The 57,065-nt window shown below is 73.2% G+C and carries 51 protein-coding genes (2 of these 51 only partly in view); 25 read left to right on the top strand and 26 right to left on the bottom strand.

Features of this window, described 5'->3' with window-relative positions; genetic code table 11:
• On the bottom strand, positions 1–898 hold the 5' portion of the coding sequence (locus tag ABZ801_RS18870; RefSeq protein ID WP_360699197.1) for an ATP-binding protein. Its footprint begins 548 nt before the window's first position; 898 of the gene's 1,446 nt are visible here — the first part of the coding sequence; it begins with the start codon at positions 896–898; its stop codon lies off the left edge, out of view.
• A 335-nt stretch (positions 899–1,233) separates the two neighbouring features.
• Between ABZ801_RS18870 and ABZ801_RS18865 the strand changes: the two genes are divergently transcribed.
• A complete protein-coding gene (locus ABZ801_RS18865) occupies positions 1,234–1,788 on the top strand; it encodes a TetR/AcrR family transcriptional regulator (RefSeq protein WP_344956299.1) in 555 nt (184 codons plus the stop codon).
• A 273-nt stretch (positions 1,789–2,061) separates the two neighbouring features.
• Here the strand turns inward: ABZ801_RS18865 and ABZ801_RS18860 are convergent, their stop codons facing one another.
• Complete coding sequence (locus ABZ801_RS18860) at positions 2,062–2,271, bottom strand: DUF4236 domain-containing protein (protein WP_344956301.1); 210 nt, start codon at positions 2,269–2,271, stop codon at positions 2,062–2,064.
• 281 nt (positions 2,272–2,552) lie between these two features.
• Between ABZ801_RS18860 and ABZ801_RS18855 the strand changes: the two genes are divergently transcribed.
• Positions 2,553–4,478, top strand: a complete 1,926-nt coding sequence (locus ABZ801_RS18855; protein WP_360699194.1) for a Xaa-Pro dipeptidyl-peptidase — start codon at positions 2,553–2,555, stop codon at positions 4,476–4,478.
• 57 nt (positions 4,479–4,535) lie between these two features.
• Here the strand turns inward: ABZ801_RS18855 and ABZ801_RS18850 are convergent, their stop codons facing one another.
• Positions 4,536–5,984 carry an aldehyde dehydrogenase family protein gene (locus ABZ801_RS18850; protein WP_360699192.1) on the bottom strand — a complete coding sequence of 483 codons (1,449 nt, stop codon included), beginning with the start codon at positions 5,982–5,984 and terminating at the stop codon, positions 4,536–4,538.
• 56 nt (positions 5,985–6,040) lie between these two features.
• Positions 6,041–6,565, bottom strand: coding sequence for a nuclear transport factor 2 family protein (locus ABZ801_RS18845; protein WP_360699190.1), 525 nt, complete (start codon positions 6,563–6,565; stop codon positions 6,041–6,043).
• Positions 6,566–6,727: 162 nt separating this feature from the next.
• Here ABZ801_RS18845 and ABZ801_RS18840 point away from each other — a divergent pair, with 162 nt between their 5' ends.
• Positions 6,728–8,134, top strand: coding sequence for a sulfatase-like hydrolase/transferase (locus ABZ801_RS18840; protein WP_360699188.1), 1,407 nt, complete (start codon positions 6,728–6,730; stop codon positions 8,132–8,134).
• Positions 8,135–8,210: 76 nt separating this feature from the next.
• Here ABZ801_RS18840 and ABZ801_RS18835 read toward each other — a convergent pair whose 3' ends face one another.
• Positions 8,211–10,610 (bottom strand): ATP-binding domain-containing protein, encoded by a 2,400-nt coding sequence (locus ABZ801_RS18835; protein WP_360699186.1) that lies wholly within the window; start codon positions 10,608–10,610, stop codon positions 8,211–8,213.
• A 411-nt stretch (positions 10,611–11,021) separates the two neighbouring features.
• On the opposite strand from ABZ801_RS18835, the gene ABZ801_RS18830 reads away from it, so the two are divergent.
• Both ABZ801_RS18830 and ABZ801_RS18825 read left to right on the top strand, forming a co-directional pair.
• Entirely contained in the window at positions 11,022–12,251 is a 1,230-nt protein-coding gene (locus tag ABZ801_RS18830) for a PAS domain-containing sensor histidine kinase (RefSeq protein ID WP_360699184.1), read from the top strand.
• A gap of 848 nt (positions 12,252–13,099) precedes the next feature.
• Complete coding sequence (locus ABZ801_RS18825) at positions 13,100–14,788, top strand: alkaline phosphatase D family protein (protein WP_360699182.1); 1,689 nt, start codon at positions 13,100–13,102, stop codon at positions 14,786–14,788.
• Positions 14,789–14,879: 91 nt separating this feature from the next.
• On the opposite strand, the gene ABZ801_RS18820 is transcribed toward ABZ801_RS18825, so the two are convergent.
• On the bottom strand, positions 14,880–15,971 hold the full coding sequence (locus ABZ801_RS18820; protein ID WP_360699180.1) for an ATP-dependent DNA ligase: 1,092 nt from the start codon (positions 15,969–15,971) through the stop codon (positions 14,880–14,882).
• Positions 15,972–16,044: 73 nt separating this feature from the next.
• Here ABZ801_RS18820 and ABZ801_RS18815 point away from each other — a divergent pair, with 73 nt between their 5' ends.
• Positions 16,045–16,176 (top strand): hypothetical protein, encoded by a 132-nt coding sequence (locus ABZ801_RS18815; RefSeq protein ID WP_360699178.1) that lies wholly within the window; start codon positions 16,045–16,047, stop codon positions 16,174–16,176.
• On the opposite strand, the gene ABZ801_RS18810 is transcribed toward ABZ801_RS18815, so the two are convergent.
• The 5 genes from ABZ801_RS18810 to ABZ801_RS18790 form a co-directional block, all read right to left on the bottom strand.
• A complete protein-coding gene (locus tag ABZ801_RS18810; protein WP_360699176.1) occupies positions 16,158–16,943 on the bottom strand; it encodes a pyrimidine reductase family protein in 786 nt (261 codons plus the stop codon). The genes ABZ801_RS18815 and ABZ801_RS18810 overlap by 19 nt on opposite strands.
• A 26-nt stretch (positions 16,944–16,969) precedes the next feature.
• The gene (gene glgX / locus ABZ801_RS18805) at positions 16,970–19,081 is read right to left on the bottom strand and encodes a glycogen debranching protein GlgX (RefSeq protein ID WP_360699534.1); all 2,112 of its coding nucleotides are present in this window, start codon (positions 19,079–19,081) and stop codon (positions 16,970–16,972) included.
• Between the two features lie 128 nt (positions 19,082–19,209).
• The gene (locus tag ABZ801_RS18800; RefSeq protein ID WP_360699174.1) at positions 19,210–19,737 is read right to left on the bottom strand and encodes a GNAT family N-acetyltransferase; all 528 of its coding nucleotides are present in this window, start codon (positions 19,735–19,737) and stop codon (positions 19,210–19,212) included.
• Between the two features lie 33 nt (positions 19,738–19,770).
• The gene (locus ABZ801_RS18795) at positions 19,771–20,358 is read right to left on the bottom strand and encodes a DUF4262 domain-containing protein (protein WP_360699172.1); all 588 of its coding nucleotides are present in this window, start codon (positions 20,356–20,358) and stop codon (positions 19,771–19,773) included.
• A gap of 19 nt (positions 20,359–20,377) precedes the next feature.
• Positions 20,378–22,003 (bottom strand): acyl-CoA dehydrogenase family protein, encoded by a 1,626-nt coding sequence (locus tag ABZ801_RS18790; RefSeq protein ID WP_360699170.1) that lies wholly within the window; start codon positions 22,001–22,003, stop codon positions 20,378–20,380.
• A 156-nt stretch (positions 22,004–22,159) separates the two neighbouring features.
• Between ABZ801_RS18790 and ABZ801_RS18785 the strand changes: the two genes are divergently transcribed.
• The 5 genes from ABZ801_RS18785 to ABZ801_RS18765 all read left to right on the top strand — a co-directional run bounded on the left by ABZ801_RS18785 (position 22,160) and on the right by ABZ801_RS18765 (position 27,078).
• Positions 22,160–22,858, top strand: a complete 699-nt coding sequence (locus ABZ801_RS18785) for a DUF1707 domain-containing protein (protein WP_360699168.1) — start codon at positions 22,160–22,162, stop codon at positions 22,856–22,858.
• A gap of 139 nt (positions 22,859–22,997) precedes the next feature.
• Positions 22,998–23,456, top strand: coding sequence for a MarR family transcriptional regulator (locus ABZ801_RS18780; protein ID WP_360699166.1), 459 nt, complete (start codon positions 22,998–23,000; stop codon positions 23,454–23,456).
• 319 nt (positions 23,457–23,775) lie between these two features.
• On the top strand, positions 23,776–24,984 hold the full coding sequence (locus tag ABZ801_RS18775) for an MFS transporter (protein ID WP_360699164.1): 1,209 nt from the start codon (positions 23,776–23,778) through the stop codon (positions 24,982–24,984).
• A 116-nt stretch (positions 24,985–25,100) separates the two neighbouring features.
• Positions 25,101–25,925 (top strand): aldo/keto reductase, encoded by an 825-nt coding sequence (locus tag ABZ801_RS18770; protein ID WP_360699162.1) that lies wholly within the window; start codon positions 25,101–25,103, stop codon positions 25,923–25,925.
• Positions 25,926–26,037: 112 nt separating this feature from the next.
• Positions 26,038–27,078: an LLM class oxidoreductase gene (locus tag ABZ801_RS18765; protein ID WP_360699160.1), complete on the top strand. Its 1,041-nt coding sequence runs from the start codon at positions 26,038–26,040 to the stop codon at positions 27,076–27,078.
• Between the two features lie 189 nt (positions 27,079–27,267).
• On the opposite strand, the gene ABZ801_RS18760 is transcribed toward ABZ801_RS18765, so the two are convergent.
• The 6 genes from ABZ801_RS18760 to ABZ801_RS18735 all read right to left on the bottom strand — a co-directional run bounded on the left by ABZ801_RS18760 (position 27,268) and on the right by ABZ801_RS18735 (position 31,507).
• Positions 27,268–27,549 (bottom strand): hypothetical protein, encoded by a 282-nt coding sequence (locus ABZ801_RS18760; protein ID WP_360699158.1) that lies wholly within the window; start codon positions 27,547–27,549, stop codon positions 27,268–27,270.
• Positions 27,550–27,595: 46 nt separating this feature from the next.
• Positions 27,596–28,375, bottom strand: coding sequence for a sirohydrochlorin chelatase (locus tag ABZ801_RS18755; RefSeq protein WP_360699156.1), 780 nt, complete (start codon positions 28,373–28,375; stop codon positions 27,596–27,598).
• A complete protein-coding gene (locus tag ABZ801_RS18750; protein WP_344956331.1) occupies positions 28,357–29,067 on the bottom strand; it encodes a phosphoadenylyl-sulfate reductase in 711 nt (236 codons plus the stop codon). Before ABZ801_RS18750 ends, ABZ801_RS18755 begins: the two co-directional genes overlap by 19 nt.
• A complete protein-coding gene (locus ABZ801_RS18745) occupies positions 29,064–29,243 on the bottom strand; it encodes an Insertion element protein (protein WP_344956332.1) in 180 nt (59 codons plus the stop codon). Before ABZ801_RS18745 ends, ABZ801_RS18750 begins: the two co-directional genes overlap by 4 nt.
• 95 nt (positions 29,244–29,338) lie before the next feature.
• Positions 29,339–30,991 carry a nitrite/sulfite reductase gene (locus ABZ801_RS18740; RefSeq protein WP_360699153.1) on the bottom strand — a complete coding sequence of 551 codons (1,653 nt, stop codon included), beginning with the start codon at positions 30,989–30,991 and terminating at the stop codon, positions 29,339–29,341.
• Between the two features lie 327 nt (positions 30,992–31,318).
• Complete coding sequence (locus ABZ801_RS18735) at positions 31,319–31,507, bottom strand: hypothetical protein (protein ID WP_360699151.1); 189 nt, start codon at positions 31,505–31,507, stop codon at positions 31,319–31,321.
• A gap of 294 nt (positions 31,508–31,801) precedes the next feature.
• Here ABZ801_RS18735 and ABZ801_RS18730 point away from each other — a divergent pair, with 294 nt between their 5' ends.
• The 3 genes from ABZ801_RS18730 (at position 31,802) to ABZ801_RS18720 (ending at position 34,762) form a co-directional block, all read left to right on the top strand.
• A complete protein-coding gene (locus ABZ801_RS18730; protein WP_360699149.1) occupies positions 31,802–32,911 on the top strand; it encodes a YihY/virulence factor BrkB family protein in 1,110 nt (369 codons plus the stop codon).
• Positions 32,912–32,950: 39 nt separating this feature from the next.
• Positions 32,951–33,919: an aryldialkylphosphatase gene (locus tag ABZ801_RS18725; RefSeq protein ID WP_360699147.1), complete on the top strand. Its 969-nt coding sequence runs from the start codon at positions 32,951–32,953 to the stop codon at positions 33,917–33,919.
• 120 nt (positions 33,920–34,039) lie between these two features.
• Positions 34,040–34,762 (top strand): phosphoribosyltransferase family protein, encoded by a 723-nt coding sequence (locus ABZ801_RS18720; protein WP_344956342.1) that lies wholly within the window; start codon positions 34,040–34,042, stop codon positions 34,760–34,762.
• Between the two features lie 316 nt (positions 34,763–35,078).
• Here the strand turns inward: ABZ801_RS18720 and ABZ801_RS18715 are convergent, their stop codons facing one another.
• The 4 genes from ABZ801_RS18715 to ABZ801_RS18700 form a co-directional block, all read right to left on the bottom strand.
• The gene (locus ABZ801_RS18715) at positions 35,079–35,375 is read right to left on the bottom strand and encodes a WhiB family transcriptional regulator (protein WP_021600082.1); all 297 of its coding nucleotides are present in this window, start codon (positions 35,373–35,375) and stop codon (positions 35,079–35,081) included.
• Between the two features lie 189 nt (positions 35,376–35,564).
• Positions 35,565–36,473, bottom strand: a complete 909-nt coding sequence (locus tag ABZ801_RS18710; protein ID WP_344956344.1) for a sucrase ferredoxin — start codon at positions 36,471–36,473, stop codon at positions 35,565–35,567.
• Positions 36,474–36,791: 318 nt separating this feature from the next.
• Entirely contained in the window at positions 36,792–38,315 is a 1,524-nt protein-coding gene (locus tag ABZ801_RS18705) for a glycerol-3-phosphate dehydrogenase/oxidase (RefSeq protein ID WP_360699145.1), read from the bottom strand.
• Complete coding sequence (locus ABZ801_RS18700; protein WP_360699143.1) at positions 38,312–38,905, bottom strand: TetR/AcrR family transcriptional regulator; 594 nt, start codon at positions 38,903–38,905, stop codon at positions 38,312–38,314. Before ABZ801_RS18700 ends, ABZ801_RS18705 begins: the two co-directional genes overlap by 4 nt.
• Positions 38,906–38,960: 55 nt before the next feature.
• On the opposite strand from ABZ801_RS18700, the gene ABZ801_RS18695 reads away from it, so the two are divergent.
• From ABZ801_RS18695 to ABZ801_RS18670, 6 genes are all read left to right on the top strand, one after another.
• Entirely contained in the window at positions 38,961–40,559 is a 1,599-nt protein-coding gene (locus ABZ801_RS18695) for an FAD-binding oxidoreductase (protein ID WP_360699532.1), read from the top strand.
• A gap of 5 nt (positions 40,560–40,564) precedes the next feature.
• Positions 40,565–41,473, top strand: coding sequence for a YegS/Rv2252/BmrU family lipid kinase (locus ABZ801_RS18690; RefSeq protein WP_360699141.1), 909 nt, complete (start codon positions 40,565–40,567; stop codon positions 41,471–41,473).
• Between the two features lie 303 nt (positions 41,474–41,776).
• Positions 41,777–42,184, top strand: coding sequence for a YccF domain-containing protein (locus tag ABZ801_RS18685; RefSeq protein ID WP_344956352.1), 408 nt, complete (start codon positions 41,777–41,779; stop codon positions 42,182–42,184).
• Positions 42,185–42,303: 119 nt separating this feature from the next.
• Entirely contained in the window at positions 42,304–43,875 is a 1,572-nt protein-coding gene (locus ABZ801_RS18680; RefSeq protein ID WP_360699139.1) for a metallophosphoesterase, read from the top strand.
• Between the two features lie 160 nt (positions 43,876–44,035).
• A complete protein-coding gene (locus ABZ801_RS18675; RefSeq protein WP_360699137.1) occupies positions 44,036–44,536 on the top strand; it encodes a DUF4234 domain-containing protein in 501 nt (166 codons plus the stop codon).
• A gap of 137 nt (positions 44,537–44,673) precedes the next feature.
• Positions 44,674–46,323 carry a bifunctional 3'-5' exonuclease/DNA polymerase gene (locus ABZ801_RS18670; protein ID WP_360699135.1) on the top strand — a complete coding sequence of 550 codons (1,650 nt, stop codon included), beginning with the start codon at positions 44,674–44,676 and terminating at the stop codon, positions 46,321–46,323.
• Between the two features lie 5 nt (positions 46,324–46,328).
• Here ABZ801_RS18670 and ABZ801_RS18665 read toward each other — a convergent pair whose 3' ends face one another.
• The 5 genes from ABZ801_RS18665 to ABZ801_RS18645 all read right to left on the bottom strand — a co-directional run bounded on the left by ABZ801_RS18665 (position 46,329) and on the right by ABZ801_RS18645 (position 51,207).
• Positions 46,329–47,597 carry a flavin-dependent oxidoreductase gene (locus ABZ801_RS18665; protein ID WP_360699133.1) on the bottom strand — a complete coding sequence of 423 codons (1,269 nt, stop codon included), beginning with the start codon at positions 47,595–47,597 and terminating at the stop codon, positions 46,329–46,331.
• 72 nt (positions 47,598–47,669) lie between these two features.
• Positions 47,670–48,575: an ABC transporter ATP-binding protein gene (locus tag ABZ801_RS18660; RefSeq protein ID WP_360699131.1), complete on the bottom strand. Its 906-nt coding sequence runs from the start codon at positions 48,573–48,575 to the stop codon at positions 47,670–47,672.
• A gap of 72 nt (positions 48,576–48,647) precedes the next feature.
• The gene (locus ABZ801_RS18655) at positions 48,648–49,445 is read right to left on the bottom strand and encodes an ABC transporter permease (protein ID WP_344956362.1); all 798 of its coding nucleotides are present in this window, start codon (positions 49,443–49,445) and stop codon (positions 48,648–48,650) included.
• On the bottom strand, positions 49,442–50,203 hold the full coding sequence (locus ABZ801_RS18650; protein WP_360699128.1) for an ABC transporter permease subunit: 762 nt from the start codon (positions 50,201–50,203) through the stop codon (positions 49,442–49,444). The genes ABZ801_RS18655 and ABZ801_RS18650 overlap by 4 nt, the downstream gene beginning before the upstream one ends.
• Before the next feature lie 14 nt (positions 50,204–50,217).
• A complete protein-coding gene (locus ABZ801_RS18645; RefSeq protein ID WP_344956366.1) occupies positions 50,218–51,207 on the bottom strand; it encodes an ABC transporter substrate-binding protein in 990 nt (329 codons plus the stop codon).
• Positions 51,208–51,528: 321 nt separating this feature from the next.
• On the opposite strand from ABZ801_RS18645, the gene ABZ801_RS18640 reads away from it, so the two are divergent.
• The 5 genes from ABZ801_RS18640 to ABZ801_RS18620 form a co-directional block, all read left to right on the top strand.
• Complete coding sequence (locus ABZ801_RS18640) at positions 51,529–54,996, top strand: nitrate- and nitrite sensing domain-containing protein (RefSeq protein WP_360699126.1); 3,468 nt, start codon at positions 51,529–51,531, stop codon at positions 54,994–54,996.
• Positions 54,993–55,448, top strand: a complete 456-nt coding sequence (locus ABZ801_RS18635; RefSeq protein ID WP_344956370.1) for a roadblock/LC7 domain-containing protein — start codon at positions 54,993–54,995, stop codon at positions 55,446–55,448. Before ABZ801_RS18640 ends, ABZ801_RS18635 begins: the two co-directional genes overlap by 4 nt.
• 76 nt (positions 55,449–55,524) lie before the next feature.
• Positions 55,525–55,965, top strand: a complete 441-nt coding sequence (locus tag ABZ801_RS18630) for a DUF742 domain-containing protein (RefSeq protein WP_344956372.1) — start codon at positions 55,525–55,527, stop codon at positions 55,963–55,965.
• A 28-nt stretch (positions 55,966–55,993) separates the two neighbouring features.
• On the top strand, positions 55,994–56,614 hold the full coding sequence (locus tag ABZ801_RS18625) for an ATP/GTP-binding protein (protein ID WP_360699530.1): 621 nt from the start codon (positions 55,994–55,996) through the stop codon (positions 56,612–56,614).
• Positions 56,615–56,757: 143 nt separating this feature from the next.
• A protein-coding gene (locus tag ABZ801_RS18620) for an SGNH/GDSL hydrolase family protein (RefSeq protein ID WP_344956374.1) crosses the window boundary here: on the top strand, positions 56,758–57,065 show its start. It continues 493 nt past the right edge of the window; only the first 308 of its 801 coding nucleotides appear in the window; the start codon lies at positions 56,758–56,760; the stop codon falls past the right edge of the window.

The following is a 57,065-nucleotide window of genomic DNA, read 5'->3' as shown; positions in this document are numbered from 1 at the left end:
CCCCCAGCGAGTCCGCCGTGTTCTCGTCGTCGGGAAGGATCTCCGCGAGCAACTGGCAGTGCCCGCGGATCGTGGTCAGCGGACCGTGCAGTTCATGACGTACCGACAGCGTGAGCAGGTGCCGCATGTACTCCACCTGCCGCTGCGCCGACTCGTCCACGAACGCCGCGCACAGCAGGCCGGACGCGGCGGCCGGCGTGGCCCGCGCCGGAGCCGAGCACGACACCCGTGTCCACAGCGAGCGCCCACCGGGCGTGGTCAGCCGCACGCTGCCGTGCAGCCCGGCGGCCAGGCACACCGCGCGGCCGTCCTCGCCGGTCAGGGTGAACAGCTCTTCCGGCCGCCTGCCGACGGCGTCCTCGGCGCGCACACCGACGAGTTCCGACATCGCCGCGTTCCAGACGACGATCTTTCCATTCTGGTCCAGGGCAAGGACGCAGACATTGGAGTGGTCGATGACCGTGCGGAGCCGGGACCGTTCCGCCTCCAGCACGTGGGCCGTCCACGTCTTGGCCCAGAAGGCGCCCAGCACGTCGGTCGCACCGGTCACCGCGCCGCCCAGCCTCCCGGAGGTGATCCAGCGGGCCAGGTACCGGCCGCTCCGCCGGGTCCAGCCGAGCAGCAGACATCCGGCGTCGCGTCCGTCGGGGGCACGGATCGGGGCGAGCACGCCCGCCCGCCAGCCGTCCGGCAGCGCCTGCCGCGGGATCGGCCGTGGACCCGTGGCAGACCGGAGCGTCTCGAGGCCTTCCGGCGGCCGATCGCGGACACCGGCGGCCGTGCCGGACGCCGCGACCCACGCCGCGCCGGAAGGCAGGGTGGTGTACAGCCAGAGCAGATCGGATCGCACGATTCGCCGCAGGTCGCTGACGAGCGGCGCCAGATTCTCGGCGGTCATCTGTCCCGCCGGGGACGCCGCGTCCGTCGGTCCGCCCGGAGGGAACCGGGTGCCCGGCGTCGCCAACGGCCCGGCATCGTCCTCGAACAGCGCACGGCGGCCGGCCCGAGGCCGGTGACCGATGGCTCGCGATCCCGTGATCGTCACTGCCTGCCGCATCGTCCGTCCGCTCCCGCGTCCGGCGTGGCGGCAGCGACATTTCCGCCGAACAACTCAGTCCCTCCACATGCCTCGGGTTCCGGTTGCCATACGGTTGCGTATGGAGGTGCACCATACGCTAGCGTATGGTGCACGGCAAGGCGTAGTGTCCGGCGAAATTCGCGGAGGGGGTGCGGGTGCCGTCAGCGCAGGACTGGGTGGAGGCGGCGCTGACCGCCATCAGTGAGGGCGGGCTGGCCGCGGTGGCCGTCGAACCGCTGGCCGTCCGCCTGGGGACCACCAAGGGCAGCTTCTACTGGCACTTCCGCAGCAGGGACGCCCTGGTCGACGCCGTGCTCGCCCATTGGGAGGAGAGCAACACCCGGCAGGTCATCGCCAGGGCCGAGGCGGAGTCGGAGCCGATGGCGCGCCTGCGGACGCTCTTCGCCGTGGTGCCGGCGGCCACCGGAGGCGACCCGGTCGAGATCGCGTTGATGGCCGCCGCCGGACAGCCGCGGGTCGCCGCGGTCCTCACCCGGGTCACCGAACGGCGAATCGCCTACGTCTCGCGGATTATCGAGGACCTCGGTTTCCCGCCGGACGAGGCGCGGCTTCGCGGGTTGCTGCTGTACAACGCCCACCTCGGCAAAGTGCAGCTGATCAACGCCGTCCCGCAGGTCCTTCCCACCGACCTCGAACAGCAGGAACGTTACCGGGAACTCCTGCTCTTCACCGTGCTGCGCCGCGAATGAGCGAACGTGCGGCCGCCTCGGCCGTTACCGGCAGGAACGCCAGGCGTTCGGCCGTGAGGTGGAACGTCGGCTCGGCGACAGGCGTACCCGCCCAACTACCCGAAGATGCCCGGCGAGCCCAAGCGCGTGCAGCCCGGCAAGGACACCGACCTGCGCTCCTGACCGGCCGGCCCGCGCCCCGGGCACACGGCCAGGCGGAACCTTACTGTGTCAAGGCGTCGGGCTCGAATGCCGTGCGCGGGGCGTCATGCTCGCCGGGTGATGTGGCCTGGGTCAGTGGCGGCGGGTGCGGGGACGGCGGCGGGAGAGGGGGCGGCGCCAGTACAGGCCGGTGCCGGGGATGCGGAAGGTCATCTCCCGGCGGCCGTGGGCGGTGCGGGTGTAGCGGACGCCCCGGCCGCCGACGCTGTGGCCGACGCCGGACCGTGACAGGTTGATCCGGAAGGGGCCGATCCTGAGGGACTTGCGGTAGCCCCAGCCCATCGTTTCCTCCTGTGCTCGTGCCGGCTGGTGACGGCGCCCGGCATGCCCGCCGCGGCCGTGGCCACACGCGCGGGCGCCCAACGGACGGGACGTAAGGGGCATTGCGGACATCGTTCGGGGCGCAAGGGCAAGTGCTGACCAAAACCGGTCGCGGTTCCTGCGCCGCCGATCTTTACCTGGCTCCGCCCACGGTGTTGCCTGTGCCTCCGTAACGATCAAACAGAACCCGGAGGTGCGGGTTGCCCAGGAGATCCCTGAGACGAACCCGACGGACCATCGCGGTGACGCTGGCGACCGGCGTCGTGCTGGCCGGCGCGGGCGGCGTGGCCGACGCGCGGGCCGCCGTCCCCAAGATCGTGGTGAAGGACGGCGTGACCCAGCCGGTCTTCTCCTACGCCGACGCGATCCGCGAGCACGTGTACGTCGAGTCCCCCCTCGACAGCGACCGCGACGGCAGGCGCGACCGCGTCAACGTGGACATCATCCGGCCCAAGGAGACCCAGCGGGGCCTCAAGGTGCCGGTGATCATGGACGCCAGCCCGTACTACGACAACTCGGGGCGCGGCAACGAGAGCGAGCGCAAGGTCTACGACGCGGCGGGGAACCCGGTGAAGTTCCCGCTGTTCTACGACAACTACTTCGTGCCGCGCGGGTACGCGTTCCTGGCCGTCGACATGATCGGCACCACCAAGTCGGACGGCTGCCCGACCAGCGGCGGGGCGCCCGACGTGCTCGGCGTCAAGGCCGTCGTCGACTGGCTGAACGGCCGGGCCAAGGCCTACACGGCGGACGGCGCCCCGGTGCAGGCGTCGTGGACGACCGGCCGCACCGGCATGATCGGCAAGTCGTACGACGGCACGCTGGCCAACGGCGTCGCCGCCACGGGCGTGCGGGGCCTGGAGACGATCGTCCCGATCTCGGCGATCAGCGGCTGGTACAACTACAGCCGCATGAACGGCGTCAAGTACTGGGAGGACGAGCAGCCCTGGCTCGCCGACTACGTCGACACCGACCCGCCGGAGAAGTGCGCCGCCGTCCGCGCCGAGCTGGACGCGGGCGAGGACGACGCGACGGGGAACTACAACGCCTACTGGGCCGAGTCGAACTACCGCGACGGCACCGTGGGCGACGTGCGGAACGTGCGGGCCAGCGTGTTCGCCTACCACGGCGTCAACGACCTGAACGTCAAGACCGACCACTTCGCCAAGTGGTGGGCGGGCCTGGCCGAGCGCGGCGTGACGCGCAAGGTGTGGCTGTCGCAGCGCGGGCACGTCGACCCGTTCGACACCCGCCGCGAGCAGTGGGTCGCCACGCTGCACAAGTGGTTCGACCACGAGCTGCACAAGATCGGCAATGATGTGCTGCGGGAGCCGCGCGCCGACATCGAGATCGGTCCCGACCAGTGGATCACCCAGGCGGACTGGCCGGCGCCGGCGGCGCGCACGCTGACGCTGCGTCCCGGTGCCGACGGCACCCTCGGCCTCAAGCCCGCCGCCAAGGGCGCCACCGGCACGTTCACCGACGCGGCCGGGCCGAACGGCGCGGGTCACCCGGAGGGCGACCTGGTGTCCGACCCGACCGCGGCCAAGCCGTACCGGCTGTCGTTCGTGTCGGCGCCGCTGCCGCGCAGCGCGCGGCTGTCCGGCACGCCCACCGCGAACCTCAAGGTGAAGCTGGACGGGCCGACCGCCAACCTCACCGCGCTGCTGGTGGACTACGGCACGGACACGCGCGTCGACTACCTCGGCCGCGGCGAGGGCATCGAGACGCTGACCACCGAGAGCTGCCACGGCGAGAGCACCGCCGCCGACGACGCCTGCTACCGGCAGACCCGCACCAGGACGGTCACGTCGGAGGTGAACGTGGTGGCGCGCGGCTGGCTGGACGCCCAGAACCGCGCCTCGCTCAGCAAACCGGCCCCGCTGACCCCGGGCAGGTACTACGGGGTGCGCTGGGAGACGCTCGCCCAGGAGTACGTCCTCAAGAAGGGCCACCGGCTCGCCCTGGTCATCGCGGGCACCGACGCCGACTACAACACCGAGACGCCCACCGGCGCCCAGGTGACCGTCGACCTGGCGGGCAGCTCGGTCGGCGTCCCCGTCCTGCTCGGCGAGGAGGAGCTGTCCACGCTGGTCGCCCCGGAGACGGGCACCTGGCGCGGACCGTCCGACGTGGTGCTGCCCAAGCAGCCCAAGCGGCTCTACTGACCGTGTGACACGGGCTCCCGGCGCGTCACCGGCGCGCCGGGAGCCCGCCGTCCCGGCTCAGAACTCGAACAGGCCCGCCTTCTCGCGCGTGTAGGCGAGCAGGGAGTCGTTGCCGTAGCCGCTGTCCTTGGTCCCCTCCAGCGGGAACAGCACCTTGCGGAAGGTGTTGACCCACACGGTGCCGGCCTCCAGGGCGCGGAACATGCGGTGCGCGGTGCCGAGGTCGCGCGTCCAGACGCCCGCGGCCAGGCCGTAGGACGAGTCGTTGGCGATGGCGACGGCCTCCTCCTCGGTGTCGAAGGGGATGGCCACCGCGACGGGGCCGAAGATCTCCTCCTGGCAGACGCGCAGCCCGTTGTCGGTGCTGGCGAACAGGGTCGGCTCCACCCAGTAGCCCCCGGCGAGGCGCTCCTCGACCAGCTCGGCGCCGGACCGTCCGCCGAACACCAGCTCGGCGCCCTCCTTGACGCCGATCTCCAGGTAGGAGGTGACGCGCTCGTACTGTTCGCGGGAGACGATCGGCCCCATGGTGGTGTCGGGGGACAGGGGGTCGCCGAGGCGGATGCCCGCGGCGACGGCCCGCATCCGCTCGATCATCTCGTCGTACACGGGCCGCTGGATCAGCACGCGGGAGCCGCCGTAGCAGATCTGCCCGGCGTTCGCGGTGAAGATCGCCTGCGTGGTGACGCCCGGCGCGGCCCTGTCCAGGTCGGCGTCGGCGAACACGATGTTGGGGGACTTGCCGCCGAGCTCCAGGGCCAGCGGCTTGAGCGCGTCCGCCGACGCCCGGGTGATGATCTTCGCGGTGTCCACCGAGCCGGTCAGGCTGATCTTGTCGACGCCCCGGCTGCGCACCAGCGGGTCGCCGACCTCCTCGCCGAGGCCGGAGACGATGTTGAGCACGCCGGGCGGCAGCACCTCGCGCAGCAGCTCGCCGACGCGCAGGGACGAGACGGCGGCCTGCTCGGCGGGCTTGATGATGACGGTGTTGCCCGCCGCCAGCGCCCACGCGGCCTTGGCCGACAGCGTGGAGATGGGCGAGTTCCACGGGATGATGCCCAGCGTCACCCCGTACGGCTCGCGGCGCGTCAGGCCCTGCACGCCGGGGCCGAAGTCGACGCCGCGTCCCTCGGCGGCCCGGGCGCACTCGGCGGCGGCGTTGTTCCACAGGTACGTCATGCCGGGCAGGTCGCGTCCGGCGGTCTCGCTGATGATCCGGCCGTTGTCGCGGGTCTCCAGCTCGGCCAGCTCCCGGGCGGCGTCGGCGAAGACCTTGGCGACCTTGCGCAGGTAGGCGGCGCGGGCGGCGGCGGGCAGCGCCGACCACGCGGGGAAGGCGGCGCGGGCGGCGGCCACGGCCGCCTCGGCGTCGGCGGCGCGGCCGCGGGGGACCCGCGCCCAGACCTCGCCGGTCGCAGGGTCCACCGAGTCCAGCGTGCCGCCGTCGGCGGCGGGGCGCAGCTCGCCGCCGATCAGGTTGGAGTACTCCCGCAGCTGCTTGGTCATCGCCGTCCCTTCCCGGATCCGTCCCCGGCTCGTCGCTTGACCAAGCGTATGCTTGGTTACGTGTCCGAGGGAAGGGTGGCCGCCATCAGCGCCCGCAGGGCGGGATCGGGACGCGGCGGCTCCCCGGTCGTCCAGGTGACGTGCAGCGCCATGCGCCGGAACCGCCACCCGTCCGGCGTGCGCACCGCCTCGGCCTCGTAGTGCCCGCCGGAGACGAACAGGCCGCGCTCGGGCTCGCGATGGTGGTGGGTGTGGACGGCGTCCCAGCGCACCCGGGCCCGGTCGCCGTCCAGCTCGATCAGCGGCACCCCCGCCAGGTGCTGGGTCGCGCCGAACGCGTCCATGATCCTGTTCTGGATCGCCGGCGCGCCGGCCAGGCCCGCGAACGAGCCGGGCGGGAAGTCGAACCGCACGTCCTCGGTGAACGACGCCCGCGCCCACGCCTCGTCGAAGGGCCGTCCCGCCGGGTCCCGCTGCCGCTCGTCGATCGCGGCGAACCCCCGGACGACCAGTTCGGTGATCTCGGCGCGGTCGGCCAGCTCCCGCACCCGCCTGTCCAGCTCTGCGATCTCGTTGCTCATGCCGTCGACGCTAGGGGCGTGCCCGGAGCCGCGGCATCTGTCGGTCGACCGGGGTCGCGCCGCCCCGCATCGGTCGGTGATCGACCCGACATTGCGGGCGATGATCCCAATTCCCTACTATTCGACCAAACTTAATCGAAATAGTAGGGAATGGTGGTCCGGGTGGCGGCGGAGCGGATCGGCAGACGGGGCGTCACGGCGGCGCTCGGGACGGTGGCGGCGGGCACCGTCGCCGGGACGGTGCTGGGCGAGGGCGGCGCGCGGGCGGACGCGGACGAGCGGCCCTTCCGCGCCGACCCGCGCGCCGCGGGCACCGGACGGCCGAACTTCCTGATCATCATCGGCGACGACCTGGGCTGGGCCGACCTGGGCTGCTACGGGGCGCCGCGGATCCGCACGCCCCACCTGGACCGGCTCGCCCGGGAGGGCGTGCGGTTCACCGACGCCTACTCGGCCGCCGCCGTCTGCTCGCCCACCCGGTTCGCCCTCTACACCGGCCGCTATCCGGGACGGCTGCGCGGCGGGCTGGAGGAGCCGATCGCCCGGCCCGACGAGCTGCACGGCATCCCGCCCGGCCACCCCACCCTCGCCTCGCTGCTGCGCGGCGCCGGGTACGCCACCGCCATGTTCGGCAAGTGGCACTGCGGCTTCCTGCCCTGGTACAGCCCCCTCAAGTCGGGCTGGGACACCTTCTTCGGCAACCTGTCCGGCGCCGTCGACTACTACTCCAAGATCTCCAGCACCGGGGCCGACCTGTACGAGGGGGAGGTCCCGGCCGAGTCCCTGGAGTACTACACCGACGTCATCGCCGACCGCGCCGCCGGCTTCGTCCGCGACCACCGGGACCGGCCGTGGCTGCTCAACCTCAACTTCACCGCGCCGCACTGGCCGTGGGAGGCGCCCGGCGACCGCGCCGTAAGCGCCGAGATCACCGCCCGGGTGAAGGCGGGCGACGGACGGGCGCTCCGGCACGCCGACGGCGGCTCGCTCGCCACCTACACCAAGATGGTGGAGGCCCTGGACGCCGCCGTCGGCCGGGTGCTGCGGGCGCTGCGCGACAGCGGCCGGGAACGCGACACGTTCGTGTTGTTCACCAGCGACAACGGCGGGGAGCGGTGGTCGTACCAGTGGCCGCTGTCGGGCGCCAAGGGCGGGCTGAACGAGGGCGGCATCCGGGTGCCGAACATCCTGCGCTGGCCCGCCCGCATCCGCCCCCGCCAGGTCAGCCACGTCCCGGTGATCACACACGACTGGACGGCGACGATCCTGGAGGCCGCCGGGATCCGGCCCGCCGCGAGCCACCCGCTGGACGGGCACAGCCTCGTTCCCTACCTGCTCAAGGGCGCGCGGCCGCCCGAACGCGACCTGTTCTGGCGGACGCGCGCCGAGGGCGCGGTGCGCCGCGGCCGGTGGAAGTACCTGCGCCGCCAGGACGGCGAGACGCTGCACGACCTGACCGCCGACCCGCGCGAGCAGGCCGACCTCGCCGCAAGGCATCCCGACGTCCTGCGGGCCCTGCGCGGCCGCTGGCAGGAGATCGACAAGGAACTGCTGCCGTACGAGGGGTGAGCGGCGCGTCCGCGGCGTGCGCCGGTGCGGCGGGCACGCCGCGGACGCGGGTCCCGGCGGGAGCCCGGGGGAGAGCTCAGCGGGACGCCAGCCGCGCCAGCATCGGCGGCAGGTCGCCGTCGTGCACCACGGTCAGCCGCCGGGTCGCCCGGGTGATCGCCACGTACAGGTCCTGGCCGCCGCGCGGCGACTGCGCCACGATCCCCGCCGGGTCCACGACGACCACCGCGTCGAACTCCAGGCCCTTGGCCTCCTCGCAGGTCAGCACGACCACGGGGGAGTCCAGCGCCTCCGGCGTCGCCCCCGCGGGCGCGTCCGGCAGCGCCGCCCGCGCGACGGCGTGCCGCGCCGCCGAGGTGATCACCGCGAGCCGTCCCTCGGTGCCGGCGGCGATCTCGCCGAGCTCCGCCTCCACCAGCGCCCGCAGCCGCGTCGCCGTCTCCTCACCGGGGACGCGGACGGCGACCGGCGGCGGGCCGTCGTCGCGGACCGCCCGCGGCGCCGTCTGGTCGGGCGCCACCGCCGCCAGCACGTCCTCGGCCACCCGCATGATCACCGCCGGGGTGCGGTAGTTGACCAGCAGCCGCTGCTCCCGCCAGCCGTCGGTGACGTACCGGTCGAGCATCTGGCCCCACGAGCGCGCGCCCGCCGGGCTGCCGGTCTGCGCGATGTCGCCCACCACCGTCAGGGACCGCGTCGGGATCCGGCGCATCACCGTCCGCCAGGCCATCTCCGACAGCTCCTGCGCCTCGTCCACGATCACGTGCCCGTAGACCCAGGTGCGGTCGGCGGCGGCCCGCTCGGCGGTGGTCCGCGGCGGCCCGTCGTCGTGGTGCCGGCCGGCCAGCAGGCCCGCGTCCAGGCCCTCGACCTCCGTCAGCCCGGTCACCTGGATCACCTCCCGCGCGTACAGCTCCTCCTCGGCGCGTTCGGCCGCGGCGGCGCGGGCGCGGGCCCGGCCCGCCCGGTCGTCCTCGCCGAGCAGCTCGGCCGCCTCGTCCAGCAGCGGCACGTCCGAGATCGTCCACGGGCCGCCCGGCGGGCGCACCAGCAGGTCGCACTCGGCCTCCTCCAGGCCCGCCGCCGCCCCGGCCCTGCCGACCGCCTCCCGGTCGGCGAACAGCTCCTCCAGCAGGCGGCCCGGCGTCAGCTCCGGCCACAGCCCGTCCAGCGCCGCCCGCACCGCCGGGTCGTGCCACAGCGCCTCCTTGGCCAGCCGCAGGTCCGCCTCGTCCAGCAGCGGCTCGTCGGCGCTCTCGGCGATCAGCTCCTGGAGCCATTCGGGCAGGCCCCCGTCGCGCGCCATCTGCTCCAGGGGCTCGTCGGTCATGCGGTCGTACTGCTCGGCGCGGTTCAGCGCGAGCGCCTCCAGCATCTCGTGCACGAACAGCCTGCGCTGCACGTTGTGCGGGGCGCGCAGCGCGCGGGCACGGTCGCGGACACGCAGGCACGTCTCGTGGTCGACGCGCAGCGTCAGCCCGTCCGACTCCACCTCCAGGTCGCCGTCGGGAACGCGCTGGCGGTCCCGTACGGCGGCCTCCACCAGGCCCGCCATCCGCAGCCCGCCCTTGAGCACGGCGACCTCGGGCGTCTCGGCGGCGGTGGCGCGCACCCCGGGGAACAGCTCGCCGACCGTCGCCAGCGCCACGTCCGTCTCGCCGAGCCCCGGCAGCACCTGCTCGATGTACCGCAGGAACGTGGCGTTCGGCCCCACCACCAGCACGCCCCGCCGCTCCAGCACGTCCCGGTGGGTGTAGAGCAGGTACGCGGCGCGGTGCAGCGCGGCGACCGTCTTGCCGGTGCCCGGGCCGCCCTGGACGACCAGGATCCCCGGCAGGCCCGCGCGGATCACCTGGTCCTGCTCCTCCTGGATGGTGGCGACCACGTCGCTCATCCGGCCCGTGCGGCCGCGGCGCAGCGTGGCCAGCAGCGCCGCCTCGCCGACCAGGGTGCTCCGGTCGTCCTCGCTGAGCCCGTCCAGGTCGAACACCTCGTCGTCGATGCCCACCACCGTGCGGCCGCGCAGGTGCAGGTGACGGCGGCGGGCCAGCGTGCCGGGCGAGCCCGGCGTCGCGGTGTAGAAGGGACGCGCCGCGGGGGCGCGCCAGTCGATCAGGAGCGGCTCGCGGTTCTCGTCGCGCAGCCCGATCCGGCCGATGTAGAACGTGTCGCCCGGTTCGCCGTCCCCGTCCGGGCGGTGGTCGACGCGGCCGAAGCACAGCCCGCGCTCCACCGCGTTGAGCCGGGACAGCCGGCGGGCCCGCTCCCCGGCGACGACCGTCCGCTCCACCTGCGCCGAGAACGCGCTGCCGCCGCCCTCGCCCGGCCCGGCCCGCAGCGCCGCCTCGGCCTCGGCGCGCTCCTCGTCGAGCCTGTCGTACACCCGCGTCACGTACTCCTGCTCGGCCCGCACGGCGGCGTGCCGCACGTCCTCGTCCGCACCGTCCCCCGATTTCTCGCGCCCGGGGGTTGACACGGCTTGAGGGGTTGCGTCTTGACGGGTAGCCATGGAGCCGGTACACTCCTATTCATAGGATTGGTGTGTTGTGTCTGCCATGCGCAGCAGACCCTATCATCCAATCCGTATTCCGTCCTCTCTTTCTTTCCCGCCACCCCGCCGGCCCTTCTCGCGGGCTCCGATCGTCTGGAGCGCCGCAGGCCCGCGCGGCCGCGGCAGAGCTCGGGGCGAGGCCGCACCGGCCTGATGGTCGGGCCGTCCGTGTCGCCACAGGTGGATACGCCCTGGTCAGGGGCCTTCGGTGTCGCAATAGTGTGTTTTGGGTCACCCGGATCGGGGGATCGTGCTTTCCGGGAAACCCGGGGTCAGGCGGTCGTCCGCGGACTGCGGAGCCGCCTGCCGTCGCCCTCAAGGACCCGGAGCCGTGCGATGGCGGAGATAGATTTCGCGCAGGTGTTCGAGGCGTCCCCGGTCGCCGCGGCGGTGCTGTCGCCCGACCTGGAGTACGTCGTGGTGAACCGCGCCTACGAGCGAATGCTGGGACGCAGCCGCGACCAGCTGATCGGCCGGCGCATCCTCGAGCTGTTCCCCGGCGGGCCCGCGGGCCACGGCTGCGCGGAACTGCGGGCCTCGCTGGACCGGGTGGTGGCCGACGGCGAGGTCGACGTCATGGCGCTGCAGCGCTACGACGTGGAGGTCCCCGGACGGCCGGGGACGTTCGAGGAGCGCTACTGGAACGCCGTCAACGCCCCGATACAGGACCCGGACGGAAAGGTCGTCGGCGTCATCATCCGGCTGGAGGAGGTCACCGCCTTCGTCGATCAGCTTCGGCGGGCCAGTGAGCCCGGTACCGGCTCGCCCGCCGAGCGCAGGGGGCTGGTCGAGGCCGAGATATTCGCGCGGGCCCGCGAACTCCAGCAGATCAACCAGCGGCTGCGCCATGCCCGGGCCAAGGAACGCCAGACCGCCGACAGGCTGCGGCAGGCGGTGGAGCAGCAGCGCCAGGCCATCAGCGACACCTCCCACGATCTGCGTGCACCGATCACCGGCCTGCTGACCCGGCTGGAGGAGGCCTTCTCCGACCCGGAGGCCGATCTGCGCCAGATCCTGCACGCGGTGCGTCACGACGCCGAGCGGCTCGGCGGCATCGTCTCCGACCTGCTGGAACTCGCCCAGCTCGACGCGGGCGTGCCGGTCTCGACCCAGCCGGTCGACCTGGCCGGTGTGGTCCAGGCCGAGCTGGCCCTGCGCAGGCCCGCCTTCGCCATCACCACCCGGCTGGCACCGGGCGTCGTCGTGGACGGCTCGCCCATCCGCCTGGCCCGCCTGCTGAGCAACCTGATGACCAACGCCGAACGCCACGCCCGCAGCAGGATCGAGGTGTCGGTCACCACCGAGGGCGACCGGGCCGTCCTGGAGGTCGTCGACGACGGAACCGGAATCCCGCCCGGCGAACGCGAAAAGGTCTTCGACCGCTTCTACCGCCGCCGCGACGCCCGCGACCGCGACCCGTCGGGCACGGGTCTGGGCCTGCCGATCGCCCGCCAGATCGCCCAGGCCCACGGCGGCACGCTGGGAATGGCCGAGGATCCCAGCTGCGGAACCCGCATGGTCCTCTCCCTGCCACTGCACGCGTCACCGGAGCACATCGGCGGCTGACACTGCGCACGGGAAGAACGCGGGGAAGCCGCTCCCTGGTCACCTCGCCGTACCGTGCCTTGGCCGACGCCGACCGCGCCGCCGGGCCCACCGCAGGCCCAGCCGGATGATCTCGACGGTGACCGCCACGACGAGGACCAGGAAGGCGACGGGGAACGCTGGAGAGCACGGGAGGGACATGGCCGGAGGAGACAGGGCGGCCGTGGCCGCGTCCAGCACCTGGAGGGACCCTGACGGGATCCGGCTGCCGGCCGGCGAGGTCCACGCGTGGCGTCCCGGGACGAACCAGACGGTGTGCGGGCTGGCGCTCAGTCGCACACGACTGCTCCGGTTCCCGCACGTCACCTGGGAGGACGTCCAACCCGAATCAGGGGGCTCGGCGGACCGCGTGCGGCGCGTCTGCCCCCGCTGTGGCGCGGCGATGGGGCGCCGACCCGGTCAGCGCCGCTGGACTCGCCCGTCCCCTCGCCCCTGACCGGCACCGGCAGGCCAGTCCGGGCGACGGCAGCCGGAGATGGCCGGTGGGTGAGGTGGACGGGAAAGCCGCTGGGCCGACGCGATCACATTGCGTCACGAGGGGAGTACTTGGTGTTCGTGAGGGTATCCCGATGCGGGGGTGATCAGCCGGCTCACGTGGTCTGACGTGCGTTCTGGTGCGGGAATGGGGGCGTTCTCGGGGCGGTGGCGAGCGGATCGCGGACGCGGTGCGGCGCCGCCGGGATTCTCATGGCGGACGTGAATCGATCGTTCTTGTTGGGTGGGCCGTCACCCCTCTACAACCCCCCGGCCATCGGCCGTGGTGAAGCTGTCCGCCGATTGATGTCGGACATCTCCCGAAAGGGCACCTCATGGCCGCTGCCGCGCACCCGCTCAACCGGAGATCCTTCCTCGTCACCGCGGGGGTGGCCGTCGGCACCGCCGCGGCGCTGCCCGCGATCGCCGGACCGGCGGAGGCCGCCGCGCGGCGGCGTCCCGGGAAGCTGACCACCGACCCGTTCACCCTGGGCGTCGCCTCGGGCGACCCCGACCACGACGGCTTCGTGCTGTGGACGCGGCTGGCCCTGGAGCCGCTGGCCGAGGACGGCCTCGGCGGCATGCCGGCGCTGAACGTTCCGGTGGAGTGGCAGGTCGCCTCCGACCCGCGGTTCCGCAAGATCGAACGGCGGGGCGTCGCCATCGCGCGGCCCGAGTCGGCGCACAGCGTGCACGTCGAGCTGAACGGCCTCAGGCCCGACCGCGACTACTGGTACCGGTTCCGCGCCGCCGGGTACGTCTCGCCGGTCGGACGGGCCCGCACCGCGCCGCGCCCCGACGCCTTCGGGCCCGCGCTGGCCATGGCGTTCGTGTCGTGCTCGCAGTACGAGCACGGCTACTTCACCGCCTACGGGCGGCTGGCCGAGGAGCACCCCGACCTGGTCCTGCACCTGGGCGACTACCAGTACGAGTACCGGGCGGACGTCTACACCGTCCCCGGCGGCAACGTCCGCGACCACGAGGGGCCCGAGACCGTCACGCTGGCGAACTACCGGCAGCGGCACGCCCAGTACAAGTCCGACCCCGACCTGCAGGCCGCGCACGCCGCCGCCCCGTGGCTGGTGGTGTTCGACGACCACGAGGTCGAGAACAACTGGGCCGGACCGGTGCCCGAGGCCGGCTCCGACACGCCCGACCCCGACGAGTTCATGCGGCGGCGCGCCGCGGCGTTCCAGGCGTACTACGAGAACATGCCGCTGCGCCGCGCGTCGGTGCCGAACGGCCCGAACATCCAGATCTACCGGCGCGTCCGGTGGGGCCGCCTGGCCAACTTCCACATGCTCGACACCCGGCAGTTCCGCGACGACCAGGCCTGCGGCGACGGCTACAAGGAGTGCGCCGCCGCGTCCGACACGTCCCGGTCGATCACCGGGCCCCGGCAGGAGCGGTGGCTGCTCGACGGGTTCCGCCGCTCCACCGCGCGCTGGGACGTCATCGGCCAGCAGGTGTTCTTCGCCCAGCGCGACAACAACGCCGGCCCGGCCAAGGTGACCAGCATGGACGCCTGGGACGGCTACGTTGCCTCCCGCGGCCGCATCACCCGGGGCTGGATCGACGCCAAGGTGCGCAACCCCGTCGTGCTCACCGGCGACGTGCACGCCCACTGGGCCAGCGAGCTGAAGGTCGACTACGACGACCCCGCCTCGAAGACGGTCGGGGCCGAGCTGGTCTGCTCGTCGATCACCAGCGGCGGGGACGGCGCCGACTCCGACCCGGCCGCCCACCCCTTCCTGAAGATCAACCCGCACCTGAAGTTCTACAACAACCAGCGCGGCTACGTGATGACGCGCATCGGCAAGGACGAGCTGCGCGCCGACTTCAAGACGGTGCCGACCGTGCGGACCCGCGACGCCCAGGCCTCCACCAAGGCGACCTTCGTCATCGAGGACCGCGTCCCCGGCCTGAACCAGACCTACCTGCGCCCGTACGTCAGCGGCATGGAGGCGCGTGCCAAGCGCGACCTGGTCGAGGAGACGGTGCGCAACGAGACCCAGCGCCCGTAACCCCTTCCAGGGGGCGCCCCCTGAGGAGCAGGGCGAGGAGTGGTGTGCCCAAGCTTCACTGTGGGCACACCGCTCCCGGCGTCCGGGGACGTCACCCGTCGGCGCGGGGCGCGTCGGCCCCTCCGCTGAGGATGTTGTCCAGGTCGTAGGCGACGGGGATCTCCAGCTGCTCGTAGGTGCACGAGCCGGGGGTGCGGTCGGTGCGCCAGCGGCGGAAGCGGGCGGTGTGGCGGAACCGGTCGCCCTCCATGCCGTCGTAGGCGACCTCCACCACCAGCTCCGGACGCAGCGCCACCCAGGACAGGTCCTTCTTGCCGGTCCAGCGGGAGACCGCGCCGGGCATGCGGTCGACCGTCGCCTCGGTCTGCCGGGCCCAGCCCTCCCACGGGTGGCCGGACAGGTCGGTCATCCGGTACGGCTCCAGCTCGTGCACGAGCTCGGCCCGGCGCTTCATCGGGAAGGAGGCCGACACGCCGACGTGCTGCAGCGCCCCCCGGTCGTTGTAGAGGCCGAGCAGGAGCGACCCGACGATCGGCCCGGACTTGTGCCAGCGGAAGCCCGCCACCACGCAGTCCGCGGTCCGCTCGTGCTTGATCTTGAACATGGCGCGCTTGTCGGGCTGGTAGGTGATGTCGACGGGCTTGGCGATCACGCCGTCGAGCCCGGCGCCCTCGAACTCGTCGAACCAGCGCAGCGCCAGGTCGTAGGAGTCGGAGGCGGGCGTGACGTGGATGCTCGGCCCGGCGCCGGCCAGGGCCTCCACCAGGCGCCGGCGCCGCTCGCCCAGCGGCGTCTCCAGCAGCGACTCGTCGCCGAGCGCCAGCAGGTCGAAGGCGACGAACGAGGCCGGGGTCTGCTCGGCCAGCAGGTTGATGCGCGAGGCGGCCGGGTGGATGCGCTGCTGCAGGGCGTCGAAGTCCAGCCGCGTGCCGCGGCGCATGACGATCTCGCCGTCCACCACGCAGCGTTCGGGCAGCTCCCGCCGCACCGCCTCGACCAGCTCGGGGAAGTAGCGGGTCAGCGGCCGCTCGCCGCGGCTGGACAGTTCCACCTCGTCGCCGTCGCGGAACACCACGCAGCGGAAGCCGTCCCATTTGGGCTCGTACAGCAGATCGCCCTTGGGCATGGTCTTGACGGCCTTGGCGAGCATCGGCGACAGGGGCGGGCTGATGGGCAGGTCCATGCCCCCATCTTGGCCTTGAGCTGTGACAAAACAGGGAAACGGACCGGAAAGCCTTCGCGCTGACCTGCCGGTCATGCGCCACCTGCCGCGCGAGCCCGCCGCGCCGCCCGCCCCGATCGTGGTGGTCAGCCGCTCGGCGCCGCCCACCACACGCCGCTGCGAGGACGAGGGCGTGTCGTTCCTGCGCTACCTCCGGCGGACGTAGCGCAGGAACAGGAAGTCCTCGTCGTCCTGGTAGGCCGCGGCCAGGCGCAGCCGGGGCGGGACGGGCACCGCCGGGCCGTTGAGGATCCGGAAGGCGCCGCCCGACAGCAGCATGGGGCTGACCGTCAGGCACATCTCGTCCAGCACCCCGGTCGCCACGACCTGCGCCAGCACCCGCGGGCCGCCCTCGCACAGCAGCCGCTCGTGGCCGCGCGCCACCAGCTCGGCGACGGCGGCGGCGAAGTCGAGCCGGTCCTCGCCCGCGACGATCACCTCGGCGCGTTCGGCGGCGGCGCGCACGCGCCCCGGCGGCGCGGTGCGCGTCGTCAGCAGGATGGTGCGGGCCGCCGGGTCGGCGTCGGTGAAGACGGGGGCGTCCAGGTCCAGGTCGAGACGGCGCGACACGATCGCCAGCGGCGGCACGGGGGGACGGTCGGCGCGCAGCTTCTCCCAGCCGCCGGGGCCGGGGCGGACCGGCCCGTAGCCCTCGGCGCGGACCGTGCCCGCGCCGACGATCACCACGTCGGCCAGGCCGCGCAGCAGGGACAGCAGCCTGCGGTCGGTCTCGTTGCCGAGCCCGCCGGCGCGGTCGTCGCGGGCGGCCGCGCCGTCCACGCTGGCGATCATGTTGGCCCGCAGCCAGGGCCCGCCCGGGGGATAGGCGTAGGCGTCGGCCAGCCGGACCGGGTCACCGGCGGCCGCGAGGGGGCGCAACGCCAGATCGGCGTCGGTCGTCTGCTCCACGTCGTTCTGAGGGGACTCGTGCATAGCCCGAGGCTACGCGGGGCCGCGCCTCACGACAGACGGCGCAGGACGATCAGCGCGCGGCTCGGCACGTCCAGCTGGTCGCGCGCCTTGACCCGGGGCCGCTCGCCGACCGTGCGCCAGTCGGCGGTGTCCAGCGTGAACTCCCAGCGCTCCCCGTAGGCCGCGCCGGGCAGGGTGAACTCCACCGGCTCGGAGTGCGCGTTGATCAGCAGCAGGAACGAGTCGTCGCGGACGGGGCGGCCGCGCGGGTCCGGCTCGGTGATGGCGTCGCCGTTGAGGAAGACGCCCAGCGACTTGGCGAACCCCGCGGCCCAGTCGTCGCCGGTCATGGCGTCGCCGGAGGGGGTCAGCCAGGCGATGTCGGCGGGCTGCTCGTCGCCGGGCGCCGCGCCCCGGAAGAACCGCCGCCGCCGGAACACCGGGTGATCGTGCCGCAGCCGCGACAGCGTGCGCACGAACTCCAGCAGGTCGCCGGTGCCGTCGGCGTCGTCCCAGCGCACCCAGGTCAGCTCGTTGTCCTGGCAGTAGGCGTTGTTGTTGCCGTGCTGGGTGCGGCCCAGCTCGTCGCCGTGCGACAGCATCGGCACGCCCTGCGACAGGAACAGCGTGGCCAGGAAGTTGCGGCGCTGGCGGGCCCGCAGGTCGAGGATCTCGGGGTCGGTGGTGGGGCCCTCGTAGCCGCAGTTCCAGGACCGGTTGTCGTCGGTGCCGTCCCGGTTGGCCTCGCCGTTGGCGTCGTTGTGCTTGACGTTGTAGGCGACCAGGTCGGCCAGGGTGAAGCCGTCGTGGCAGGTCACGAAGTTGATCGAGGCGAAGGGGCGGCGGGCGCTGTTCTCGTACAGGTCGCTGGAGCCGGTCAGCCGGGAGGCGAACTCGGGCATGCTGCCGGGCTGCCCGCGCCAGAAGTCGCGCATCGTGTCGCGGTACTTGCCGTTCCACTCGGTCCACAGCGGCGGGAAGTTGCCGACCTGGTAGCCGCCCTCGCCCACGTCCCACGGCTCGGCGATCAGCTTGACCTGGGAGACCACCGGGTCCTGCTGCACCAGGTCGAAGAACGCCGCCAGCCGGTCCACGTCGTGCAGCTCGCGGGCCAGCGCCGAGGCCAGGTCGAAGCGGAACCCGTCGACGTGCATCTCCGTCACCCAGTACCGCAGCGAGTCCATGATCAGCTGCAGGGCGTGCGGGCTGCGCACGTTCAGCGAGTTGCCGCAGCCGGTGTAGTCGAGGTGGTAGCGCTTGTCGTCGTCGCGCAGCCGGTAGTAGGCGGCGTTGTCGATGCCTCGGAACGACAGCGTCGGCCCGAGGTGGTCGCCCTCGGCGGTGTGGTTGTAGACGACGTCGAGGATGACCTCGATGCCCGCCTCGTGCAGCGCCCGCACCATCGCCTTGAACTCCAGCACCTGCTCGCCGGCCTGCCCCGCGGAGCTGTAGGCGTTGTGCGGCGCCAGGAACCCGATGGTGTTGTAGCCCCAGTAGTTGGTCAGGCCGCGCGCGACCAGGGCGTGCTCGGGGATGAACTGGTGCACCGGCATGAGCTCCACGGCGGTGACGCCCAGGTCCTTCAGGTGGTCGATCATGACGGGGTGGGCCAGGCCCGCGTACGTGCCGCGCTGCTCCCGCGGGATCCCCGGGTGCAGCCGGGTCAGGCCCTTGACGTGCGCCTCGTAGATCAGTGTCTCGTGGTAGGGCACGCGCGGCGGACGGTCGTCGCCCCAGTCGAAGAACGGGTTGATCACCACGTTCTTCGGCATGTAGGGGGCGCTGTCGTCGTCGTTGACCGTGTCGGGGTCGGCGAACCGGTAGGAGAACAGCGACTCGTGCCAGCGCACCTCGCCCTCCACGGCCTTGCCGTACGGGTCGAGCAGCAGCTTGGCGGGGTTGCACCGGTGGCCGTGCTCGGGCTCGTACGGCCCGTGCACCCGGTACCCGTAGCGCTGCCCGGGGCCCACGCCCGGCAGGTAGGCGTGCCAGACGAACCCGTCCACCTCCGGCAGTTCGTGGCGCGTCTCGCGGCCCGCCGCGTCGAACAGGCACAGCTCCACCCGGTGCGCGACCTCGGAGAAGAGCGCGAAGTTGGTGCCCGTGCCGTCCCACGTGGCGCCCAGCGGGTACGGCTCCCCGGGCCAGACCTCCCGCATCGTCCTCCGCTCCTCGGTGTCGGCGTGGTTGACAGGCATCCGAATTCTCCCTTACCCGCGCCGGTCGTATGACCCCCGCGCGGAGATCGAGTCGTCACCGCCCGGATGCCTGCCCGCGCGCGGCGGAGTCATGTGGGGCCGGTGGTGCCGGAGCGCCAGACGGTCTCGCCGGTGGACGTCTCGGGGGTGGGGTGGAGGCCGAGACGGCGGGCGACGGTGGCGGAGGCGACGTTGTCCGGATGGATGGAGGCGGTGATCTCGGTGACGCCGTGCGCGGCGAGCCAGCCGACCATGGCGCGGGCGGCCTCGGTGGCGAAGCCGAAGCCCTGGTAGGGCATGCCGATCACCCAGGCGACGGCGGCCTCCCGGCCGCGCGGGCCGGGCCGGACGGTGGCCTGGACGTAACCGACCGCGCGCCGGTCGCGGCGCCGCCGGACGACCCAGTTCAGCCAGGACTCCTGGTGGAACGGGGCGGGCCCGGCCACCAGGCGGGCGTAGCGGACGCGCAGCTCGGCGGCGGTCAGGGGCCGCCCGCCGATGTAGCGGTGCAGCCTGGGGTCGGCGAGCGCCTCGGCCATCTCCTCGGCGTGGTGGACGGCCAGCGGCTCCAGCAGCAGACGGGAGGTCCGAAGGGACTCGGTGAGCGGACCGAACACCCGTCGAGCCTATGCCCGCCCCGGACGAACCGGTCACAGATGGCGTGTCCAGGCGCCCGGCGGATGCTGGCGGGGAGTGAGCCACAGCCACGGCTGGGAGCGGCGAAAGGGCAGGTCGGTGCCGGGCTGCCAGGGGAACAGCCCGTCAGGATTCGGCCAGGCGGCCTGCAGGATCGGCAGCGGCGGACGCCGGTAGAACGCCACCGCGCCGCCGAACATCGCCTGGTACCAGCCGGGGTCCACGGCGCGGAACGCGGCGGGCAGGCCGCGCAGCACGTCGTCGCGGCGCTCGCCGTCGGCGACCGGGCGGCCCGCGGCGACCTGCCGGCCCAGCGCGTTGAGGGCCTCCTCCATCTCGTACACGTCGCCGCCGAACATGCCCAGCTCGGGGGAGCGGTGGCTGTGCCACAGCCCGATCGTGTACGCCCAGCCCGGGCCCTGCTCGTCCGCCCCGACGAGCACCACGCTCCACCCGTACTCGGTGATGTGCACGATGGTCCGCAGCTCGAAGTTGTCCAGGCGGTCGCGATCGCCGTAGTCGTGGCAGATGATGCAGTGGCACTGGGGCGGCCCGGCGGACATGGCCCACAGCTTACGGTCGGACGCCGACGCGGTCGCCACGCCCGTTCCTCCCCGCGGCTCAGGCCGTCCGGGCGCGGTCGATGATCGGGACGAGGTCGAGGCCGGGCGGCAGGGTGCCGAAGGCCGACCCCCAGTCGCCGTCCAGGCGGGTGGCGCAGAAGGCGTCGGCGACGGCAGGGTGGCCGTGCCGGACCAGCAGGGACGCCTGCAGGACGAGGGCGAGGCGCTCGACGACGCGGCGGGCGCGGATCTCGATCGTGGCCAGGTCGGCCAGGGACTCCTTGACCTGCTTGACGGCCGTGTCCAGCCGGGAGTCGGCGCCGGCCGCCAGGTCCAGCTCGGCGAAGAACGCCTCCACCGTCTGCGGCTCCCGGGCCATGGCGCGCAGCACGTCCAGCGCCGCGACGTTGCCCGAGCCCTCCCAGATGGAGTTCAGCGGCGACTCGCGGAACAGGCGGGGCATGCCCGACTCCTCCACGTAGCCGTTGCCGCCCAGGCACTCCAGCGCCTCCGCGGCGTGGACGGGCCAGCGCTTGCACACCCAGTACTTGCCGACGGCCAGGGCGAGGCGCTTGAACGCCGTCTCGGCCTCGTCGCCGCGCACCGAGCGGTCGGTCGCCCCGGCCAGGCGGAGCATGAGCACCGTGGCGGCCTCCGACTCCACGGCCAGGTCGGCCAGCACGTTGCGCATCAGCGGCTGGTCGATCAGGGCGCGGCCGAACGCCCGGCGGTGGACGGCGTGGTGGACGGCCGTGACGGTGCCGTGCCGCATGCCCGCGGCGGCGCCGACCACGCAGTCCAGCCGGGTCATGTTGACCATCTCGATGATCGTCCGCACGCCGCGGCCGCCCTCGCCGACCTGCCAGGCCAGCGCCCCGTCGTACTCGATCTCGGCGGAGGCGTTGGAGCGGTTGCCCAGCTTGTCCTTCAGCCGCATCAGCCGCAGCGGGTTGAGCGTCCCGTCGGGCAGCACGCGCGGCACCAGGTAGCAGGTCAGCCCGTCCGGGCCCTGCGCGAGGGTGAGGAACACGTCGCACATGGGCGCGCTGGTGAACCACTTGTGCCCGGTCAGGCGGAAGGCTCCGTCCGGTCCGGGCACGGCGCGGGTGGTGTTGGCGCGCACGTCCGAGCCGCCCTGCTTCTCGGTCATGGACATGCCCGCCAGCAGGCCCGTCTTGGTGAGCGGGGCGCGCAGGCCGAAGTCGTAGTCGCGGGCCGTCAGCAGCGGCTCGTAGGCGGCGGCCAGCTCGGGGCTCTGCCGCAGCGCGGGCACGGACGCGTAGGTCATGCTGATCGGGCAGCCGTGCCCGGCGTCCACCCGCCACACGTAGAACCCGGCGGCCCGCGCCACGTGCGCGCCGGGACGATCGTCGGCCCAGGGCGCGGCGTGCAGGCCGTGCGACACCGCGACGCGCATCAGCTCGTGCCAGGCCGGGTGGAACTCCACCTCGTCGATGCGGTGCCCGTAGCGGTCGTGGGTGCGCAGGACGGGCGGGTGCTCGTTGGCCAGCCGTCCCCACTCCTGCGCCTGCTCGGTGCCCGCCAGGCGGCCCAGCTCGTGGATCCGGTCGGCCGCCCACCCGGCGCCCTCGCGCGCCAGCCCGTCCAGCAGGGCGGGGTCGTCGGCCACGTCGTGACCGACGTGCGGGGGGACCTGGTTGAGCACCTCGTGGGTCGGGGGCATCGCACACCGCCTTTCACCGTGCCGTCCCCAGTACAGTACCGAATCTTGTTCGGCAAGGAGGCGGAAGATGATCGTCCGCCGGTCCTCCTTGAGGGCGGGGAAAACTCGTCCGGGCGGCGGAGGGTACGACGGGCGATGTCACGTAACGTCTGACACATGGCCGACTCCACCCCGCAGCAGAGTTCGCGCCAGGCGCCGACGTCCCGCCCGGACCGCGGACAGGCACCGGCGCGCGTGTCGGACGCCGAGCGCGAGGCCGCCGTCGAGCGGCTGCGCGTCGCCTCCGTGGAGGGCCGGCTGACCTTCGCGGAGCTGACCGAGCGCACCGAGAAGGCGTACCTGGCCGTCACCCGCGCGGACCTGGAGGGCATCACCGCCGACCTGCCCGCGATGGGCGCGCCCGGGGCGGACCCCGCGCTGCCCGCGCCGCGCCGCTTCCACGCCTTCATGGGCGACTGCGACGAGCGGATCTCCGGCCGCATCAGCGACGCGCTGGAGGCCCACGCGGTGATGGGCGACGTCGTGCTCGACCTGCGGGAGGCGCAGGTCCCCACCGGCCAGGTGGAGGTCTGCGTCACCGCCGTGATGGGGGACGTGCGGATCATCGTGCCGGACGGCGTGCGGGTCGAGCTGACCGGCTACGCGGTCATGGGCGACCGCAAGGTCGCCGTGCGGGAGGTGCCGCCCGGCCTGCAGGTGCCGGTCGTGCGGGTGCGGGCCAAGGCCGTCATGGGCGACATCAAGATCGTCGACGACGAGCACCACGCCCCGGTGCGCCGCGCCCTGGCGTCCTGGTGGCAGGAGCGCCGCTCCCGGGGCGGGGGGCACGGCCCCGGAGCCGGCCCCGACGGCTGACGGCCCTCCCGCCGGTCACCGGGGCGGTCGTCGGATGCGTCAGCACTACTTGCATGTGCCGTATACATGCACACGCCGATTAGTTCGGGTCATGTCCTATCCTGGACGTCAGTGACACCGGGACGGAGGACCAGGCTCGATGACCACTCAGGACCCCGCGCCCACCGTCCTCGCCCAGGGCTGGCGCACGCTGTCCCTGTTCCACGGGAAGATCGAGGCCCGCATCGAACACGCCCTGCAGAGCGGGCACGGCCTGAGCGTGCGCGAGTACTCGCTGCTGGACGTCCTCAGCCGGCAGCACGACGGCCCCGGCGGACATCTGCAGATGAAGCAGGTCGCCGACGCCGTCGCCCTCAGCCAGAGCGCCACCACACGGCTGGTCACGCGCCTTGAGGGCCGCGGCCTGCTGACCCGTTACCTGTGTCCCACCGACCGCCGCGGCATCTACACGGACGTCAGCGAGGCGGGCGCGAAGCTCCTCGCCGAGGCGCGTCCCACCAACGAGGCCGCCCTGCGGCAGGCGCTCGACGAGGCCGCGCAGAACCCCGAACTCGCCCCGCTGGTCAAGGCCGTCGAAACGCTGCACGCGCCCGTCTGAGGGCGACCGCCCGTACCCGGGAGCGCGGCGAGCATGGCGAAGCGGCTCAGAGCGGGGCACCTGCCGCCGGGACTTGCATCTCCTCCGCCTCGGCGTCGCGGTCGTGGCGTGGCCGACGAGGGCCGCCGCTCGCCCTTGCGCTGATCCGGCGTCGGGCACCGCGGTCGGCGGCCGGGGACCGCCTAGCGTGCCCGCCGCCCGGTAGTTGCACGCGACGATTGACATCCATCACACCATCCAGCGTTTGCACTTATCCGGCGTATGCAAATATTGTGGGCGCCTGTTAGATGCTTGTGCAATCATCTGAAGGGTGCTTAGCATGCCTCTCGCGCTGCTGGCCCTGGCCATCGGGGCCTTCGGGATCGGCACCACCGAGTTCGTGATCATGGGTGTGCTGCCCGAGGTCGCGGGCGACTTCGATGTCTCGATCCCCACCGCCGGATGGCTGGTGACCGGCTACGCCCTCGGTGTCGTCCTCGGCGCGCCGCTGCTGACCGTGATGGGCACCAAGGTGTCCCGCAAGAAGATGCTCATGCTGCTGATGGGGCTGTTCGTGGTCGGCAACGTGCTCTCCGCCGTCGCGCCGGTCTTCGGGGTCATGCTGGTGGGCCGGGTCATCGCCTCGCTGGCCCACGGCGCGTTCTTCGGCATCGGTTCGGTGGTCGCCGCCGACCTGGTCGCCCCGGAGAAGCGCGCCTCCGCCATCTCGCTGATGTTCATGGGCCTCACCGTCGCCAACATCGTCGGCGTCCCGCTCGGCACCTATATCGGGCAGGCCGCGGGCTGGCGAGTCACCTTCGCCATCGTCGCGGCACTCGGTGTGGTGGGGCTGCTCGGCGTGGCCGGGCTGGTGCCCGAGACGGGCAGGCCCAAGGGGGACGGCGTCCGCTCCGAGTTCGCCGCCTTCCGCAACGTCCAGGTCTGGCTGGCCATGGCGATGACGGTCCTGGGATACGGCGGCGTGTTCGCCGCCATCACCTACATCGCGCCGATGATGACCGAGGTAGCCGGCTACTCCGCCGGCGCGGTCACCTGGCTGCTCGTCCTGTTCGGGATCGGCATGTTCGCGGGCAACCTGCTCGGCGGAAGGTTCGCCGACAAGGCCCTGATGCCCATGCTCTTCGCCGCGCTCGGCGCCCTCGCCCTCGCCCTGCTGGCGTTCACGGCGACCGCCCACGACAAGCTCCTCGCGGCCGTCACCCTGACGCTCATCGGCGCGCTGGGCTTCGCCACCGTGCCCCCGCTGCAGAAGTGGGTGCTCGACCAGGCGGCGGCGGCCCCCACGCTGGCCTCCGCCGCCAACATCGGCGCCTTCAACCTCGGCAACGCACTGGCCGCCTGGCTCGGCGGCATCGTCATCGCGGCCGGACTGGGCTACACCTCCCCGAACTGGGTCGGCGCGCTGCTGTCGGGCACCGCCCTGCTGCTGTCGTTCCTCGCCGCCTTCCTCGACCGCCGCGCCCCATCGTCCCGCCGCGTCGCCGCGGCGTCCGCGACCGGCGGGAACGTGCCGAGCGCCCGGCGCTGACCCGGCGCCCGCAGGGCCGCGCCCGGCTCCGCCGAAGACCCTCCCAAGCCATCCCCGACACATCGTCACCGAGAAATCCGCCGCAGTGCCGGCACTCCGCACGAGGAGCACTCACCATGACCGCAGTTCCCACTGTCACGCTCAACAACGGCGTCGAGATCCCGCAGCTCGGCTTCGGTGTCTTCCAGGTCCCGGACGACGAGACCACGGCCGCCGTCACCGCCGCGCTGGAAGCCGGCTACCGCTCCATCGACACCGCCGCCGTCTACGGCAACGAGGCGGGCGTGGGCCGGGCCGTGGCCGCCTCGGGCCTTCCCCGCGAGGACCTGTTCATCACGACGAAGCTGTGGAACGCCGACCAGGGCTACGACGCGACCCTCAAGGCGTTCGACGGAAGCCTCGCCAAGCTGGGGCTGGACTACGTGGACCTCTACCTCATCCACTGGCCGACCCCCGCCCGCGACCTGTACCGGGACACCTGGCGGGCCCTGGAGAGGCTGGCGGCCGACGGCCGGATCCGCAGCGCCGGAGTCTCCAACTTCCAGCCCGCGCACCTGCGGCGCCTGATGGACGGCAGCTCCCTGGTGCCCGCGGTCAACCAGATCGAGCTGCACCCCGGCCTCCAGCAGCGGGAGCTCCGCGCGCTGCACGCCGACCACGGCATCGCCACGGAGGCGTGGAGCCCGCTGGCCCAGGGCGCGGTGCTCGACGAACCCTCGCTGGTCGAGATCGCCCAACGGCACGGCAAGTCGCCCGCGCAGGTGGTGCTGCGCTGGCACCTGCAGCTCGGCAACATCGTGATCCCCAAGTCGGTCACGCCCGCCCGGATCCGCGAGAACATCGACGTCTTCGACTTCGCGCTCTCGGACGGCGACATGGACGCGATCGCCGCGCTCGACCGCGGACTGCGCACGGGCCCGGACCCCGACACCTTCAACTGAGGGCCGGGCACCGTCCCCTGACCCGGCGCGGGCGGGCCGCCCCTCCCGCCCGCGCCGGCGTCCGTCACCTCTCCCGTTCCGCCGCTTCCCGTCCGAAAGGTGCCTGTCCGCCATGCCCGCCGCCCTCCCCACCGCCCTGGAACGCCTGGTCGACCCGGCCGGCCGGCTGACGATCGGTCTCGAACTCCCCCTCGACAACGACTGGGGCCCGACACGGCTGCACGCCGACCGCCAGGCCGGCCGCCCCTTCGGCGTCCCGCGGCTCACCGAGCACGCCAGGCTCGCGCGGCTCGCGGACGAACTCGGCTTCGCGGCGCTGTGGGTGCGCGACGTCCCCCTGTACGATCCGCAGCAGTTCGGCGACGCCGGATCGGTCTTCGAGACGTTCACGCACCTCGGCCATCTGGCCGCGATCACCGAGCGGGCCGTGCTCGGCACCGCCGCGGTCGTCCTCCCGCTGCGCCGTCCGCTGCTGGTCGCCAAGGCCGCGGCGACCGTCGACGTGCTGTCCGGCGGACGGTTCGTGCTCGGCCTCGCCAGCGGGGACCGCCCCGTCGAATACCCCCTCTTCGGCGAGGACTTCCATGCCCGAGGCCGCACCTTCCGCGAGAACGTCGAGATCCTCCGCGCCGCCTGGTCCGCCCCTCCGCCGCGGCAGGGCATCTCCCTGCCGCACCTCGGCCTGCACGCCGACCGCGGGCTCGACGTCCTCCCGAAACCGACCGGCGCGACCATCCCCCTCGCCGTCGCCGGGCACGCACAGCAGTCCCTGGAATGGATCGCCGAGAACGCCGACGCCTCACTCAACTACCCCCGCCCGCTGGAGGTGCTGCGGCTCAAGGCGCGAGAGTGGCGGCAGCTGACCGAGGGGACCGGCAAGCCGTATCTCACACCGATGCAGCTGGACCTGTCCGCCGACCCCGCCACCCCGGCCACCCCCATCCGCCTCGGGCTGCGCACCGGACGGCACGCCCTGCGGAACCACCTGCACGCGATGAGCGAACTCGGGGTCGCCCACGTCTCCTTCAACCTGCGCCCCGGCGACCGCCCCGTCGAGGAGGTGCTCCACGAACTGGCAGAGGAGATCCTGCCCCACTTCCCCTCCAGGACCGCGTCCGCCGCGTCGGCGAACCACAGCACGGCGACCGCGTGACAACGCGGCCCCCGACGACTGGACGCCGCTGATCGCGCAGTGGCGCTCCGCAGGCCGAACGTCGCCTGCGAGGAGCCGGCCGCCGCCGGGCGCCGGGGCCGACACGGTGCGACGACGCCCGCTCCTGCCAGGCCGCCTCACCCTGGCCACCCGGCTCGGGCGGCTATGGACGGTGAGGACACGGCCCGGCTAGCGGGTGTCGTCGTGGCGTTCGGCCTCCCGGACGCCCTCCTCGTCGGGCGTCAGCGAGTCGGGCTGCCCGACGTCCACGCCCGGCACGCCGGTACCGCTGACCTCGTCCTCCTGGCGGGCCATGCCCTGCTCGCGGGGGACGGTGCTGCCCTCGCCCGGCACCTCGGGCGGCCGGTCCTCGCCGGTCCGGCCGCGCGCGTCGCCGCCCCGGGTGACCGGTGCGAACCGCCTGTCCCGCGTCTCCTCGGGCTCGTGGCCCAGATCCTCGCGTTCAGTCATGCACCACCGCATACCCGCCCTGACGGCGGTATGCGTGACCGTTCTCTCAGACGGCGACCGCGCCGGAGTGCGCGACCGCCTCGTCGTAGCGGTGCAGCACCAGGTCGGCCAGCTCGGGGGCGGCGCCCAGGACGGGCGACACCGCGTCCGCCCCGGCCGCCAGGGACTCCTCCCGCACCCTGTCGGCGAAGTACCCGGGCGCCAGGAAATAGGACGCCACGGCCACGCGCGGCGCGCCGGCGTCCCGCAGCGCCGCGACCGCCTCGCCGGGCGTCGGACGGGCCGCCGACGCGAACGCCGGCACCACGCCGCGCCAGCCCCGCGACCGCCACTCGCGCGCCATCGCCCAGATCGTCGCGTTCGCCGACGGGTCGCTGGACCCCGCCGCCACCAGCACCACGGCGGTGTCCGGATCGCCGGGCGGCACGCCGGCCTCGGCCAGCCGCCGCTCCAGGGCCGCCACCAGCAGCGGATGCGGGCCCAGCGTGGCCGCCGTGCGCAGCCCCAGGCGGGGGTGCAGCGCCCGGACGCGGGCCAGCACCCCCGGCACGTCGGTCTTGCTGTGGTACGCCGCCGTCAGCAGCAGCGGCAGCACCACGGCCGAGCCCGCGCCGCGCCGCGCCAGCCCGTCCAGCACCCCGGCGGGCGCCGGGGGCGCGTGGTCGAGGAAGGAGGTCAGCACCTCCAGGCCCGGCCGCCGCCCCCGCACGGCGGCCAGCAGCTCCTCGACGGTCGCGGCGGCGCGCGGATCGCGGCTGCCGTGCGCCACCGCGACCATCGGCGCCGGACCCGTGCCCACCGGCGTCGTCACAGATGGATGCCGCATTCGGTCTTGCCCGTCCCGGCCCACCGGCCGCTCCGCGGGTCCTCGCCCGGCGCCACCGGACGGGTGCAGGGCTCGCAGCCGATCGACGGGTAGCCGTCGTAGTGCAGCGGGTTGACCAGCACGCCGTTGTCGGCGATGTAGTTGTCCATGTCCTCCTGGGACCAGTGCAGGATCGGGTTCACCTTGACCATGCCGCGCCGCCCGTCCCACTCGACGACCCTGCGGGCGCGGCGGCTGGCGGTCTCCTCGCGGCGGATCCCGCTGAACCAGGCCATGTAGCCCTCCAGGGCCTTGCCCAGCGGTTCCACCTTGCGCAGGTGGCAGCACAGGTCGGGGTTGCGCCCGTACAGCCGCGGCCCCAGCGCGGCCTCCTGCTCGGCCACGGTCCGCGACGGCGTCACGTTGATCACGTTGACCGGGTAGACGGCCTCCACCGCGTCCCGGGTGCCGATGGTCTCGGCGAAGTGGTAGCCGGTGTCGACGAACAGCACGTCGATGCCCGGCTTGACCTTCGACACCAGGTGGATCAGCGCCGCGTCCGACATCGAGGACGTCAGGCAGATGCGGTCGCCGAAGGTCGCCACCGCCCAGCGGATGATCTCGAGCGTGGACGCCCCCTCCAGGGCCTCGGCGGCCGAGGCGACGACGTCCTCCAGGTCCAGGGTCGGTCTGTCGGTCTCCAGCAGTGTCACGGGGAAGTCTCCTTGTGTGTCCGGCGCTCGGCCGCCCGCGCGTCCCCGACGCCGAGGAATTTCAGCCTGAAGACGCGCAGGCAGTCCCCGCACGCCCAGGTCCCGTCCTCCTCGTGCGGTCGCAGGCGCTCCTCGCCGCAGTACGGGCAGTAGAACGGCGCCGCTCGTTCGCTCATTGCTCGATGGCCTTGTGAGTTCGGTTACAAAGATCGGCTGCAAAAGGTCGGCCGCGAGGGGGCGGCTGCCGGGAACGGCTGCGCGCCCGCGCCCGCTACCTGAGGTCGGCCTCGTCGGCGCGCCCCACCCAGTCGGCGAAGCTCTCGCCGTCTCGGCGCTGCTCGTCGTACCTGCGCACGACCCGCTCGACGTAGTCGGTCAGACCCGCGGAGGTGGTCTTCAGGCCGCGCACCTTCTTGCCGAAGGAGGCGCCGACCTGGCCGCCCAGGTGGATCTGGAAGCCCTCGACCTGGTCGCCGTTCTCGTCCACCACCAGCTGGCCCTTCAGGCCGATGTCGGCGACCTGGATGCGGGCGCAGGCGTTCGGGCAGCCGTTGACGTTGATGGTCAGCGGCTGGTCGAAGTCGGGCAGCCGCTTCTCCAGCTCGTCGATCAGGTCCATGGCCCGCTGCTTGGTCTCGACGATCGCCAGCTTGCAGTACTCGATGCCGGTGCAGGCCATCGTCTGGCGGCGGAAGGTGGACGGGCGCACCTGCAGGTCGTGCCGGGCCAGCTCGTCGGCCAGCGGCTCGGTGTTCTCCGCCGGGACGTCCAGGATCACCATCTTCTGCTCGGCGGTGGTGCGCACCCGGCCCGACCCGTACCGCTCGGCCAGGTCGGCGATCGTGTGCAGCAGCTCGCCGTTGACCCGGCCCGCCCTGGGCGCGAACCCGACGTAGAAGAGGCCGTCCCGCTGCGGGTGGACGCCCACGTGGTCGCGGTGCGGCAGCGGCGGGGCGGGCGGCGGCCCGTCGGGCAGCGCGTACCCCAGGTACTCCTTCTCCAGCACCTCGCGGAACTTCTCCGGGCCCCAGTCGGCCATCAGGAACTTGATCCGGGCGCGGTGCCGCATCCGCCGGTAGCCGTAGTCGCGGAAGATCGAGGTGACGCCCGCCCAGACCTCGGGCAGCCGCTCGGGCGCCACGAACGCGCCCAGCCGCCGGGCGAACATCGGGTTGGTGGACAGCCCGCCGCCGACGAACAGGTCGTAGCCGACCTCGCCCTCGTCGTTGACCACGCCGACGAACGCGACGTCGTTGATCTCGTGCACGGTGCAGTGCGCGCCGCACCCGGAGATCGCCGTCTTGAACTTGCGCGGCAGGTTGGAGAACTCCGGCGAGCCGATGTAGCGCTCGGCGACCTCGCGGATCTGCGGGGTCCCGTCGATCACCTCGTCGGCCGCGATCCCGGCCAGCGGACAGCCGATGATCACTCGCGGGGTGTCGCCGCAGGCCTCGGTGGTCGACAGCCCGACCGCCTCCAGCGCCTCCCAGATCGCCGGGACGTTCTCGATCTCGATCCAGTGCAGCTGGATGTTCTGCCGGTCGGTGATGTCGGCGGTGCCGCGGGCGTACTTCACCGAGATGTCGGCGATGGTGCGCAGCTGCGCGGCGTCGAGCTGGCCGCCGTCGATGCGCACCCGCAGCATGAAGTAGCGGTCGTCGAGCTCCTCGTCCGACAGCACGGCGGTCTTGCCGCCGTCGATGCCGGGACGGCGCTGGGTGTAGAGCCCGTACCAGCGGAACCGGCCGCGCAGGTCGGCCGGGTCGATGGAGTCGAACCCCTGCTTGGAGTAGATGTCGATGATCCGGCGGCGGACGTTCAGCCCGTCGTCGTTCTTCTTGTTCTCTTCGTTCTTGTTCAGCGGCTCGCGGTAGCCGAGGGCCCACTGGCCCTCGCCTCGCTTGCGTCTGGTCGCTGGTGGCACGGCGCGCGTCCTTGTCGGTCAGGGCGTTCGGTGGCGTGGGGCGGACGCATGGCGCACCGGCGGTCGCGAAGGCCGGGCTCGACGCTGAGCGTAAGGCGGTGACACGTGACGCCGGGGCACCACGCACCCGCGGGAAAAAAAGGGGGGCGTGGTCGGGGCGTCACCGACAGATCGCGCTGCGGACGCGGAGGAAGTCGACGTGCCGGCGCATCACCAGCAACGGGTCCGCAGCAGTCATATCAGCACTTTGACACGCCCTCTCGCGGCATGTCCAGTTGCGTCCGGCATGCGGACGCGGGCGGCGGACGATCATCACGGCCGGACCGGTCACCCCTGCCGCCTCCAGTTCACCCGCGGTTCGGCGGCCGGCGACGCGTCCGCGCGGTCGGCGCCCGCCGCGTCGTCGCGGCGGCTCCGCCGTTCCGGCGTCGCGGGGGCGGCCAGGTGCTGGCAGTCGCACCACGAGCCGCCACGGCACTCGCCGTGGCGGTGCTCCCGGCACGCCGCACAGATCACCCCTCCATTGTCACCGATGGGCCGCGATGCATGCGCGGGGGCACCCGGAGCCGCCGCGGGCGCCGTGGACCACACTCGAAATGATCTTGGGCGGGCCGGGCGCGGCGCGCGTCGAACGGTGTGAACCACGCGGACCAAGCGGAACGGACACGACGGACGGCGGCGGCGCCCGCGACGGTGGGGGAGGGCCGCCCGCCCCGCACGTAACGGTCCGATCACGGAACGTGCGACGCGGAGTGCGAATTTGGGCGGTGTGCCATGGCCTGGACGGAATACACCCTACGGTGGGTGGGCATGACCAGCGTGTTCAGGCTGGGCAACCTGCGTCCCCGGGCCTGGGCACGCGCCATGCGGCTGAGACGACGTCCGGAGACGTCCGCCCCCGTGGCCGGCGGACCCGCCGGCGAGCCGGCCGGCGATGCGTCGGCGAACCCGGCAGGCGAGCCCGCCGGCGATGCGACGGCGAGCCCCGCCGGGGAGCGTCCGGCCGTCCGCGCGGTCGCCTGGGGGCTGGTGCGGGACACGGCCGTCGCGGCCTTCCGCTACCGGGTGACGGGCCTGGCCGCCGAGGCCGCGTTCTTCGCGCTGCTGTCGCTGCCGCCCCTGGTCATCGGGCTGGTCGGGCTGATGGGCCACCTGCGCGGCCTGCTCGGGCCCGGCACCGTCGAGGAGGTCCGCACCTGGGTGATCGCGCGGGCCGAGACCGTGCTGACCGGGCCCGCGGTCCACTCCGTGGTGGTCCCGCTGATCGACGAGGTGATCCGCGGCGGCAGCCCCAACATCGTGTCGCTGAGCTTCCTGTTCACGCTGTGGGCGGGCTCGCGCGCCACCAACGTCTACGTCGACACCATCACGATCGCCTACGGCCTGTCGGGCGTGCGCGGGGTGGTGCGCACCCGGCTGCGCGCGTTCTTCCTCTACCTGGTCGGCCTGGTGGTCATGCTGATCGTCCTCCCCCTGCTGGTGGCCGGGCCCGCGCTGCTGCGGCGGGCGCTGCCGGAGGGCGCCGGGTACGTCCTGCTGGCGTACTGGCCGGTGGTGGTGACGCTGTCGATCCTGTTCCTGGCGCTGCTGTACCACATGAGCGTCCCGGTGCGGACGTCCTGGTGGCGGCAGGTGCCGGGCGCGGTGATGGCGCTGCTGGTGTGGATCGTCGGCGGGTTCCTGCTGCGGCTGTACCTGAGCGGGTCGCTGAGCGGCGGGGTGTCGGTGTACGGGCCGCTGTCGGCGTCGATCGCCGTGCTCGCCTGGCTGTACGTGGCGGCGCTGGCGGTGCTGGTGGGCGCGGCGCTCAACGCCGAGATCGACCGGCGCTGGCCGAGCGGCGACACCGCCCGGGCCCGTGCCGCCACCGCGGCCGGCGAGCCGCTAAACACCTCGTCGGGTAAAAACTGTGCTGGCTAATAGTCGGAATTGGCCAAACATGTCGTAACCTCGCGTGACATGACCCTCCATGAGGAGAACGGCGGCCGGATCCGCACGGTGACCGGCGCCGTCCCCGTCTCCGCCGTCACCGGGCCGGTCCTGCCGCACGAGCACCTGCGGCTGGACCTGCGGTGGCCGGCCCGTCCCGCGCTGCTGGCCTCCGACCCGCGGCGGTGGCTGGACGAGGAGAAGGCGGTCATGATCGAGCTGTCGGAGCTGCGCGCCGACCGCGAGCTGGCTCTGGTCGTGGACCTGACCTGCGCCGGAATGGGGCGCAGCGCCCCGTCCCTGGCCCGCGTCAGCGCCGGCTCGCGGGTCGCGGTGGTGGCGGGCACCGGCGTGTTCACCGAGCCGTTCCACCCCGCCTTCGTCGGCGACGCCGACGTCGAGCGGCTGGCCGAGCACTTCCTCGCCGAGATCGGCTTCGGCATCGACGGCACCAACGCGCTGCCCGGCGTCATCGGCGAGATCGGCACCTGGGGCGAGGCGCCCACCGAGCGCGAGGAGCGGTGCCTGCGCGCCGCCGCCCGCGCCGCCCGCTACTCCGGGCTGCCGGTGGCGACCTGCGGACGTGCCGGGGCGGCCCAGCTGGACATCCTCACCGGCGCGGGCCTGGAGCCGCACCGCGTCGCCGTCGGACGCCAGGACCTCGCCGACGACCCCGCCATGCCCCGCAAGATCGCCGAGGCGGGCGCGTACGTGTCGTTCGGCTCGCTCGGCCTGGCGGGGGAGGACCCGGTGGCCCTGGGCGCCCGCGTGCGCGCCGTCATGGAGCTGCTGGAGGCCGGGCTGGGCGACCGGGTGCTGCTGAGCACGGGCGTGTCCCGGATGACGCACGTGCGCCGCTACGGCGGCGCGGGCTACGGCTACCTGTTCGAGGTGTTCCTGCCCGCGCTGCGCGCCGCTGGGGCCGACGAGGACACGCTGACGCGGCTCGTCCACGACAACCCCCTGCGCTGGCTCGCCTGCGCCGACGACGCCGCCTGACCGCCCGATACGCCGCCTGACGGTCCGATACGAGGCCGGGCGGCTCGATAACCCGGCGAGGCTGGGTAGGGCACAGGTCAAGGGACAGGCGAAGTCCGCGACCCCGGGAGGGGGGCGCCGATGCCCTGGAACAGGACCGGCGGGGGCGCCGCGCGTGGCGCGGGTTCCGGAACCCAGAGCGTCCGGCTGCCGTTCACCGACCGCGCCGAGGCGGGCCGTCTCCTGGCCGAGCGGCTGGTCCCGATGGGGCTGGAAGGGGCCGTGGTGCTGGCGCTGCCCCGCGGCGGCGTGCCGGTCGGCTACGAGATCGCCCGGCGGCTGTCGCTCCCGGACCGGCCCGCCCGGCTGGACGTCCTGGTCACCCGCAAGATCGGCTATCCGTTCCAGCCGGAACTGGGCGTGGGCGCCATCGCCGAGGGCGGCGAGCCGGTGTTCGACCGGAACCTGCTGGACCGCCTGTCGCTGGACGAGGAGGACCTCGCCGCCACGGTCGAGGCCGAACGCGCCGAGCTGGACCGCCGGGTGCGCGCCTACCGGGGCGAGCGGCCCCTGCCCGACCTGGCGGGACGGGCCGTCATCGTGGTGGACGACGGGCTGGCGACCGGCGGCACGGCCCGCGCGGCGCTGCGTGCCGTGCGGGCGCGGCGCCCGGCGCGGCTGGTGCTGGCGGTGCCGGTGGGCGCCGCCGAGACCGTCCGGGCGATGGACGCCGAGGCGGACGACGTCGCGGTGCTGGCGGCGCCGTGGTCGTTCCGCGCGGTGGGCCAGTGGTACCGGGACTTCGAGCAGCTGACCGACGCCGACGTCATCTCCTGGCTGGACCGCGCCCGCCTCGCCGAGTGAACCGGCCGGACGCGCGTGGGAAGCCGGCCGGACGGGCGTGGGAAGCCGGCCGGGGAATGGCGGGAGGCGCGAATTCGCGTAAATTGATCACACGCCGGGGCGTCATCGTGTATTGCGTTCACGCCATACTCCGCATTCGCGTCTCGCGTGGTGTTTTCGGCGGCACCGTGACGTACATGTGACGGACATGTGATGAAAGACGTCGGGTGTTTTCAGGGGCGGGCAACGCAAACGGCCCCGCAGTGCGGGGCCGTACGTTTTCCGGTGGCGTGCCGGGGTGCGCGACGCAGCGATCTGGCGTCCGGCGGAGATCGCCTCAGGCGGCGTTCGCGCGACGCATCCGGCGACGGCGCTCCGAGGCGCGCTCGTCTTCGTTCAGGCCGCCCCACGTGCCGTACTTCTCGGGCCGGGACACCGCGTAGTCCAGGCACTCGGTGCGCACGGGGCAGCCCATGCAGATCTGCTTGGCCTTGCGCTCACGGATCTCACGCTCGGGCTGACGCTCGCCGTCGGGTCCGAAGAAGAGCACCAGGTCTTCCCCCCGGCACGCCGCGGCGTCCTGCCAGCCCCAGCTGGGACGAGGGAGGTTTGCCTGACGACGTACCTGAGCCATGGAACACCCACCTTGGTTGGTTTTGCTGAGCAATTTCGGGACATGGACGCTCGACGTGCTACAAGACGTGCGTCAGCAGCGCCGAGAGGTCCAACGTCTGGAGTTGCCGCTCTGTTCCCCGCCCGGTTGTGTTCCGGGACAGAGGGCCGCGTGCGGCAAGGGAGACCCTCGAATGGGGCCTCCGAGAGATTACACGAGGGCCGCCTCGTTGAGAAGGGTGAGTTCCCTAACAACGTAGGTTCCGAGGTTCTCTTGACACTCCGCACCGCATGGACCGGTCTGCTCGACGCGCTCCACGACGATCCGGTAACGCCTCTCGCCTACAACAACCACCGCCTCGTACGGAGATGTTCCCGACACCGATTCCACGGTGACCGCCGTCACGCCGCGGATCCCGGTGTGCGCTCGCACGAAGTGCTCGGCGGCCTGCGCCGGTTCGGGGAGCCCGGCACGGCCGCGCAGCCGGTCCAGCAGGACCTCGCCCCGCAGGTAGGCGTCCACGGCCCGCACGGCCTCGTCGGGGCCGAGATCGCCGTAGTACACGCCGTGTGGGAGACATACCAGGTTCGCTGCGTAACGGTCACCGCCGACGTGGGTCGTTTCCCATACAAAAGGGTCGAAACGTGCCGTCAGTTTCCGTGCGAGCGGAGCGCCGTAGCGGGCGCAGCAGGCGTTGCGCCGGCCGTGCGCGCACACCAGCAGCAACGGGTCGGTGACCGGCTCGCCGAACCCGGGGGGCGTCCCGGCGGCGACCGCCGCCAGGTCCAGGTCGGCCAGTTCGGCGGGGTCGGCGAGCTCGCGTCCCTCCAGCCAGACCCGCTCGCCGTGGGAGTAGCCCACGTACACCTGCACGGGCGGGATGCGGCGGCGCCGTCCGGACCTGCGGATGAGCTGCGGCCGCACGCCCGCGGCCTGGGCGGCGCGCACGGCCTCGGAGATCGCGGGGTGGCCGGGCAGCCCCTGCTCGACGCGCTCGGGCCACGGGCCCGGGTGCTCGACGAGCAGCCAGCCGCGCGCCTTGGTGGTCGCGCTCGCCAGGCACGACCGCTCGCCCGAGTGGCTGCCCGGGCAGTGGGCGCAACTGTTCCGGCGCGTCACGTGGGACCCCCGTTGATCGATAACGCGATTAGGTTAGGTTAACCTAATCAACCCCCGGGTCACCAGGAGACATGAATCACCTCATACCCTGGATTTGATCTTTGATGACCCGGTGGTGCGCCGTTTCCGGCGCCGCCGTCGCCTCTCGGCCACGGATTCGGCGTCTTACCTGCGAGCTTGGCCGTGCTGCCCGTACGGTGACGTCACGCTTGCCCATGCACGCGCACTCGTCACCCGCGCTTCGCATGCCCAACTTTGTCACGCCGAGCTTTGTCACGCCGAGCTTCGTCACGCCGAGCTTCGTCACGCCGAGCTTCGTCACACCACCGAGAGGAGGGCCTCCGCGGCGGGCAGTGCGGCGGCGCGGTCGGCCGGCACCAGGCCGATGCGGGTGCGGCGGTCGAGCAGGTCGCCGGCGTCCAGCGCGCCCTCGTGCCGCACCGCCCAGGCCAGTTCGGCGCGCAGCACGGGCAGGCCGGGCAGCACCGGGTCCAGCAGCGTGGCGTCCTCGCGCGCCAGTGCCGCGACGAGCGGCGCCTCCGTGCCGTACCGCCGCACGAGGCGGCGCGGCGCGTCCAGGGCCGCCAGCCGGGCGGGCGGGGCGGCGCCGACGAGCGGCAGGCGCGCGGTGCGGCTCGGGCCGGCGTCCAGCCGGGGAGCGGACGCGACGGCCGCGTCCACGGCGTCCTCGGCCATCCGCCGGTAGGTGGTCAGCTTGCCGCCGACGACGGTGACCACGCCGTCGCGTGAGGTCAGCACGGTGTGCCGCCGGGAGATGTCGGCGGTGCTCCCCTGACCGTCGTCCAGCAGCGGGCGCAGCCCGGCGAACGCCCCCGCCACCTGATCACGGGTCACGGGGACGTCGAGGGCCGAGTCCAGGATGTCGAGCAGGAACCCGATGTCGGCCTCGGTCGGCTCGGGCACGTCCGGGACGGGGCCGTCGACGGGCTCGTCGGTCAGGCCGACGTAGACGCGTCCGTCCTCCTGGGGGATGACCAGGACGAACCGGTTGCGCTCCCCGGGCACGGGCAGGTGCAGCCCCGCCGACAGGCCGGGCAACGCCGTCGACCGCAGCACCAGGTGCGTGCCCCGGGACGGGCGCAGCCGCACCCCGCCGACCAGTTCGCCCGCCCAGACGCCGGTGGCGTTGACCACGGCCCGCGCGCGCACGGTGAACTCGCGGCCCGACAGCTCGTCGCGTACGTGCGCCCCGTCTCCGCCCAGGGCCAGGGCGCGGCAGCGGGTGAGGATGGACGCGCCCAGTCCGGCCGCCGTACGGGCGATGGCGGTCACCAGACGTGCGTCGTCGGCAAGGCGCCCGTCCCACGACAGCAGTCCTCCGCGCAGCCCGTACGGACGCAGGGGAGGGGCCAGGCGCAACGTCTCGGTGGCCGACAGGCGGCGGGGGCGGGGCAGGACGGCCCGTGGGGTGCCGGCGGCCAGGCGCAGGGCGTCCCCCGCGTGCATCCCGGCGCGGGTCACGGTTGTCTGGGCACGCCCCACCATCGGCGTGAGCGGCAGCACGAACGGCAGGGCGCGCACCAGGTGCGGGGCGGTGCGCTCCATGAGAATGCCGCGTTCGACGGCGCTTTCGTAGGCGACGTCCACGTGCCCGGAGGCGAGGTAGCGCAGCCCCCCGTGCACGAGCTTCGAACTCCACCGGGACGTGCCGAACGCCAGGTCGTGTGCGTCGATCGCCGCCACGGACAGGCCGCGTGAGGCCGCGTCCAGGGCCACGCCCGCCCCGGTGACACCCAGCCCCACCACCAGGACGTCCACGACCTTGCCGGGGAGGTCGTCCAGTTCCCGGGCCCTGCGCGCGGCGGACAGGGACGTGCTCATGGCGCCAGGGTCCTTTCCAGGATGTCGCGCAGCTCGGCGTCCAGGGCGTCCATGGACAGGCCGGGGTCGGTGTCGTCGGTCATGGTCGGCGCCGACAGCGCGAACGACTGGACGACCAGCAGCAGCGCGCGCGCCTGCCGGGCCGGATGGCCGCGCCGGATGGTGCCGTCGGCGTGCCCGGCGCGCAGGGCCGTCTCGAAGAACTCCAGGAAGGCCTCCTGGCTGGCGCCGCGCCGGTCGAGCACGTACGGCAGCAGCAGCTCGGGATCGACGTCCACGATCTTGCGCAGCAGGGGATGGGCCCGGAACGCGCGCACCCCCTCCACCAGGGCGTCCACGAGCCGTTCGCGGACCGGGCGGCCGTCCTCGGGCGGCTGCGCGGCCGCCGCCACGCCGATCCACTCCCGGGTCATGAGGTCGCCGACGATCGTGCGCACGTCCGGCCAGCGCCGGTAGAGCGTCATGCGCGACACCCCGGCGCGGCGCGCGATGTCGGTCAGCGTGGTGCGGCGCACCCCGACCGCCAGCACGCAGTCGCGGGCCGCGTCCAGCACCGCGTCGTCGGTTGGCTTGTTACGATTAGACGCCATATGTCACAGTGTAAGCATGTCGAGGGCGCAGGGAGGCGCGGTGGACACCCCGGACATGCGGTGGAGCGGGTGGGGAGACCCGGCCAGGGCGACGCGCCTGCCGGACGGCGCCGTACGCCTGCTGCGCGACCTGCTCGGCGTGCGTCCCGCTGAGGCCGTGCCGCCACGCCTGGAGGACGTCACGGTCCCCGCCTCGCGCCTCGGCGAGGAGACTCTCGCCGCCCTGGCCGAAGCGGTCGGGGGCGCCGAGCACGTCCGTGCCGACGCGGAGACGCGCATCAGGCACACGCGCGGCAAGTCCACCCCCGACCTGCTGCGCATGCGGGCCGGGGAGACCTCTGACGCGCCGGACGCGGTCGTGCTCCCGGGCTCGCACGAGGACGTCCTGGCCGTGCTGCGGGTGTGCGCGCGGCGGCGCACGGCGGTGGTGCCGTTCGGCGGGGGCACCTCGGTCGTGGGCGGCCTCACCCCGCACGGACCCTTCGACGCCTTCGTCGCCCTGGACCTGCGCCGCATGAATGCGCTCGTCGACCTCGACCCGGTGTCGCGCACCGCCGTGCTCCAACCGGGGCTACGCGCCCCCCAGGCCGAGGCGCTGCTGCGCGAACGCGGCTTCACCCTCGGCCACTTCCCGCAGTCCTACGAATGGGCGTCGATCGGAGGCTTCGCGGCCGCGCGCTCCAGCGGGCAGGCGTCGGCCGGGTACGGGCGGTTCGACGACATGGTGCTCGCGCTGACGGTGGCCACGCCCGAGGGCACGTTGCGCCTGGGGCGGGCGCCCCGGTCGGCGGCCGGCCCGGACCTGCGTCAGCTCGTCCTCGGCTCCGAGGGCGCGTTCGGTGTGATCACGTCGGTGACGGTGCGGATCCGGCCCGCCCCCGAGGCGCACGCCTACGAGGGCTGGCGGTTCGCCTCCTTCGCCCAGGGCGGCACGGCGCTGCGGCGGATCGCCCAGGACGGCCCGCAGCCGACCGTCCTGCGGCTGTCCGACGAGGCCGAGACCATGGTGGGCCTGGCCGACCCGGACGCCATCGGGGAGGGCCTGGGGGAGGCGTCCGGATGCCTGGCCGTGGTCGGCTTCGAGGGCGCGCCCCAGGAGATCGCCGACCGCCGCGCCCAGGTGCGCGCCGTGCTGGAGGACGAGGGCGGCGAACCCCTGGGCCCCGGGCCGGGCCGGTCATGGGAACACGGCCGTTACAACGCCCCCTACCTGCGCGACGCGCTGCTGGACGTGGGCGCCTTCGCCGAGACCCTGGAGACGGCCGCGTTCTGGTCCGGCCTGCCGGAGCTGTACACGGCCGTCAGGGACACGCTCACCACCACCCTGACCGCCCAGGGCACGCCGCCTCTGGTCATGTGCCACATCTCGCACGTGTACCCGGCCGGGGCGTCGCTGTACTTCACGGTCGTGTCCGCCCAGGGCGCCGACGCCGTGACGCACTGGGAGAAGGCCAAGCACGCCGCCGGCGACGCCATCCTGGCCGCCGGCGGCACGATCACCCACCACCACGGGGTCGGCACCGACCACCGCGCCTGGTACGAGCGCGAGATCGGGCCCCTCGGCGTCGACGTGCTGCGCGCCGTCAAACGCAGGCTCGACCCGGCGGGGATCCTCAACCCCGGCGTCCTCCTCCCGCCCGCAGCCCAGGAGTAGCCGCGATGCCGTCGCCAGAAGGCCGCCGCGCGTTCACCGCGATCGTCAACCCCGCCGCGGGCGCCTCCGCCTCAGCGGCCACGCTCGTCCCCTTGGCGCGGCTGCTGCGCGAGGCGGGGGCCGAGGTCGTCGTCGAGTACAGCCGCGGACTGCGGCACGCGGCCGCGCTCGCCCGCGCCGCCGCCGACGCCGGCCGCGTCGTGCTGGGCGTGGGCGGGGACGGCATGGTCGGCTGCGTGGGCGGCGCCCTGGCCACGACAGGGGCCGTGCTGGGAATCGTCCCCGCCGGACGCGGCAACGACTTCGCCCGTCAGCTCGGCATCCCCTCCCGGCCCGACGCACTGGCCCGCCTGCTGCTGGAGGGGGAGCCGCGCGCCGTGGACGCCATCGACGCCAACGGCACCCCCGTCCTGGGCAGCGTCTACGCGGGGGTGGACGCCGTCGCCAACGCCAACGCCAACAGGACCCGGGTGCTGCGCGGCTCGGCCGCGTACTACGTCGGCGCGTTGCGGGCCGTCCTCACCTGGCGACCGGCCGACTACCGGATCACCGTGGACGGCCAGGAGCACCGGCGCACCAGCTACACCGTGGTCGCCGCCAACTCCGGCTGGTACGGCTTCGGCCGCCACATCGCCCCCGACGCCCGCGTGGACGACGGCCTGCTCGACGTGGTCGTCATCAACCGCGCGCCGAAACCCCTGTTCTTCGCCGTGATGCGGGAGCTGGAGAACGGCCTTCACGTGCGCCGCCCCCAGGTGGAGGTCCTGCGCGGCCGCCAGGTCCGGATCGAGCTGGCCACGCCGGGCCGGACGCTCCCGTACGGGGCGGACGGCGAGCTGCCCGGGGTGCTCCCGGTGACCGCCACCGTCCTGCCCGAGGCGCTGCGCGTCCTGGCCCCTGATCCCGCCCCCTGATCCCGCCCCCGAGCCCGCCCCCGAGCCCGCGAGACGGAACGCCGGCGCCGTGCACCAGATTTGGACGGCAAGTTCTGGTCGGTTTACGCCTGCATTACGGACGTCCGTATAGCGTTCAGAACGTCCCGATAAGGGACCTAAGGGCGACTGCGGGACCGGTCATGAGATGGCGACAGCTCGCCGTTCTGGGGGGACTCATGATGACCGCGGTCGTCCTGGGCGTGGTGGCGCCGACGTCCACGGGGGTGGCGTCGGCGCCGACCGCGTCGTTCGCGCCCCCCACCGCGCCCCGGGATGCCTAGGGTGGGGCTCGTGCGCACTCTGCTGAACATCATCTGGCTCGTGCTGTCGGGATTCTGGCTGGCCGTCGGCTACGCCATCGCCGGGATCATCTGCTTCATCCTGATCATCACCATCCCGTTCGGCATCGCCTCGTTCCGCATCGCGCTGTTCGCGCTGTGGCCGTTCGGCAACACCGTGGTGCGCCGCCGCGACGCGGGCGCCGCCTCCTGCCTGGGCAACGTCATCTGGCTGGTGGTCGCCGGATGGTGGCTGGCCCTCGGCCACCTGGTCACCGGCATCGCCCTGTGCGTGACGATCATCGGCATCCCGTTCGGCATCGCCAACTTCAAGCTGATCCCGGTGTCGCTGCTGCCGCTGGGCCGCGAGATCGTCCCCACCGGCGACCCGCGCACCTTCACCGTCCAGTGAGGCGGCCGCGGGCCGGGCAGGCCGCGCGAACCGCCGGGTGAGCCCCGCCGAATCGCTTGACGGGGCAGATCATCTCCGGAAAGGGTGGCGCTGTCCCCTCATCCTGCCGGAGGTGAAGTGTGCGCGCCGAGGACGCGGCCGCGGAGCGAACCCCAGAGAACTCCCGCACGTCCGAGGCGGGCGCGGGATGGGTGTGCGGGAAGCCGGGCAGCTTCGGCGAGCTGCTGCCCGAGCGGGTCAAGCCGTTCTCCTGGCGCCGCCCCACGGTGCTGTGGCGCTCGCGCAACGACGTCATCGCCAAGCTTTTCGGCGACCCCTCCAACGGCATCCGGCGGCGCTGCGTCGCCGCGCTGACCGCGCGCGGCACGAGGGCGGCGTTCACCATGCACCGCTCGGCCACGGAGTTCTCCTTCCTGCTCCTGGGAGACACCGGTGAGGGCGACCGCTCCCAGTACGCCGTGGTGCCGCCCGCGCTGCGCGTGGGCGAGGACACCGACTTCATGGTCATCGCCAGCGACGTCATCTATCCGGCGGGGGACGCCGCCGACTACCCCGACAAGTTCTTCCGGCCGTACCAGGGCTACCCGGGGCCCATCTACGCCATCCCCGGCAACCACGACTGGTACGACGGCCTGCAGGGGTTCCTCCGGGTGTTCTGCGACCTGACGATCGACTGCACACCCGAACCCTGGCGCGGCCCCCTGGCGCTGGTGCCGCGCCTGCTGTGGCGCCGGCCGGGCGAAGTGGACGACAAGGCACTGGCCCAGGCCAGGGACCGCTACCGGGGCGCCCCCAGGCAACGCGCGCGGCAACCCGGGCCGTACTGGGCCATCGACACGCCCGCGCTGAGGATCGTGGCCATCGACACCGGCATCACCGGCGGCCTCGACCGCGACCAGGGGGCGTGGCTTCGGGAGGTCTCCGCGGGTCCCAAGCCCAAGCTGCTCATCACCGGCAAGCCCCTGTGCGTGGACGACCGCCGCGCCCCCGGCCGGATCGAAGGCGGCGGGACGGTCGACGACGTCGTCCGCGACCCGGCCAACAGCTACGTCGCCGCGATCGGCGGCGACATCCACAACTACCAGCGCTACCCGGTGCGCGTGGGCGACCGCACCATCCAGTACGTGGTGGCGGGCGGCAGCGGCGCGTTCATGCACGCCACCCACATCATCCCCCGCACCCGCCTGGTGGACGAGAACGACTTCCGCTGCTACCCGCTGCGGGGCGACTCGCTGTCGCGCTACAGCAAGCTGTACGGCAGGTGGCTGCGGCTGCCGAAGCTGTTCGAGCTCACCCCGCAGGAGGCCACCGAGGCCATCCGCCACCGCCTGGGCATCGAACCGGCCCGCGCGTACAACAGCGTGGGGGAGACCCCGGGAGCCTCCCCGTCGCGGCGCGCCCGCTTCGTCGCCGCACTGCTGGGCGTACCGAAGGGGCAGCGGCGAAGGCTGCGTTACGCGCGGCTCCCGGTGTGCAAGGTGCCGCAGCGTTTCCGTTCGGAGATGGTCGACTGGGACCGCCCGCCCTTCTTCAAGAGCTTCCTGCGCATCGACGTCACCGAGGAGCGGCTGCGGATCCGCTGCTTCGCGGCGACGGGCTGCGGCGACCAGGAGGACCGCCCGCCCGTGGAGGACGAGGTGACGATTCCGCTGCGCCCGGGGGGTGGCGACACCGCCAAAAGCGCCCGCTGATCCGGAGAACAGTGCAAATGTTCTGACGAACCGGAGAAAACTTCACGATTCGGCGCATTGGCGCATGCCGACTCTCGTACAGTCTCCACTCGTCGCAGACGATCTACGTCTGGCGACTGTCGTGACACCGTTGCCGACGAGACTTCCGGGAGTGCAGAGCATGAGCTATCCCCAGCAGGGGCAGGCGCAGCCGTATCAGCAGCCCTACCAGGGCGGCCAGGCGCCCGTACCGGTCCAGCAGCAGGCCCCGGCGCACGCCGCCGGCCAGAACATGAAGCGCCGTAACCCGGTGGGCGTCTGGCTGGGGCTCCCGATCATCACCTTCGGGATCTACCCGCTGGTGTGGTTCTACAAGGTGCACGCCGAGCTGTTCGGCTACGACCGCCGGGTCGGCGACGCGGCCACCGGCGCGCTGCTGTCGCTGCTGTTCGGCGGGATCACCCTCGGCATCTGGCCGCTGATCGTGTACGTCAAGCTCGGCGGCCGCATCGCCCAGGCGCAGCGCGCCGCGGGCCTGACCCCGAGCTGCAGCGGCGGCATGGGGTTCCTGCTCGGCATCTTCGGTTGCGGGATGCTGTACTACCAGCTGCAGCTCAACAAGGTCGTCGACCGCTACGGCGGCACCACCGCCCCCGGCCAGCAGGTTCCGCTCGCCACCTGACGACCGCACGCGGGCACGGCGGCCTCCCTCAGCCCCGTCGCCCCTCCGTGCCCGGTCACGGCCCGGAGGGGCGGGGTGGAGGGCGGCCCGGAGGACGGCGCGCCGGTTCTGTCGGTGCCGTCCGCGACACTGGAGCGGTGAGGATCGCGGTGGCCTGCGGAGAGGACGGCGGGGGCACGCTGCGTCCGGTGGGCGACGACGGCGCGCCCGCGGGGCCGGCCGAGCGCGTCGCCGACCTCGCCGCCGCGATCGCCGACCGCGAGCGCGCGGCCGCCCCCCGCTGGGTGTGGCCGTCCACCGCCCGGGTGTATCCGCGGCTGCTGCGCGCGGGCGTGCGGGTGGCGCGCTGCCACGACCTCGAACTGGTCGAGACGCTGCTGCTCGGCCACGACGGCCGCCACGGCGAGCCGCGTTCGGTGCGGGCGGCCTGGGCCAGGCTGAACGGCGCGCCCGTCCCCGACGACCCCGCGCCGCCCGACGTCCGCCCCCAGCCGTCGCTGTTCGACGACGCCGAGACCGGCGGCGCCCCCGACGCGGGCGCCCGGCACGACGACATCGACCTGGTCGTGGCGGTGCATGCCGCGCAGCGCCGCCGTGTCGCCGGGCTGGAGGGGTTCGCGCTGCTGGCGGCGGCCGAGTCGGCCGGCGCGCTGGTCGCCGCCGAGATGGGCCACGACGGGCTGCCCTGGTCGGCCGAGCGGCACGACGCCCTGCTCACCGAGCTGCTCGGGCCCCGCCCGTCCGGCGGGCTGCGCCCCCGCCGCCTGCAGGAGCTGGCCGACCGCATCGGCGAGGCGTTCGGACGGCACGTCAACCCCGACTCCCCGGCGCAGGTGGTCAAGGCGTTCGCCGCGGCCGGGCTGCCCGTCCCCTCCACCCGCGCGCACGTGCTCAAACGCGTCGACCATCCGGCGGTGCCGCTGCTGCTGGAGTACAAGGAGCTGGCCCGGCTGCACACCGCGCACGGCTGGACGTGGCTGGACACCTGGGTGTCGGGCGGGCGGTTCCGGCCCGAGTACGTGGTCGGCGGCGTGGTGTCGGGCCGCTGGGCCACCAACGGCGGCGGCGCCCTGCAGATCCCGCGGGTGCTGCGCCGCGCGGTCGTCGCCGACCCCGGCTGGGCGCTGGTGGTCGCCGACGCCGCCCAGCTGGAGCCGCGGGTGCTGGCGGCGCTGGCGGGCGACCGCGCGTTCGCCCGCGCCGCCGCCGAGGGCGACCTCTACAGCGCCCTCGCCGACGCCTTCGGCGGCGCCCGCGACAAGGCCAAGATCGCCCTGCTGTCGGCGATGTACGGGGGCGGCACCGGCGAGGCCGTGCAACTGCTGGCCGTGCTGAAGAGCCGGTTCCCCGAGGCGTTCGGGTTCGTGGAGTCGGCCGCCCGCGCGGGCGAGCGCGGTCACCTCGTCCGGTCGCTGCTGGGCCGCACCTGCCCGCCGCCGTCGGCCGAGTGGCGCGCCCTGACCGCCGAGGGCACCGAGCGCGCGGCCGCGGCGGCGCGCAGCCGGGGCCGCTTCACCCGCAACTTCGTCGTCCAGGCCACCGCCGCCGACTGGGCGCTGGTGCTGCTGGCCACGCTGCGGCGCCGGCTGGCCGCACTGGGCCCGCCCCGCCTGGTGTTCTTCCAGCACGACGAGGTGATCGTCCACTCACCCGCGGAGCTGGCCGAGGAGGTGGGGGCGGCCGTGCGGGCGTCCGCCGAGGAGGCCGGGCGCCTGCTGTTCGGCCGCACCCCCGTCGTGTTCCCGATGGAGACCGCCGTCGTCGACTGCTACGCCGACGCCAAATGAGGACGTCAGCGGCGCACGCTCAGGGACGGGCGGTTGTTCAGCGCCTCCACGTCGGAGAACGACGTCTGCCGGTAGGCGTTGCTGATGGTGGCGAGCTCCTCGGCGCTGAGCACGTCCTCGATGCGCTCGAAGCCGTCCGGGGCGCGTTCGCTGACCGTGTGCAGCACGCGGTCGGCGGGCATGTCGCGGCACGCCAGCACGATCGCGTTCACCGGCTCGCGGCGCGCCTTGTCGTAGGCGGCCAGCCCGCCGGCGGGGTCGCCGGGACGCTGCGCCAGCTCGTGGGCCAGCACCCGGGCGTCCAGGATCGCCTGCGAGCCGCCGTTGGACCCGATCGGGTACATCGGGTGGGCGGCGTCGCCGAGCAGGGTGACCCGGCCCTGGCTCCAGAACGGCAGCGGATCCCGGTCGATCATCGTGTGCTCCAGGATCCGCTCCGTCGACGACAGCAGCGCGGGCACGTCCAGCCAGTCGAACCGCCAGTCGGCGAAGTACGGCAGGAAGTCCTCCAGCCGCCCCTCCCGCGTCTCCACGTCGGGCGCCTCGGTGATCCCCTCGTCGACGAGCTTGACCTCGGCGGACCAGTTGAGCAGCGCCCGCCCCTCGTCCTGGGCCCGCCGCGAGATCGGGTAGACCACCAGCTTGGCGGCGGTGTTGCTGCCCGCCACGGCGATGGTGCGGTCGTCCAGGAACGGCTCGCCCTCGGTCATGCCGCGCCACAGCCGCACGCCGTTCCACAGCGGCCCGGACTCGCCCGGGTGCAGCTGCGCCCGCACCGTCGAGCGGAACCCGTCCGCCCCGATCAGCACGTCGCAGCGGGCGGTCTCGACCGCGCCGGTGGCGCGGTCGCGCAGCCGGGCCCGCACGCCCGCGTCGTCCTGCTCGAACGACTCGAACGCCGTCCCGGTGCGCACGGCGTCCGCGCCGAGCCGGGCCCGGACGGCGTCCAGCAGGATCAGCTGCAGCTCGCCGCGGTGGATCGAGTACTGCGGCCAGCGGTACCCCTGCGCGACGCCGCGCGGCTCGGCCCAGATGCGGCCGCCGTGCCGGTCGAAGTGCGCCATCGCGGCGGGCGTGACGCCGGTGGCGGCCAGCTCCTCGCCCAGCCCCAGCTCGGTCAGCTCGCGCACGGCGTGCGGCAGCAGGTTGATGCCGACGCTCACCGGGCGCAGCCGCGTCGCCGCCTCGACGACCTGCGTGCGGATGCCGGCCTCGTGCAGGCTGAGCGCCACGGTGAGGCCCCCGATGCCCGCTCCGACGACAAGTGCGTCCATGGATCGCCTTTCCGTCCTCGCGTTCTGAATGTCCGACCTCGACCGGCGGACGGGCCGGTCCTGCAAGCCGCCCTAGCCGTCCTTGCGCGCCGCCGCGACGTCGGCCCTGTCCGTCTTCGTGTCCGTCTTCGTGTCCGTCTTGTTGATGTCGATCCTGGTCTCGTCGGCGGTGTCCGTCTCTGCCTTCGCGGAATCGGCCGCAGTGACATCGGTCTCGCCGAGCGCGCCGTGGTCGCCGCGGACCAGGCGGCCCACCTTCGCCCGCGTGCTGATGAACTCCGGCATCGCCCGCGTCTCGATCTGGTCGCGCTCGGCCGGCAGCGGCACCGGCACGTCGGCGACCACCCCGGTGGGGGACGGCCCCAGCACGACCACCCGGTCACCGACGTAGACGCTCTCGTCGATGTCATGGGTGACCAGCAGGATCGTCATCTTCTCCGCCCGGTGCACCTGCAGGACCAGGTCCTCCAGGTCCTCCCGGGTCTGGGCGTCGACCGAGCCGAACGGCTCGTCCATCAGCAGCAGCGACGGCTGGTAGGCCAGCGCGCGGGCGATCGACACCCGCTGCTGCATGCCGCCCGACAGCTGCCAGGGGTACTTGCGGGCGGCGTCGGCGAGCCCCACCGACTCCAGCGCCCGCATCGCCGCGTCCCGCCGCTCGGTCTTGGACTTGCCGCGGCGGCGCAGCGGCAGCGCCACGTTGTCGCGCACCGTCAGCCAGGGGAACAGCGAACGGCTGTAGTCCTGGAACACCACGGCCAGCCCGTCGGGGACGCCCGCGACCTGCTCGTTGTTGAGGACGACCTTCCCGCCGGTGGGGCGGATCAGCCCGGCGATGCAGCGCAGCAGCGTGGACTTGCCGCAGCCGGACGGGCCGACGATGCTCACCAGCTCACCGTCGGGGACGGTGAGGTCCATGCCGCGGATGGCGATGTGCCCGTCCGGATAGGTGTGGCTGAGGGCGGCTATCTCCAGCACGACGTCAACCCTTCTGTTGGTGGTAGCGAGGCGTGTGCTCGCGGGGGGCGGCCCCCGCGCCCCCCTGGTCGTTCAGTTGGCCAGCCTGCGGGCACCGCTGTGCCAGGCGAGCAGCCGCCGTTCCAGCAGCACGAACGCCCCGTTGAACAGCAGGCCCAGCACGCCGAGGATGATGATCCCCGCCCACATGGCGGGCAGGTCGAAGTCGCGCTGCGCGCCGATCAGCTGGGCGCCGATGCCCGCGGTGCTGCCGACCAGCTCCGACAGCACCATCAGGATCAGCGCGAAGCCCAGGCTGACCCGCAGCCCCGCGAAGATCTTCGGGGCGGCGGACGGCAGGATCACCGTCACCAGGCGCCGGTACCGCGACAGGCCGAACACCCGTGCGGTCTCCAGCTGCAGGGAGTCCACGGTGCGCACGCCGTCGGCGCTGTTGAGCAGCACCGGCCACACCACGCTGAACGCGATCGTGATGATCTGCATGGTGGCGCCCAGCTGGAACACGATGATGAAGAACGGCAGCAGCGTGGGCGGCGGCACCGCCCGCAGGAACTGCAGCAGCGGGTCCAGCAGGTCGTTCAGCGTCCGGGAGCGGCCGATCGCCACGCCCAGCGCGACTCCGGCGACGCAGGAGATCAGCCAGCCGGCGAACAGGTGGCCCAGGCTGGTGGAGAAGTCGTCCACCGCCTTGTCGGTGAGGAACAGCCGGGACGCCGGTCCGGAGAACCACATCTCGTGCAGCGCCGAGACGATCTTCGACGGCGGGGGAAAGTACTCCTCCTGCACCGCCCGGGTGCCGATCTCCCAGGCGATCAGCGCGAGCACGACGAGCCACAGCCGCTCGGCGGCCCCGCGCAGCAGCCGCGTCATGAGACCCCCTCCACGCGGGCGGTGTTCCAGCGGAAGGCGAGCCGTTCCAGGCCGACCAGGCCCGCGTTGGCGGCCAGCCCCAGGATCCCCGCCCAGCACGCGCCGGCGAGCATGATCTCGGTGTTGCCGCCGCCGGACTGGCTCTCCATCAGGAAGTTGCCGACGCCCTCGCCGCCGCCCGCCAGCAGTTCGGCGCTGATGACCACGACGAGCCCGACGGACGCGGCGATGCGCACGCCGGTGGCGATGAACGGGCCGGCGCTGGGCAGCGACACCCGCCACAGCACCGATCCCTCACCGAAACCGAACGCGCGCAGGCTCTCCTTGGCGACCGGGTCCACGTCGCGCAGCGCGTACAGCGTGTTGATCAGGATCGGCCACAGCGAGGCGTAGAAGATCAGCGCCATCTTCTGCTGGGTGACCGAGGAGAACAGGATGAGCACCAGCGGGATCAGCGCCACCGAGGGAATGGGGCGGCACAGTTCGACCAGGAAGCGGGAGGCGGTGCCGAGCAGCGGCACCGAGCCGAGCAGGACGCCGAGGGGGACCGCGACGGCCACCGCCAGCAGCAGCCCGCCGACCCAGGCGCGCACCGTGTCGCCGACGTCGACCAGGAAGTCGCCGTCGACGGCCAGCCGTCCCGCCTCCGACAGGATCGTCGTCGCGGCGGGCAGGGCGTCCTCGTCGACCAGGCCGAGCCGGTTGACCGCCTCGACGACGAGGACCGCCCCGACCACGCCGGCGGCGCCCAGGAGCAAGCGCCGGGGGCCGATCATCCGGACGTCGCCCCGGCGATCAGCAGCGACTTGACGTCGATGCGCTGGCTGGCGATCCCGAACTGCTGCATGACGTCGGCCACGCGCTGCAGCCGGGTCGCGTTCAGCGAGGTCGGGTAGGCGGTGTACACCATCGTGGCGGCGACGTTGGCGTCGATGCCGCGCGCGTACTTGGGCAGGATGTCCTGCACCACCTTGCGGTCGGCGGCCATGCCCTGCGCCTTGACGATGGCGCGCTGGAAGGCGGCGACGGTCTTGGGGTTCTTGGTGGCGAACTCCTCGGTGGTGGCGTAGCCCGACAGCGGGAAGTCGGCGGTGGCGCCGCTGGACAGGTCGGCCAGCAGCCGGGCGCCGAGCTTCTGCTGGATCTGGGTGCCGAACGGCTCGATCGCCTGGACGGCGTCGACGCTGCCGGACTTCAGCGCGGCCTCCATGTTGGGCGGCGGAACCTCGACGAAGTTCTTGTCCTCGTCGAGTTCGACGCCCGCGGGCTTGGCGGCCGAACGCACCAGCAGCGTCGCCACGTTCCGCTTGGTGTTGACGCCGATCTTCTTGCCCTTGAGGTCGGAGATGCTGCGGATCGGGGAGTCCTTGGGAACCAGCAGCGTGTGGGTCTTCGGCGCGGCCTGCGACGCCTCGGCCACGATCTTCGTCTTCAGCGCCCCGGTGGCGGTGGCGTTGAAGAACGACACGTAGTTGCCGACGGAGATGTCGAGCTGGCCGCTCTTGAGTCGCGGGATGGCCTCCGCGCCACCGTTGATCACCTGCGTCTTGACGGTCAGGCCCTCTGCCTTGAACAGGCCGCGGCTGATGGCCAGCTGCAGCGGGGCGGTGTCACCGATCAGCATCGTGCCCACGGTGATCTCGGACTGCTCCAGGCCGTTGGCGGACTCCTTCTCCTCGGAGCCGCCGCAGGCGGCCGCCGAGGCGGCCAGGGTCAGGGCGAGGGCGCCGGCGAGCAGGGTGCGGCGATGGAGTGCATGCATTTGGCAACGCTCCGTGATGCGGGGGAGGGTCGATGAAAGTGATCTTTCAACGGTCGGGGAGCGTAGCGCACAGGCGAGCGGCATGGTCGTAAGATGCAGCTTTACACGTACAAATGTGAACAACTGCAAACAATCTGTGACATCCCCGGCTCATTCATCACAAGTTATGACCTGTGTGATCATTCGGGTTGGCTGGGATGGTAGCTCTGTGTTGCAATGTTCCGCGCTCGCCCGCAGAGGCTCTTGAGGCGCGAAATAGTGGAATCGCGTTCGGGGCATGTGGGCCGCGAGCGGTCGTCCATTGAGAGGTAGCGGAGGGCAGTGCGCACAGCGGAAGGGGCCGAGGTCGCCCCGCAGTCCCCCCGGGCAGCGCCCACTACCGGCAAGGAACCCCAGCGCAAGGGGGGTTCCGGCGGGTGGCTGCGGCTGCGCAACTGGCGCGTGACCACGCGTCTGATCGCCGTCATCGCGATCCCGACGGTCGTGGCGGCCGTGCTGGCCGGTGGCCGGGTCCTTTCCTCCGTGGACAACGCGGAGGAGTACCGGCGCAGCAGTGATCTGGCTACCGTCGGTAGTCGTCTGAGCGTGCTGTCCCAGGCGCTGGAGAACGAGCGCGACGCCATGGCCGAGCGCGCCGCGGGCGGTGCGCGCGCCGTGGACGACGACACCCTGCGGCAGCGCCAGTCGGCGGTGGACGCCGCGGCGCGTGAATACCGTCAGGCCGTCGCCGACGCGGACATCAGCGGAACGCAGCTGCGCCTCGGCCTGGCCAACATCGACAACCGGGTGCGGTCGCTGGGCGCGCTGCGGGCGCTGGCCGGACGGCTGGCCCCCGGCCCGGTCGTCGACAAGTACAGTGAGTTCAACGACGACATCCTGGCCCACCTGGTGGTGGCCGCCTACGACGCGTCCGACCCCGACACCGCCCGCAGCCTGCTGACGCTGGTGTCGCTGTCGCGCGCCAAGGACGCCGCGTCCCGCGAGCGCGCCCTCATCGCCGCGGCCCTGTGGGACCGCCGCTTCGACTCCGGCACCCTGCAGGGCGTCCAGGACGCCCGTTCGGACCTGACCCGCGGCCTGGCCGACTTCCGCGCCTCGGCGAACCTGGCCGAGCAGCGGCTGTTCGACGACACCGTCACCGGTCCCGAGCTGGACCGGGCGGAGTTCACCCGGGCCCAGGCGCTGACCCTGGCGGGCCGCTCCACGTCGCTGAGCATCCAGCCGCTGGGCCCCCGCCAGGCGGAGGACTGGGTGCGCGACTCCACCGCCCGGATCGACCGGATGCAGCAGGTGGAGACGCGCATGCGCGCCGACGTCAGCAGCCGCGTCGACGAGCTGCGCTCCGACGCCGAGTTCGCCACCGTCCGCGACGCGGTGCTGCTGGCCCTGCTGCTGGCCGTCGTCCTGGTCGTGGTCGTCGTGGTGGCCCGGTCGATGGTGCGGCCGCTGCGCCGCCTGCAGGAGGGCGCGCTGGAGGTGGCCGGCACCCGGCTGCCCGGCCTGGTGGACCGGCTGCGCGACCCGCAGGCCGCCGCCGAGGGGATCGAGGTCGAGCCCATCGACGTCGAGTCCAGGGACGAGATCGGCCAGGTGGCGCGGGCGTTCGACGAGGTCCACCGCGAGGCGGTCCGGCTGGCCGCCGACGAGGCGGTGCTGCGCGGCAACATCAACGCGATGTTCGTCAACCTGTCGCGGCGCAGCCAGACCCTGATCGAACGCCAGCTGCGGCTGATCGAGGAGCTGGAGCAGAGCGAGCGCGACGAGGAGCAGCTGGCCAACCTGTTCCGCCTGGACCACCTGGCCACCCGCATGCGCCGCAACTGCGAGAACCTGCTGGTCCTCGGCGGCCAGGACCAGGTGCGCCGGTGGAACCGCCCGGTGCCGCTGATCGACGTGGTGCGCGCCTCGCTGTCGGAGGTCGAGCAGTACGAGCGGGTCGCGGTGCGCGTGCAGGGCGACATGACCGTCGCCGGCCCGGTCGTCAACGACCTGGTGCACCTGCTGGCCGAGCTGGTGGAGAACGCCACCACGTTCTCCGCCGAGCACACCAAGGTGACGGTGTCGGGGCAGCTGCTCAGCGGCGGCGGCGCCATGCTGCAGATCAACGACAACGGCGTGGGCATGTCGTCCGAGGAGCTGGAGCAGGCCAACTGGCGGCTGGCCAACCCGCCGGTCATCGACTTCTCCGCGGCCCGCCGCATGGGCCTGTTCGTGGTCGGCCGCCTGGCGGTCCGGCACGGCATCCGGGTGGAGCTGCGGGCCGCGCAGGGCGGCGGGCTCACCGCGTTCGTGATGCTGCCGGACGCGGTGATCAGCGCCGGCGAGAGCGGCGGCGTCGGCACCCGCGGCTTCGGGTCCCGCGACGCCGAACCGGCGGGACGGCCGCAGCTGGCCGGGGTGTCGGCGCAGTCCGCGCTGGCAGGCCCCGGCGGCAACTCCGCCGGCGGGATGTTCCAGCGGGCCGAGGCCGACGACCCGTACAACGGCACCGGCGGGCAGCCGATGCTGCGCGGAACGGGCCCGCTGCCGACGGTCGGCGGCACCGGCCCGCAGCCCGGCCCGCAGTCGCCGACCGGGCCGCAGCCGGTGGCCGGAACCGGCCCGCACGGCGCGCTCGACGGCACCGGACCGCACCCCATGGCCGGCGGCACGGGCCCGCAGGCGCCGCTGCCCGGCCAGACCGGGCCGCAGCCGGCGTTCGGCAACACCGGCCCGCTGCCGATGGGCGGCGAGCACGAACCGAAGGACCCCTACGGCGTCGACGCCCGGGACCCCTACGGCGCCGACACGCGTGACCCCTACGGGGCCGACGCCCGCGACCCGTACGGCGCCGACGCCCGCGACCCGTACGGCGCCGAGGACCGGCCCGGCTACGGCGCCGAGGAGCGCCCGGGCCTCGCCGGCGACGACCGGCCCGGCTTCGGCGGCGATCTGCCCGTCCGCAAGCCCGGCGCGCATCTGCACGGCCCGGAACCGGTCGTGCCGGAGGCGCAGCCGGCCATGCCCGAGCAGAGCCCGCCCCGGCAGGTGTCGTGGGACACCGGCCCGATGCCGCCCGTCCGGCCCGGCAGGCTCGGCAGGCCGACCCGCCGGCAGCCGGGCGACCCGGGACGGCCCGTCGGCGGCGGTCAGTGGGAGGACGCGCCGTCCCCCGAACCGGCCGCCATGGACGAACCCTCCTTCGCGGAAGGCCCCTATCCGGAGGAGCCGTTCGGGCAGGGCGCCCCGCCTCCGGCGCAGACGCCTCCGGCGGGGCAGATGCCTCCGGCGCAGGCCGCTCCCGCCCCGTCTCCCGAGCAGGGGTTCGGGCAGGGCAGGCCCCGTCCGGCGGCCCGGCCACCGCAACGCGGCTCATCCGCCCCACCCGACACTATGCGTCCCTCCGAACGCTCCCCTATCTTCGATGCGATGCAGTCGGAGTGGTTCCAGCGCAGGACCGAGGGCGCGTCCGGGGATCCGGCCAAGGGCTGGGAGTCCCCGGCCGACGAGGGCTTCCGGGTGGCGGAGGCGGCGACCCGCAAGCCGGTCGCGGGCTCCCGCACGTCCGCCGGGCTGCCCAAGCGGGTGCCCGGTCGCAACCGGGTGCCCGGCGCGGTCTCGCCGCAGGAGGCCGCGGCGCGGCGCGAGCAGGCGCAGAGCCAGTCCGCTGATGTCGTACGGAATCGTTTCGCGAGCCTGCAGCGCGGCGTGCGCCGCGGACGCGATGAGGCTCGCGGCGCGGCCGGATCCGCCGGCACGCATGGTGAGGGTCCGTCACAGGATGGCGGAGAGACAGGAGGCACCCCGTGAGCGGGCAGGATCTCAACTGGTTGGTGACGAACTTCGCGGATCGCGTCCCGAAGGTCGCCCACGCCGTCGTGGTCTCCTCCGACGGGCTGCCGATGGCGTACTCGTCGGGGTTTCCGCCGGAGCGGGCCGACCAGCTGTCGGCCATCGCGTCGGGGCTGATGAGCCTCACCCAGGGCGCGGCGAAGATCTTCGACGCCGGCGGGGTGAACCAGACCGTCGTGGAGATGGACCGCGGGCTGCTGTTCGTGATGTCCATCGCCAACGGCTCGGTGTTCGCCGTGCTGGCGGCGCCCGACTGCGACCTGGGCCTGGTGGCGTACGAGATGACGTTGCTGGTGGAACGCGTGGGCCGGGTCCTGACGCCGGCGCTGCGGTCCGGGGGAGACGGGCAGCAGCCGCCGTACGGCGGGCCGTCGGTGTCGGAGATGGGTGCGGGTCCGGCCCGCTATTGACCAGCAATGACCCCGGGGGTGCGGGGGCGGCGTCCCCCCGTAGTGGCAGCGACTGACTCGGACGGAGGTCGGCGAGATGGATCGAGGCAGGCCCTACGGGCCCGGCCCGGGAGGCCCGCCCCGGTGGTCGGGCGATCCGGCCCAGGGACGCCCCGCGCCGGAGGCCCGGGCGGAGGGTGAGACCAGTTCGCTGGTGCGCCCCTACGCCGTGACGGGGGGCCGTACCAAGCCGCGGTACGACCTGGCCATCGAGGCCCTGGTCACGGCGGCCCCCTACCCGCCCCGCGACATCTCCAGCCTGACGCCCGAATACCGGGCGATCATGGATCTGTGCCGGTCGGCGCGCTCGGTCGCCGAGGTGTCGGCGATGTTGCGCATCCCGCTCGGCGTCGCTCGCGTGCTCGTCGCCGACATGGCCCTGGAGGGACTGCTGCGGCTGCACCAGTCGCGCCCCGCCAACGCCCAGCCGGACCTCCGCCTACTCGAAAGGGTGCTCAGTGGCCTTCGCAAGCTCTGAAACCGCGCCACCCGGCGCGGACGGCGAGCTGACGTCCGTCAAGATCGTCGTCGGTGGCGGCTTCGGCGTCGGCAAGACCACCTTCGTCGGGTCCGTCTCGGAGATCATGCCGCTCACCACCGAGGCGGTGATGACGGCCGCCAGCGCCGAGGTGGACGACCTGTCGGCGGTGCCCGACAAGACCACGACCACGGTCGCCATGGACTTCGGCCGCGTCTCCCTGGACAGCGAGCTGATCCTGTACCTGTTCGGCACGCCCGGCCAGCACCGGTTCTGGTTCATGTGGGACGACCTGGTGAAGGGGGCGATCGGCGCGGTGGTGCTGGTCGACACCCGCCGCCTGGAGGACTGCTTCGCCGCGGTCGACTACTTCGAGGAGCTGGGCCTGCCGTTCGTGGTGGGCGTCAACGGCTTCCACGGGGAGTTCCCGTACACGGTGGAGGACATCCGGGAGGCGCTGTCGATCAGCCGGCACGTTCCGATCGTCAAGTGCGACGCGCGCAGCCGGCAGTCCACCAAGCAGGTGCTGATCACGCTGGTGCAGCACGCGTTGGCGGTGCACTCGACGTCGGTCGGGCCGATGCCGCCGTCGGCGCCGCCGGTGCCGCCGGGCGGCGGCGCGGTGGGCACCTCGCCGAGCTGGACCTGACAGGCGCGTCGTCGATCCGGCGGGGACCCGGGCGCCGCGCGACGGCTCCGGACCCGCCGGTCCCTACGGTCGCGTAGGGATATGTGCACCCTGCATGATATGTCGTCGTGATCGGTTGGATTGCGCCGTATCAGGGGGTTGCTATGGACCAGTCCAAGGATGTGGTGTCCGCCCGGCGTGTCGCGACGTACGTCGCGGTCGGTGACAGCTTCACCGAGGGACTGAACGATCCGTACCCGGACGACCCCGACCGCTTCCGCGGCTGGGCGGACCGGCTCGCCGAGCACCTGGCCGCGCAGAACCCGGGGCTGTGTTACGCCAACCTGGCCGTGCGCGGCAAGCTGCTGCGGCAGATCGTCGCCGACCAGGTGCCGGCGGCCGTGGCGATGCGGCCGGACCTGGTGACGTTCTGCGCGGGCGGCAACGACATCATCCGGCCCGGCACCGACCC

Source organism: Actinomadura sp. NPDC047616, assembly GCF_040642915.1.
GTDB lineage: Bacteria > Actinomycetota > Actinomycetes > Streptosporangiales > Streptosporangiaceae > Spirillospora > Spirillospora miaoliensis.
The sequence above is the reverse complement of the archived record's forward strand: the minus strand, read 5'-3'. Positions and strand labels throughout refer to the sequence as shown.

Excerpts from the sequence above, each read along its gene's own strand:
- ABZ801_RS18845 (WP_360699190.1), bottom strand. The coding sequence starts at position 6,565 with ATGAGCAACGAGATCGCAGAGCTGGACAGGCGGGTGCGGGAGCTGGCC.
- ABZ801_RS18675 (WP_360699137.1), top strand. The coding sequence starts at position 44,036 with ATGAGCTATCCCCAGCAGGGGCAGGCGCAGCCGTATCAGCAGCCCTAC.
- ABZ801_RS18725 (WP_360699147.1), top strand. The coding sequence starts at position 32,951 with ATGACCCTCCATGAGGAGAACGGCGGCCGGATCCGCACGGTGACCGGC.
- ABZ801_RS18815 (WP_360699178.1), top strand. The coding sequence starts at position 16,045 with ATGCGCCACCTGCCGCGCGAGCCCGCCGCGCCGCCCGCCCCGATCGTG.
- ABZ801_RS18630 (WP_344956372.1), top strand. The coding sequence starts at position 55,525 with ATGGATCGAGGCAGGCCCTACGGGCCCGGCCCGGGAGGCCCGCCCCGG.
- ABZ801_RS18700 (WP_360699143.1), bottom strand. The coding sequence starts at position 38,905 with ATGGCGTCTAATCGTAACAAGCCAACCGACGACGCGGTGCTGGACGCG.
- ABZ801_RS18810 (WP_360699176.1), bottom strand. The coding sequence starts at position 16,943 with ATGCACGAGTCCCCTCAGAACGACGTGGAGCAGACGACCGACGCCGAT.
- ABZ801_RS18730 (WP_360699149.1), top strand. The coding sequence starts at position 31,802 with ATGACCAGCGTGTTCAGGCTGGGCAACCTGCGTCCCCGGGCCTGGGCA.
- ABZ801_RS18770 (WP_360699162.1), top strand. The coding sequence starts at position 25,101 with ATGACCGCAGTTCCCACTGTCACGCTCAACAACGGCGTCGAGATCCCG.
- ABZ801_RS18780 (WP_360699166.1), top strand. The coding sequence starts at position 22,998 with ATGACCACTCAGGACCCCGCGCCCACCGTCCTCGCCCAGGGCTGGCGC.
- ABZ801_RS18830 (WP_360699184.1), top strand. The coding sequence starts at position 11,022 with ATGGCGGAGATAGATTTCGCGCAGGTGTTCGAGGCGTCCCCGGTCGCC.
- ABZ801_RS18755 (WP_360699156.1), bottom strand. The coding sequence starts at position 28,375 with ATGCGGCATCCATCTGTGACGACGCCGGTGGGCACGGGTCCGGCGCCG.
- ABZ801_RS18760 (WP_360699158.1), bottom strand. The coding sequence starts at position 27,549 with ATGACTGAACGCGAGGATCTGGGCCACGAGCCCGAGGAGACGCGGGAC.
- ABZ801_RS18775 (WP_360699164.1), top strand. The coding sequence starts at position 23,776 with ATGCCTCTCGCGCTGCTGGCCCTGGCCATCGGGGCCTTCGGGATCGGC.
- ABZ801_RS18720 (WP_344956342.1), top strand. The coding sequence starts at position 34,040 with ATGCCCTGGAACAGGACCGGCGGGGGCGCCGCGCGTGGCGCGGGTTCC.
- ABZ801_RS18655 (WP_344956362.1), bottom strand. The coding sequence starts at position 49,445 with ATGACGCGGCTGCTGCGCGGGGCCGCCGAGCGGCTGTGGCTCGTCGTG.
- ABZ801_RS18860 (WP_344956301.1), bottom strand. The coding sequence starts at position 2,271 with ATGGGCTGGGGCTACCGCAAGTCCCTCAGGATCGGCCCCTTCCGGATC.
- ABZ801_RS18645 (WP_344956366.1), bottom strand. The coding sequence starts at position 51,207 with ATGCATGCACTCCATCGCCGCACCCTGCTCGCCGGCGCCCTCGCCCTG.
- ABZ801_RS18695 (WP_360699532.1), top strand. The coding sequence starts at position 38,961 with ATGCGGTGGAGCGGGTGGGGAGACCCGGCCAGGGCGACGCGCCTGCCG.
- ABZ801_RS18790 (WP_360699170.1), bottom strand. The coding sequence starts at position 22,003 with ATGCCCCCGACCCACGAGGTGCTCAACCAGGTCCCCCCGCACGTCGGT.
- ABZ801_RS18690 (WP_360699141.1), top strand. The coding sequence starts at position 40,565 with ATGCCGTCGCCAGAAGGCCGCCGCGCGTTCACCGCGATCGTCAACCCC.
- ABZ801_RS18665 (WP_360699133.1), bottom strand. The coding sequence starts at position 47,597 with ATGGACGCACTTGTCGTCGGAGCGGGCATCGGGGGCCTCACCGTGGCG.
- ABZ801_RS18785 (WP_360699168.1), top strand. The coding sequence starts at position 22,160 with ATGGCCGACTCCACCCCGCAGCAGAGTTCGCGCCAGGCGCCGACGTCC.
- ABZ801_RS18705 (WP_360699145.1), bottom strand. The coding sequence starts at position 38,315 with ATGAGCACGTCCCTGTCCGCCGCGCGCAGGGCCCGGGAACTGGACGAC.
- glgX (WP_360699534.1), bottom strand. The coding sequence starts at position 19,081 with ATGCGGGAGGTCTGGCCCGGGGAGCCGTACCCGCTGGGCGCCACGTGG.
- ABZ801_RS18715 (WP_021600082.1), bottom strand. The coding sequence starts at position 35,375 with ATGGCTCAGGTACGTCGTCAGGCAAACCTCCCTCGTCCCAGCTGGGGC.
- ABZ801_RS18765 (WP_360699160.1), top strand. The coding sequence starts at position 26,038 with ATGCCCGCCGCCCTCCCCACCGCCCTGGAACGCCTGGTCGACCCGGCC.
- ABZ801_RS18820 (WP_360699180.1), bottom strand. The coding sequence starts at position 15,971 with ATGGACCTGCCCATCAGCCCGCCCCTGTCGCCGATGCTCGCCAAGGCC.
- ABZ801_RS18825 (WP_360699182.1), top strand. The coding sequence starts at position 13,100 with ATGGCCGCTGCCGCGCACCCGCTCAACCGGAGATCCTTCCTCGTCACC.
- ABZ801_RS18850 (WP_360699192.1), bottom strand. The coding sequence starts at position 5,984 with ATGACCAAGCAGCTGCGGGAGTACTCCAACCTGATCGGCGGCGAGCTG.
- ABZ801_RS18745 (WP_344956332.1), bottom strand. The coding sequence starts at position 29,243 with ATGAGCGAACGAGCGGCGCCGTTCTACTGCCCGTACTGCGGCGAGGAG.